Source organism: Erythrobacter cryptus DSM 12079 (assembly GCF_000422985.1).
GTDB lineage: Bacteria > Pseudomonadota > Alphaproteobacteria > Sphingomonadales > Sphingomonadaceae > Erythrobacter > Erythrobacter cryptus.
This window is the reverse complement of the sequence record NZ_AUHC01000012.1, coordinates 56,640-103,479: the sequence shown is the minus strand read 5'-3', so window position 1 is coordinate 103,479 and position 46,840 is coordinate 56,640. Positions and strand designations below refer to the sequence as shown.

Sequence of the window (46,840 nt, the reverse complement as noted above, 5' to 3'; positions counted from 1 at the left end):
CGCTGCTCGAGGCCGTGCCGGAAGGCAGCATCTTCCTCGCCGACAAGGCCTATGACAGCGACGCCATCCGCGACAAGGTCGAGGCGCGCGGCAGCTTCGCCAACATCCCGCCAAAGGCCAACCGCAAGAAGGGCTTCGCCTTCAGCTCCTTCCTCTACCGCTATCGCAACCTGATCGAGCGCTTCTTCGGAAAACTCAAGCACGCCAGAGGCTTGGCCACGCGATACGACAAACGCGCCGACAACTTCCTCGCCGCTGCCAAACTCTTCTCAACTCGCCTATGGATCGCAGCTAATGAGTCCACGGCTTACAACCAGCCGCGGCGCGAACAGCGCCAGATGGTGGCGCGCGCCGCCGCGGCGGAGAACATGCTGGTGGTGGCCGAGGGCGGATCGCTGTTCGGGATGGACATGAACCTGGTCGCCGATGGCAATTCGACCATCGAGCACAATGTCCCGGTCGACGTGATGTATGAGGACGTGCTGCAATTCTTTGGTGCTTCGAACAGCAATTACACCCCGACGCTGGTGGTCACCTATGGCGGGCTGGCGGGCGATCCCTATTGGCGCCAGGCCACCAATGTCTGGGAAAACCCGCTGCTGGTGCACACCCCGCCCAGGCTGCTGCTGGCCGAGACCGGCCGGCGCACCAAGGCACCCGACTGGGCCTTTGTCGATGACAACAACGCCCGCGAGGCGCGCAAGCTGAGCCGCCGCGGGGTCAAGGTCAGCATCGGCGCGCATGGCCAGCAGGCCGGGATTGGCGCGCATTGGGAGCTGTGGAGCTTCGTGCGCGGCGGGATGAGCCCGGTCGAGGCGCTCAAGGCCGGCACCATCAACGCGGCCCAATCGCTCGGCATGGCGCGCGACATCGGCAGCATCGAGCCGGGCAAGCTCGCTGACCTCGTGATCCTGGCGGCCGATCCGAGCGCGGATATTTCCCATTCCGACGATATCGAGCAGGTGATGCTGGGCGGGCGGCTCTATGATGCGCGCACGATGAACGAGGTCGGCACCGGCAATGCCCGGCGCCGGCCCCATTGGTGGGAGCGCGCGGGCGCCTCGGGCGCTGCCGGATCGACCGCCGCCACGGCCGAGGGCCGTGGGACTGCCGATGGCGATGCCGGCTAGGCGCGCCCCCGCTCAGCCCGCCTCGAGCAGCGCGCGCAGGTCCTTGAGCGCCTTGGCGCGCAGCTGGTGGACGCGCGGCACGCTGACCTCGAGCACTGCGGCGATTTCGGTGAGGTTCAGCTCCTCGACGAAAAAGAGTTGCAGCACCAGCTTGAGCCGATCTGGCAGGGCGATCATCGCCTTGAGCAAACGCGCGCGATCCTCGGCAGCGCACAGCGCCTCGAAGGGATCGGGATCGGCGCTGGCAAAGGCAAGGTTGGTCTCGTCATAGGCCTCCTCGATCGAGGTGAGCGTCACCCCCGCTGCCTCGATCGCGGCGAGATCGGCATCGTTCACTCCCAGCGCGCGGGCGAGTTCGGCGCGGCTCGGCTCACGCCCCAGACTGGCGCGCAGCCGGGCGAGCGCCTCGTCGTAGGCGGCACGGCGGGCGCGGGCGGTGCGGGTGGTGTGGGCCGCGCGGCGCAGCGCATCGATCATCGCCCCGCGCACCCTGATCTTGGCATAGGCGGCAAAGCCATCTTCGGTCGGGGCGGCATGGCGCTGGGCACATTCGGTCAGCGCCACGATCCCGGCCTGCATCAGATCCTCGATCTCCAGCCCGTCTCGCCCGGCGCCATAAACATGCCAGGCGGTGCGGCGCACCAGCGGCAGGAAGCGGCGCACCCGCGCCTCCACCTCGGCGCGCGTGGGCGCATAGGGCTGGGCAGCGGCAAAGCCGGTGTGATCGTGCTTCATGCAGCCAGCTCCTCGGCCTGCGGCGCATCGGGGGCGGGCACGGCCTTGTCAGCGTCGGCGCGCCCGGCACCGATGGTGCCCACCACCGCGATCGGCTGGCTCGCCGGCAATTCGGCGATCGAGAGCACCAGGCAGCGCGGCGCGCGCCCCTTGAGCAGTCCGGCGAGCGCGCGGCGCGCCGGCGGCTGGACGATGAGCGCGATTGCGCCCTGCTCGGCCGCGGTGATGGCGTTGATCTCGCGGATGATCATCTGCCCGCATTCGGGCTCGATCAGCGGCTGGCCGCTTGCCGGATCGATCATCCCGCCAAGGATCGCCGCTTCCAGCCCGGCATCGAGCGTCACCACCTTGAGCACCTCGCCCGGGGAGACGATCCTCGCCACCAGCCGCGCACCAAGATCGGCGCGCACGGCATCGATCACCGCGTCGAAATCGCTGGTCTTCTGCAGGGCAAGGGCAAGGCTGGTGATGAGCGGCTGGGGATGGGCAAGGCTGATCCCATCGGCGAGCAGCGCGCGCAGCATCCGGGTGAGCGCGGCAAGCGGCAGCGGATCGGGATGCACCGCCTCGATCAGCGCCGGGGCGTGCCCCTTGATCCCTTCGACCCAGGCGCGCACCTCATCCGGGCCGAGCAGCTGGTGCGCTTCGCCCAGCAGCGCCTGATTGGCATGGGTGGCGATCACCGTGGCCGGATCGACCACCAGGAAGCCCTCGGCCACGGCATGATCGCGCGCCGCCGGGGCAATCCACAAGGCCGGGCAATCAAAGCTGGGATCGCGGGTCGGCTCGCCGACAAGGCCATGGCCGGGGCGCACCTCGCCGGTATCGATGGCGAGCAACCTGCCCGGGCGCAGGCTGCCGCGGGCGATGCTGACCCCGCCGAGCAGCACGGCATAGTCCTGCGCGGCAAGATCGAGCGAATCGCGGATGCGAAACTGCGGCAGGACAAAGCCGAGATCGCGCGAGAGCTGCTTGCGGATGCCGGTGATGCGCGCCAGCAGCGGCGCGCCCGCCTCGGCATCGACCAGGCCGATGAGACCATAGCCGAGTTCGATCGTCACCAGCGTCGCATCGGCAACTTCGGCAAGCGCGATGTGATCGGGCGCCTCCTCGACGATCGGCAGCGGCGCCGGCGGCGCGGCCTGGCGGCGCTTGAGCTGCCACCACACGAACGCGGCAAGCGCGGCGGCGGGCAGGAAGATCGCCTGCGGCATGGCCGGCACCAGGCCCACTGCGCCGAGGATCAGCGCCACCGGCAGCCAGCCCCTGGGATCGGCGAACTGGCCGCCGATCTGACCGGCAAGATCGCGGCTGTCGGCAACGCGGGTGACGATCGCCGCCGCCGCGATCGACAGCAGCAGCGCGGGCACCTGCGCCACCAGCGCATCGCCCACCGCCAGGGTGACATAGGCCGCGCCCGCCTCGGCGAGGCTCAAGCCGTGGCTCGCCATGCCGATGGCCAGCCCGGCGATGATGTTGACGCCAAGGATGAGGAGCGCGGCAACCGCATCGCCCTTCACGAACTTGCTGGCGCCATCCATCGAGCCGTAGAAATCGGCCTCGATCGCCACCTCGCGGCGGCGCTCGCGCGCTTCCTCGGCGGTGACGAGCCCGGCGGCGATATCGGCATCGATCGCCATCTGCTTGCCCGGCAGGGCATCGAGCACGAAGCGCGCCGAGACCTCCGACACGCGCCCCGCCCCCTTGGTGATGACGATCATGTTGATGATCATCAGGATGGCAAAGACGAACAGGCCGACCACGAAATTGCCGCCGACGAGGAAGGCGCCGAAGCTGGCGATCACCTGCCCGGCGGCCGCCCCGCCCTCGTGCCCGTTCATCAGCACCACCCGGGTGGAGGCGACATTGAGCGCGAGGCGCAGCAGGGTGGCGAACAGCAGCACCGTGGGAAAGCTCGAGAAATCGAGCGGGCGCCGGGCATTGAGCGCCACCATCAGCACGGCAACGGCAATGGCGATGTTGAGCACGAAGAAGACATCGAGCAGCAGCGCCGGGATCGGCAGCACCATCAGCGCGATCAGCGCAAAGATGCCCAGCGGCAGCGCGAGCGCGGACGGCACGGCGCCGAGACGGAAGGGCGGGAGCGCAAGGCCGGTGGTCATAGGCCAAAGACCTTGAACCGCTCATAGGCGCGCCGCACCTGCACCGGTGCGGCCGCCGGATCGGTGCCGAAGGTGGCGGCGAGCACCTCGGACATCGGCAGGCGCCGGCCCAGCGGCGCCGCGCCCGGCTGCGCCGGGCTGGCCCGCGAAAGGCTGAGCGCAGGCGGCTCCCCGGGGCCGAACACCGCCTCATCGGCAATGATGTAGGGCGCGCCCTGCCATGACTGCTGCCACGCCGGCTGCCACGGGGCGCTCACCGCGCTGCGTCCGGCGTCGGCTCCAGCCGCGGCGATGCGCGGCGCGGCGGCGCCGCCACTGGCGCGGGCGAGCGCGCGTTCGAGCTTGCCGCCGATCACCCCCATCACCTCGCCAAGGCTGCGCGGCGCCCCGGCGCTGTCGTAGAAGATCGCCCGGTTGGCCGCGGCGGGCCGGGCGAACAGCGCCGCCGCGCTCTGCCCGGGATCGGCGGCGAGTTCGGTCAGGAAGCGCCCGGCCCCGCCGGCGCCGAGGAAATGGGCCAGATAAAGCTCGGCATGGCTGGGGGTGCGGCCAAGCACCGCGGCAAGATGGGCGTGGTTGTCCTCGGCGAGGCCCGCCGCCATCAGCGCGGCGATCTCGGGATCCTCGCGCAGCGCCAGGATCGCCGCGCGGCGCTGCGGATCGGCCACGAAGGCGCTGCCCGAGGGGGTGAGCGCGATCTCGTCGGCCAGGGCGCCGAGGCCGAAGCGGTGGCCGTGGCGCTTGAGCGTGCCAAGCCAGGTGCTCTCGATGAATTGATAAAGCCCGGTGGCGCTCGAGGTCGCCGCCCGGGCCGAGGGATCGAGCGCGGATTCGACCTCGGCCTGAGCGAGCAGATAGTTGAAGTCGACCCCAGTGGCCTCGGCAGCCCGCGCGATCGCGGCTTCAACCGGGGCGCCGGACGCGGCAATCTGGCGCGCCGCGGGCAGGCTGCGGCCCTGGCGCGCGGCCTCGTGCGCGCGGGCGGCGGCCTCGAACCCGGCGCGCACCGATCCGGCCGGAAGGCTGATGGGAGTGGACGAGTGGCTCACGCAAGCTCCGCCTGTTGCCGGGCGCCGCGGGATGCGGCGCCTTCGGGCGGGATGCTGCAAGGCCCGTGCCAGCGGCCGCGGGGCATCGCCTCCGCAAGACTACCTAGGCGGGCAAGGCCCTAGGACCGTGGGGCAGGCCGGGCAGGGGCATAGGCGATGCGGGCAGGCCGCCGTGCCCCGGCGAGCGCCTCGATCCGCGCCGCGACATTGGCGGCAAGCAGGTTGCGCACCCGGCGGTTGACCTCGTTGAGCTGCCGCGCGGTCTCGGCCAAGCCACGGGTCTCGCGATCGAGCGCCTGCGGGCCGAGCGCCGCCAGCTCGTCACACAGCGTCTCCTTGCTGCGCGCAGCCTCGAACAGGCCGTCGGCATCGAGCGCGGCAAGCGCTTGCCGCTCGCGCTCGAGCACGGCAATCATTTGCCTGAGGCCAGCGGCGAGCGCCGCGGGGGCGGTGCGGGCAGCGTCTTCCACCGGCTCAGTCCCGCTCGGGCAGCGACAGGCTGACCTGCGCGGCGATCATGGCATCGACGATCTTGGTCGGCACCAGCGGATAGGAGCCGTCGCGCAGCGCTGCGCGGATCTGGCGCACCCGCTCGGCATCGACCGGGGGCGTTGCCGCCACGCCTGGGCTCGGCGCCTCGACCTCGAGGCTGACCCCGCCCGGCACGCTGGCGGTGCGCGCCTCTTTCGGCCCCAAGCGCGCATCGATCTGCGCGCGATCGCCGGGGCCGGGCGCACGCGCGGCACCGATCGCGGCGGTTTTGCTCAGTTCGACAAAGGACATGGGCATGATCCTTGGCTGGGTTCCTGCGCGCGAGAACGGCTGCGCGGGGGCCGTTTTAAGGGGGTGGGCAGAGCAGCGGCTCAGCCAAGCGGAATGACGACCAGCCCCGGGCGCTCGATCCGCGCGCGCAGCGGCTCGCCCCGGGCGCTCGCGGAGCCGACGGCGGCACCGGACACCGGGCGGCTGGGGCGCACCGCGATCCATTCGCCCACCGCCCCTGCGCCAAGCGCCTCGCCCGGCTGCTGGATGGCAAAGCCGCGCCCGCGCACCTGGATCGTGAGCGCATCGCCGCGGCGGATGGCTTGCGCCGCCTTGGCGGCACCGGGCGCCTCACCGGCAAGGGCCACGAAGATACGCCACGGCTCGGGGCCGGTGCATTCCACCGCCACCGCCGCACGCGCCTCGCCGTGCCAGCGCACCGCCAGCGGCGCCGCGCAGGCCGCCAGTTGCAGCCGCGGATCGGCAGGGGCGCGCGCGCCCCCGGGGACGCCAACAGGAACGCCGGTGAAGGCCGTCACCGCCCGGTCGATCGCTGCCGGAGCGGTGATCTCGCGCGCCTCGGCAGCCGGATCGCACAGCGGCAGCAGGATGGGCAGCACCAGCGGCGCAAGGCGCCAGCTCTCCCCCGGCCAGCGGGGGTGCAAAGGCGCGGCGAGCGCGCGGCGGGCGAGGCGCGGATGGATGGGCAGCATCGGCAAGGCTCCTTGCAGCAGGTTTCCCCCGCCCCGAAGCAAGCGGCGTGCCAGCCGTGCCTAGGCACTGTTACGTGGGGGTGGGCGAAGCCCGCCTTGACCATGCCCGGCTAGGCTCGCGCCATCCTTCCCCCTTGCCCATCCTCTTGCCGCGCCACGCCCATGACGATTGCCTCCCGCTTCCTTTCCCGTGCCGCCCGCGCCGCAGCGCTCGCCAGCCCCGAGCCGCCCGGCGAACCGCGCGGCGAAGCCGCGGGCGACAGCCGCGCCGAGGAGGCCCGCCGGACGCTGCTGGCGCGCATCAGCGACTTCATCATCCGCCACCAGCTCGCCGTGACCGGCCCCAATCTTGCCGCGGTGTGCGGGGCGCTGTCAGGCTCGCACCCCGAGCTTGCCCGCGCCTTTGCCGCGCGCGAGGTGGCCGGCGAACCGATCGACCAGCGCTGGCTCGACACCCTCGCCCGGCTCGATCCCGATGGGCACAGCCGCATCGCCGCACTCGAGGAACTGATGGACCGGCTTGAATATGCGCTGATGCGCTTTGCCCAGACCGCGCGCGCAGCCCAGAGCGAGGCGAGCGACCATCGCGGCGCGATCGGCGCGCAGCTCGCCGCGCTGGCCGAGGTGCCGGCGCTGGCCGAGGTGCTCAACCTCTCGCGCGCGATGCTCGCACGGATGGAAGCAGCCGAGGCGGCAATGGCGCGCAGCGAGGCCGAAACCGCAGCGCTGCGCGAAAGCCTCGCCAAGGCGCGGATCGAGGCCGATATCGACCATCTCACCCGCCTGCCCAACCGCCGCGCCTTCGAGCGCCGCCTTGCCTCGGCCGCGCTCGAGGCGCAGGCCAAGGGCGAGCCGCTGGCGCTGGCCTTCTGCGATGTCGATCATTTCAAGGCGATCAATGACCGCCATGGCCACGAGGCGGGCGACCGGGTGCTGTGCGCGCTCGCGGCGAGCCTTGCCGAGCAGGCCGGCGATACCGGCTTCGTCGCGCGCCATGGGGGCGAGGAATTCGTGCTGATCTTCTTCGGCATGGACAAGCACGCCGCGCGCGCCAAGCTCGATGCGATCCGCGCCGTCCAGGCGACCAAGGTGCTGATCAACCGCGATACGGGCCAGCCCTTCGGCCGCATCACCTTCTCCGCCGGGGTGGCCGATGTCAGCGAGGATCGCGATCCGCGCAGCGCACTGGCGCGCGCCGATGCGGCGCTCTATCGGGCCAAACAGGCCGGGCGCAACCGGGTGATGGTGGGCTGATCAACCCCCCGGCTTCGACTTTGCCTCGCCCGCAGCATCGGCCACCCGGCCCGGCGCGGCCATGTCATAGGCAAGGCTCGCATAAAGATCGTCCGCGTCACCGGGGGTGATGATCGTGCGCACCCGCAGCCCGCTGGCGCGCGCTTCGGCTGCGAGCGCGGCGGCGCGCGCCCAGGCCTGCTGCGCCCCGGCCGGCGTGTGGCTGGCAAAGATCGTGAGGGCCGCGCGCGGATCGCGCGGCTGGGCTGCGAGCCATTGGGCAAGGCTGGGGCCGCCGGGGAGCGGGCGATAGAGCGCCTGGGCCGGGGCGATCTCGGGCCGGACGGAGCCAGCGCGGCTTTCCGCCTCGGCAGCGGGCAGCGCCGAGAGCGCCAGCAGGAACAGGATCAGCGCCAGATCGGCAAGGATCACCTGCCAGCCGAGGCCGAGGCGTCGCTGGGGAATGCCCACGCTCATGCCACCCCCCGCAGATGGGCGCGGGCAGGCGGCGTGGCCAGGGTGCGGCGGGCAAGCTGGCCAAGGAACCAATCGGCCAGCGCCGCACGGGCGCGTTGCTCGGCCCGCGCGCGCCGCGTGATCGCCGCAGCCAGCGGGTGGCACACAAGATGGGCCAAGAGCGCGCCATACAGCGTGGTGTGCACCGCGCTTGCCATCGCCGCCATGATCGTTGCTGTGGCGCCGCCGCCGCTCGGGGCGCCAAGCTGGGCAAGGCCGTAGAGCGTCCCGATCAGGCCCCAGACCGGGGCAAGCTCTCCGGCCAGGGCAAAGACTTGCGCTGAACCCGCCATGCCTGCTTGCGCCTCGCTGCGGGCGGCGCGGCGCGCCGTGGCCAGCGCTGCGGGGGTGGCCTCGCGCAAAGAGGTCTCTACCAGCTGCGCGAGCGCAGGGTCGGGCGGCAGCGCGGGATCGGCACGGCGCGCGCCTTCGCGCGCGATCGCTGCGAGCGCATGCGCCAGCGCTTTGCGGTTGGCCTCGGCATCAAAGCCGCGCCGCAGCAGCAGCGCCGCGGCGCGCAGCGCGGCCGCGCTCTCGCGCCAGCCGCAGCGCGCCGCGGTGGCGAGCGCGGTGCCGACCACCACGAGGCTGAGCGCCGCGGGATCAAGCAGCCCGACCGAGGTCGCCGCGGTGGTGGTAACAGCCATGACAGATCCCTTCGCTGGCCAATCGCGGAAGGGCAGAACGGCGGCGGCGCGGGCGGATTAAGCCCGGCCCGGCCCGCCATTTGCAGCTGCCAGGGCGGCAGGGGCTTGCCAGCCCCCCGGCAAGGGCTTGCCGCGCGCCTCCCCCCGCCCGCCGCCTGGCGCCCCGCGCGGGGCACTTGGCACGCTTCATGCTCATCCGCCGGGGCAAGGGGCACACCCGCCCCGCCACGAGCAGGAGATGATCGGCGTGAGCGAGCGACTTTTCGGCATTCACGCAGCGGCGCTCAGGCTGCGTTCGCAGCGCATGGGGGTGATCGCTGCCAACATCGCCAATGCCGCCACCCCCGGATACAAGGCGCGCGACATCGATTTTGCCGCCGCGCTCGAAGCGCGCCTTGCCCCCGCGCGCGGCGCGGCGGGGGCGCCGGCGCCGGTGCGGCTGGTCTATCGCCAGCCGACCATGCCTTCGCTTGATGGCAACACCGTCGAACTGGCGCGCGAGCAGGTCGCCTTTGCCGAGAACGCGCTCGCCTATTCGGCCAGCCTCAGCTTCGTCCAGGGCCGGGCGAGCACCATCACCCGCGCGCTCAAGGGAGAATGACCATGCCCGAGCGCACGCCCATGACGCTCTTCAGCCTCACCACCCGCGCGATGAGCGCGCAGCTGGTGCGGATCAACGCAGCCACCTCCAACCTTGCCAATGCCGGATCGGTCGCCTCGAGCGAGGCCGGGGCCTACCGCCCGATCCGCGTCGTCTTTGCCGCCGAACTCGATCGCGCCTCGGGCCTCGTCGGAGTTTCGGCGCAGGGCCTGGTGCGCGCCGACGAGGCCCCGATCCGGCGCCACGATCCGACCCACCCGCTCGCCGACAAGGACGGCTTCGTCTTCGCCGCGCCGGTCGATGAGACCGCGGAAATGGTCGAGATCATGGAAGGCGCGCGCCAATACCAGAACCTCGTCCAGGCGCTCCAGACCGCCAAGCAATTGATGCTCGAAACCCTGAGGAACACCTGATGGAAACCCCCGCGCTTCCCCCCGCTGCCCAGGCCACGCTTGATCGGCTCAACACTCCCTCGCGCCTTTCGGGCAATGGCCTTGCGCGCCTTGATGGCGGCGATTTCCTGCGCCTGTTGACCACCCAGCTGACCATGCAGGACCCGCTCGAGCCGGCCGATAACGAGGCGATGCTGGCGCAGATGGCGCAGTTCTCCGCGCTTGCCGCCACCACCGCCAGCGGCGCCACGCTCGAGGAGATCTCGGCCAAGCTCGACCGCCTGATCGCCGCGCAGGAGGCCGCAGGTCCGGCCGCCCCCGCCCAGCCCTGACCCTGACCCGAAGCTGAAAGGATAGTTTGCAATGTCGTTCTTCGTCTCGCTTTCCGGCATGCGCAATGCCGAAACCGATCTGCGCGTGATCGCCCACAATATCGCCAATGCCGAAACCGTGGGCTTCAAGAAAAGCAACACGCAATTTTCCGACCTCGTCGCCAAGGGCGCGTCGGTCGATCCCCGCCGCACCCCCGGGCTTGGCGCCACGGTGGTGGCGATCACGCAGGATTTTGCCCTCGGCCCGCTCGAGCAGACCGGGCGCACGCTCGACCTTGCGATCGACGGCGATGGCTTCTTTGCCCTTGCCAATCCGGTCTCGGGCGACATTGCCTTCTCGCGCAACGGCAATTTCCGCCTGACCGCGAGCGGCGCGATCGAGGATGCCTGGGGCAACCGGCTGCAGGCCTATCCGGTTGACAGCGCCGGCAACCCCACCAGCACCACCCCGGCCGATGTCAGCGTGCCGCTGCTCAGCCCGGTTCCGGTCGGTCCCACCCCGGGCACGCTCAGCAATGTCAGCATCGATGCGCGCGGCACCATCATCGCCGCCTATTCGGATGGCACCACCGCGCCGGTGGGCCAGGTGGCGTTGGCGATCTTCGGCGCGCCCGCGGGCCTGCGCGCGATCGGGCAGACCAAGTGGCAGGCCTCGGGCGAATCCGGCCCGCCGGCCTTCGGCAATCCCGGGGTCGGCAATTTCGGCGGAATGATCAGCGGGGCGCTCGAACGCTCGAATGTGGAACTCGCCGAGGAGCTGGTGGCCCTGCTCACCGCACAGCGCAATTTCCAGGCCAATGCCCGCGCGATCGACACCGCCACCGTGATCACCCAGACCGCGATCAACCTGCGCCAGCAGTAAGATGGACCGGCTGATCTACACCGCGCTCACCGCGATGAACGCGGCGATGGACCGGCAAAGGGTGGTGGCGAACAATCTTGCCAATGCCTCCACCCCCGGCTTTCGCCAGGAGATCTTCGCGGTCACGCCGGCAGTGCTGAGGCAGCCTGCGCCCGCCGCTACACTCGAGGCGCGGGCGCTGGCGCGGGGCAATGTCCGCGGCGCCGACCTGCGCGCCGGGCCAGTGGTGGAGACCGGAAGCCCGCTCGATGTGGCGCCCGAGGGCGCCGCGCTGCTCGCTTTCCGCGCGCCCGACGGCCAGGGCGAGGTCTATTCGCGCCGCGGCGATCTCAAGGTCAGCCCCACCGGCCTCATCGAGAACGGCGAGGGTCTGCTCGTGCTGGGCGAAAGCGGGGCGCCGATCAGCGTGCCCCCCGGTTTCATGCTCAGCATCGCGCCCGATGGCACGGTGCTGGCGCGCAATCCGGCCGCCCCCGAAGCCGCCGCCGAGGCGATCGACCGGCTGCGCCTCGTCAATCCGCAGGGCAGCGCGCTTGCCAAGGGGATCGACGGGCTGTTGCGGGTGCCCACCCCCGGCGGCGCCCCCGGGGTGCTGCCCCCCGATCCCACGGCGCGCCTCACCCCCGGTGCGCTCGAGATGTCCAATGTCGAGACCGCCGAGACGCTGGTTGCCATGATCGAGGCCCAGCGCGCCTTTGAACAGCGCGCCCGGATCATGCGCACCGCGGGCGAGCTCGACGAAGCCTCAAGCAGCCTGATGTCGCTGCGCTGACCCCATTCAAGGAGTAACCCCATGCCCACTTCCGCCCTTCACGTCGCCCGCACCGGGCTTGAGGCGCAGGATGCGCGGATGCGCGTCATCGCCAACAACCTTGCCAATATCTCCACCACCGGTTTCAAGCGCGACCGGGTGGATTTTGCCACGCTGGCCTATCAGGAACAGCGCATCGCCGGGCAGCAATCGACCGGGCAGACCGCCTATGCGCTCGGCCTCAATCTCGGCACCGGGGTGCAGGTGCAGGGCACCAGCCGCATCCAGACGCAAGGCACGCTCAACGCCACCGGCAATGTGCTCGACCTTGCGCTTGATGGCGATGGCTTCTTCCAGGTCGAACTGCCCCCGGGGGGCCAGATCGGCTATACCCGCGCGGGCAATTTCACCCTCTCGGCTGATGGCACCCTGATCACCGCCCAGGGCTATGCGCTCCAGCCGCCGATCCAGGTGCCGCAGGGCGCCCAGGCGCTCACCATCGCGCCCGATGGCACGGTGAGCGCGATCACGCCGGGCAATGCAGAGCCGACGCTGCTGGGCCAATTGTCGATCGCCAGCTTCGTCAATCCGGCAGGCCTGCGCGCAATCGGCGACAATTTCCTCGTCGAGACCGCCGCCTCAGGCCCGGCCGAGATCGGCTTTGCCGGGGAGAACGGGCGCGGGCAGATCCGCCAGGGGATGCTCGAGCAGTCCAATGTCAACGTGGTCGAGGAGCTGGTCGAGATGATCGAGGCCCAGCGCGCCTATGAGATCAATTCCAAGATGGTGAGCGCGGTGGATGAAATGCTGCGCAACGCCAATCAGACGCTGTGAGGACACGCGATGCACCGCCATACGACGCTGCTGCTGGCCGCGCCGCTACTGCTTTCGGCCTGCATGGGCGTGGGCGGCAAGGGGCCACAAGCCGGCTTTGTCGCCCCGCCGCCGCCGGGCGCAGCGCTCACCGCCGCCAGCGCGCCCCCGCCGCCTGCCAGCGCGCCAGGCCACAGCCCGGGAGCGATCTTCCAGAGCGCCCAGGGCTATGCCGGCCTCGTCACCGGCACGCGGGCCCGCCAGCTTGGCGACATGGTGACGATCATCCTCACCGAGGCCACCACCACCAGCAAGAGCGCCCAGGGGCGCACTTCGCGCGAGGGAGGCTTCTCGATCACCCCGCCCAGCGCCGGGCCGCTCTCCTTCCTCAACCCCGAGGCCCTTAAAGCCGCGGCCGAAGGGTCGTTCACAGGATCGGGCAATGCCACGCAGCAGAGCCGCCTCAACGGTGCGATCGCGGTGACGATCGCGGCGATTTATCCCAACGGCACCGCCGAAGTGGTCGGAGAAAAGCAGATGCTGCTCAGTCAGGGTGATGAATGGGTGCAGTTTGCCGGACGCATCCGCCTCGTCGATATTGATGGCGACAACCGCCTTGCCTCCTCACAGGTGGCCAATGCCCGGATCATCTATTCGGGCAAGGGCGCGGTGCAGCAGGCCAGCCGCCCGGGCTGGCTCAGCCGCTTCTTCAACCTTATTTCACCGTTCTGAGGGAGGCAGCGATGATCCGCTTGCTTGCCGGCCTCATCTCTCTCGCAATGGCTCTGGCTGCCGGGCTGATGCCTGCCCCTGCCGGGGCCGAGCGCATCCGCGATCTTGGCCAGTTCGAAGGACTGCGCGCCAACCAGCTCACCGGCTATGGCGTGGTCGTGGGCCTTCAGGGCACGGGCGACAACAACCTGCAATATGTGACCGAGGCGATGCGCGGCATTTCCGGGCGGCTCGGCCTGCCGCTGCCACCGGGCATCAGCCCGACCTTGCGCAATGCCGCAGCGGTGATCGTCACCGCCGAACTGCCGCCCTTTGCCAAGCCGGGCCAGCGCATCGATGTCACGGTGTCGACGCTCGGCCAGGCCTCGAGCCTGCGCGGCGGGGCGCTGGTGCTCACCCCGCTCTATGGTGCTGATGGACAGATCTACGCCATGGCGCAGGGCAATGTCGCGGTCGGCGGGCTGGGGGTTTCGGGGCGTGATGGCTCGCAGGTCAGCGTCAATGTCGCCACGGTCGGGCGGATTGCCGATGGTGCCACGGTCGAACGCGCGGTGGCGACCGGCTTCGAGGATGCCCCGGCGCTGCGCTTTAACCTCCACAAGGCCGATTTCCTCACCGCGGCGCGGGTGCGCGATGCGATCAACGCGCGCTATCCCGGCCTTGCCACCATTGCCGATGGGGTGTCGATCGCGCTCGCCCTGCCCTCGGGCAATGATCTGCGCGCGGCGATGCTGGCCGAGATCGAGATGCTGCCCGTCACCCCAGCCCCGGTGGCCGCGCGGGTGATCGTCAACAGCCGCACCGGCACGGTGGTGATCAATGATGCCGTGCGCCTGGCGCCCGCCGCGGTCAGCCACGGCAAGCTGGTGATCCGGATCGAGGAAAGCCCCGCGGTGGTGCAGCCTGCGCCCTTCAGCCGCGGCGAGACCGCGGTCGAGGAAGCCTCGACCATCAGCGTCGAGGAGCGGGCCGACCGGGTGGCCTATATGCCTGCGGCCGCCTCGCTCAGCGAGATCGTCGATGCGCTCAACCTGCTCGGCGTGGGCGCGGCCGATCTGGTGGTGATCCTCGAAAGCCTCAAGCAGGCGGGCAGCCTGCAGGCCGAGATGGTGGTGCTGTGAGCGGGCCGGTTGCCCCTGCCGCCCCGCGCCCCACCAGCAGCGCGGCGCGCTCCGCCTCCCTCTCCCCGGAGCGCGCCGCCCTGCGCCAGGCCGCCGAGGGCTTCGAGGCGATGCTGCTGCGCCAGCTGCTGGCGAGCGCCCGCGCCTCGTCCTGGGCGCAAGAAACCCCGCTCACCGGCGGGGCGATGGAACAGTGGCGCAGCCTGCGCGACGAGCACCTTGCCGATATCGCCGCGCGCACCGGCGCCTTCGGGTTTGCCCGGAGCATCGAGGCGAGCCTCGCGCAACACCTGCCCGTGCACACTCCCATCGACAAGGAAAGCTGATGCCCACCGCGATCTTCACCATTGCCCGCAGCGGCCTTGCGGCGACCCGCACCAGCCTCGAGCTGACGGCGCAGAACGTCGCCAATGCGACCAATCCCGATTATGCCCGCCGCAGCCTCACCCAATCCGAACTGGTGATGACCCGCACCATCGGGGTCAACAGCGCCGCCTCGCTCGGCGGGGTGCGCCCGGGCAATATCGAACGGGCCGAAAGCGCGCTGGTGCAGCGCCAGGCGCGCGATGCCGCCTCGGCGCTGGCCCAGGCCGAGGCGGAGCTTGCGGCGCTCGGCGATGCCGAAAGCGCGATCGAGACGGCCGGCCTGTTCCAGAGCCTTGCCGATTTCGAAGCCGCGCTCAGCCGGCTCGAGGCCAATCCGCTCGAACCGGCGCTGCGGATCACTGCGCTTGAAAGCGCGCGGCAGGTGACGGCGAGCTTCCGCGTGGCCGATAGCAGCCTCGCCAATGCCCGCAGCCTGGTGCAGGGAGAGACCAGCGCCGAGCTTGCCAAGGTCAACGAGCTTGCGGGCGAGCTGGCGCGGATCAACCGCGACATCATCGCCACCCGCGAAGGCACCGCCGGGCGCGCGGCGCTGCTCGATGCGCGCGACAAGGCGCTGCGCGGGCTTGCTGAAGAATTCGCGATTGTGCCCACCTTCAATGCCAATGGCACGGTGGACGTGGCCCTTGCCGGCGCGCCGCCGCTGGCGCTGGTTGCCGGGGCGAGCGCCGAAACCGTCAGCGTCAGCTTTGCCGCTGATGGCACGGCGAGCTTTGCCGCGGGCACCAGCAGCCTTGTGCCCGCGGGCGGGGCCATGGCCGGGCGCGCCGCGGCGCTGGCGCGCATGGCGGTGCTCCAGGACGATCTCGATGGCCTTGCAAACACCACCATCGCGCTTGCCAATGGCGCGCAGGCCGCCGGCAGCGCCGCCGATGGCAGCCCCGGCCAGCCGCTCTTTGCCGGCACCGGGGCCGGCAGCATCGCCGTGGTGCTGAGTGCGCCGGAGGGCCTGGCGACTGCCCCCGCCGGAGCGCCCGCAGGCAGCCGCGACACCGCCAATCTTGCTGCCTTCCTCGCCGCGCTGGCGGCGCCCGGCGGCCCGGCTGCGGGGGTCGATGCGCTTTTGCTGGGCCTTTCGAGCGAGGTGGCCGCCACCCGCATCCGGCGCGACGGACTGGCGGTGGTGGCCGAAAGCGCCGATGCCGAGCTGCTGCGCGAAACCGGGGTCGATCTCGACACCGAGGCCGCCAATCTGGTGCGCCTGCAACAGGCCTTCGAGGCCAACAGCCGGGTGATCCAGGTCGCCGCCGACATCTTCGATACGCTGTTGGGCCTGAGATAGGGGAGTGCTGCCATGGGCCTTGTGACCAATGCCACCGGATCCTTCTTCAACCGCGCGCTCACCCAGATGGCCGATCTGCGCGGGCAGATCGAGCGCACCCGCGCGCAGATCGCCACCGGACAGCGGATCGCGCGCGGCTCGGACGATCCGGCGGCCGCGGCACAATTGCGCAGCATCGCCCGGCGCGAGACGCTGACCATGGCCGAGCGCGACAAGGCGGCACGGCTGGGGCAGGACCTGGCCTCGGCCTCGAGCGAGGTCGCGGCGGTGACCACGCTGTTCCAGCGCGCGCGCGAACTTGCGGTGGCCGCGGCCAGCACCGCCACCGGCCCCGACGGGCGGCAAGCGATCGCCACCGAGCTGGAACAGCTCGGCGCAGAACTCTTCACCCGCGCCAATGCCGTCACGCTCTCGGGCGAGCCGCTGTTTGCCGGCCTCGCCTCCGGCCCCGCCTTCACCCGCGACGGGCTTGGCAACGTGGTCTATGCCGGCACCCCCACCAGCGGCGCGGTGGAAGTGGCGCCAGGCACCGCGATCGAGCGGGGCCTGCCGGGCAGCGCGGTGTTTGAATTCACGCTTGGCGGCTCCCCGACCAGCGCCTTTGCCGTGATCGAGGGCCTCGCCGCCGCGCTGCAGGGGGGCGCGCCTGACCCGGTGGCCGCGGCCGGTGCCGCGCTCGAGGGGCTCGATGCCGCGCTCGACACCTTCAGCCGCGCGCAGACGATCTTCGGCACCCGCATGGCCTTTCTCGAAGCGGTCGAGGCGCAGCAGGCCGAACGCAGCGTCGCGCTGGCCGAAAGGCGCAGCCGCGCCGGCGATACCGACATTGCCGATGCCATCGCCCGGCTCCAGCAATCGCTCACCGCGCTCGAGGCGAGCCAGGCGGCCTTTGCCCAGGTGAGCGAGCTGACCCTGTTCCGCTCGCTGCGCTAAAGGAACAAGCGCCCATGTTCGTTGCCATCGGCATTGTTGTCCTGCTCGCCATGGTGTTTGGCGGGTTCATTCTTGCCGGCGGAGCCATGGGCCCGGTGCTGGCAGCGCTGCCGCTCGAATTCATGATCATCGGCGGGGCGGCGCTGGGGGCAACGCTGATCGGCAATTCGCTCCATGCGATCAAGCTGCTCGGCGCCGGCCTGGTCAAGGTGTTCAAGGGGCCGAAATACACCGATGCCGATCACATCGATGTGATCGCGCTCACCTCCAAGCTGATGAAGCTGCTGCGTGCCGAAGGGGCGGTGGCGCTGGAAGCCCACGTCACCGATCCGGCCAATTCGGCGATCTTCTCCGAATATCCCCGGCTCCAGGCCGATCCGGTTGTCACCGCGATGATCTGCGACCCGCTGACCTTGATGGTGGTCTCTTCGGGCACGCTCAATATCCCCGCGGTCGAAGAGGTGATCGACAATGCGATCAAGACCCAGCTGCATGAGATGGACGAGCCGGCCCACATGATCCAGTCGCTCGCCGATGCCCTGCCCGCGCTGGGGATCGTCGCGGCGGTGCTGGGGATCATCAAGACCATGGGGGCGATCGACAAGCCGCCCGAAATCCTGGGGCACATGATCGGCTCGGCGCTGGTGGGCACCTTCCTTGGCGTGCTGCTGGCCTATGGCTTTGCCGGGCCGCTCGGCACAAGATTGAAGCAGATCAACGCCCACGACAGCCAGATCTTTCATTCGATCAAGCAGGTGATCATCGCCTCCCTGCACGGCTATCCGCAGCCGCTGGTGCTCGAAGCGGCACGCTCGGGCCTGCCGCCCGCGCACCGTCCGGGGCTGACCGAACTGCTCGACATGATGCGGGGGCGGTGAGATGGCGCTGTCCGATCCCACCCAATCGGGCGAGGGCGCGGCCACCACCATCCCCGCGCCGATCATCGTCAAGAAGATCACCGTGGTCGAAGCCGGCCACCACGGCGGGGCCTGGAAGGTTGCCTATGCCGATTTCGTCACCGCGATGATGGCCTTCTTCCTGCTGCTGTGGCTGCTCGGCGCGACCGAGGAGAAGCAACGCAAGGGCATTGCCGACTATTTCACCCCGACACTCGTCAAGCTGCGCCAGGAAAGCGCCGGATCCGACGGGCTGCTCGGCGGTTCCTCGCTCACCGAGGTCGACAATTATCCCAATGCCATGGGGCAGACCGGCAGCCGGGCGATCACCATCCCGCGCGGGGTCACCGGCGGGCCGAAGGAGGCCGGGGGCAGGGCCGAGGCCGACAGCGAGAAGCTGCGCAAGCTGCGCGAGCGGATCGCCGAGAAACTCACCGAACGGCGCCATATCGCACGCCTTGCCCGCCAGGTGCGGGTGATGCGTGCGCCCGAGGGGATCCGCATCGACCTCATGGATGATGCCGATTTTTCGATGTTCGAACTGGGCACCACCATCCTCACCCGCCCGGCGCGCGAGCTGCTGGCAGTAATGGCCGAAACGCTGAAGGAGGAGAGCGCCCCGCTGATCCTGCGCGGTCACACCGATTCGCTACCATGGCGCAAGGGCGTGGTGGCCAACAACTGGTCGCTTTCCACCGGCCGGGCCGAGGCGACGCGCCAGGCGCTGGTGCTGGGCGGGGTGCCGCAGCAGCGCATCGCCCGGATCGAGGGCGTGGCCGACACCGAGCCGCTGGTGGCCGATGATCCAGCCGATCCGCGCAACCGGCGCATCTCGCTGCTGCTGCTTGAAAGCCGCACCACCGGCCCTGCCCTCGCCAGCGCCCGGCGCTGACAGGCGACGTCGCCCTAGCCGGGATGGGCGGCGATCCATTCCTCGACCACCGGCGCGATCTTGCTGCGCCAGCGGCTGCCGTTGAAGATGCCATAGTGCCCGGCGCCCTCGGCCATGAAATAGCGCTTCCTGTCCTCGGGCAAGTTGGGCGTGAGGCCCAGCGCCGCGCGCGTCTGGCCAAGGCCCGAGATGTCATCGCGCTCGCCCTCGATCGCGAGCAGGGCGGTGTCGGTGATCGCGCCAAGATCGACGATCTCCCCGCGGTGGCGGAATTCGCCCTTGGGGATCGAATGCTTCTGGAACACCTCCTCGACCGTCTGGAGATAGAACTCGGCGGTCATGTCGCAGACCGAGCGGTATTCGTCGTAGAAATCCTTGGTCGCCTGGGCGCTCGCCTCATCGCCCATGGTGAGGTGCTTGAACATCTCATAATGGCTCATCATGTGGCTCGAAAGGTTCATGCTCATGAAGGCCGAAAGCTGCATGAACCCGGGATAGACCCGGCGCCCCTTGCCCGGATATTTGAACGGCACCGTGGCGATCACGTTGTGCCGGAACCACTCGATCGGGCGCTGCATCGCCAGGTTGTTGACCACGGTGGAGCATTCGCGGGTGTCGATCGGCCCGCCCATCATCGTCAGCGTCAGCGGCGTGGAGGGCGACTTGTGGAGGTTGAGCAGCGCGGTGGCGGCAAAGGCCGGCACGCTCGGCTGGCACACCGCCATCATGTGCGCGCGGCGGCCCTGGTTCTTGGCGGTGATGTGATCGAGAAAGGCGATGAGGTAGTCGATATAGTCATCGAGGTCAAAGCTGCCGCGATCGAGCGGCACCATCTTGGCATCGGCCCAGTCGGTGATGAACACCTCGCAGCTTTCGAGCATCCGCGCCACCGTGCCGCGCAGCAGCGTGGCATAGTGCCCGCTCATCGGCGCGACGATCAGAAGCCGCGGGCGATCCTTGCCCAGGCCCTCGACCCGGAAGCGCTTCAGATCGCCAAAGGGGCGGCGCATCACCGTCGATTCGCTCACCGGATAGGCGGTGCCGCCGATCACCACCTCGCGGATGCCGAATTCGGGCTTGTCATAGCTGGCAGTGGCATGGGCAAAGACATCGAGCGCGCTCGCCGCCAGCGGGCCAATCCCGGTATAACCCAAGGGGTTGGCGGGGTGCGAAAGTATCTCGGCCCCGATCGAGGCCAGCGCGCTGGCGCTGTTCATCCAGCTGCGTTGCAGCTCATAGGCAAAATAGAGCATGACGAGCCCGTTCCTTGTGCGTGACGAACCACGCGGGCCTCTTGGCCGGGCCCGCTTGCCCGCAAGGATGGGCGCTCGGCGCCGATTGTGCAATGCACAATTGCACCGGCAATGGGTCATCGGCGCGGCTGCGCCATTTTTTGCACGTGAAATCGCGGGGCCTTCGGGCTAAGCCCGCGCGAGAATGCATCAGGAAGCCGCCCACAGCCCCGCCGCCAGCGATAAGACCCCAGACGCCGGGGCGCAGCCCGTCTCTGCCGCGGCCGCGCCCCGGGCGGAGGCGGAGATTCCGCGCCGAGGTCGCTCGCTCGCGCCCTTGCGGATGGTGTTTGCCACCACGCTCGCCTACCCGCGCCAGATCGCGCTGGCGCTCACTGCCCTCGTCATCACCTCGGCGGCAACCCTTGCCATTCCCTATCGCTTCAAGGTCATCATCGACCGCGCCTTCAATCAGGCGGCCAGCCCGGCCGAGATCGGCCGCGCCTTTGAATATCTGCTGATGATCGTGGTGATCCTCGGCATCGGCACGGCGCTGCGCTTCTACTTCGTCAGCTGGCTGGGCGAGCGGGTGGTGGCCGATATCCGCCTCAAGGTGCAGGAAAACCTGCTGCGCCTCTCGCCCGGCTTCTACGAGGTCAACAGCCCCAAGGAAATCTCCAGCCGGATGACGAGCGACACCGCGATCATCGAGAACCTGGTGGGCACCACGGTCTCGGTGGCGCTGCGCAATGCGCTGACCGCGATCGGCGGGATCGGGCTGCTGCTGTTCCTTGCCCCCTCGCTGACGCTGGGCCTGCTCATCGGCATTCCGCTGGTGATCGCCCCGATCGTCTATTTCGGGCGGCGCATCCGCGCGGTTTCGCGCAGCAGCCAGGATCGCATCGCCGATGTCGGCGCCTATGTCACCGAGGTGCTCTCGGCGATGAAGATCGTCCAGAGCTTCGGGCAGGAGCAGCGCGAGGGTGAGCGCTTTGCCCGGGTGGTGGAAAACACCTTCGAGACCGCGCGGCGGCGAATCCTGCTGCGCGCGGCGATGACGGCGGTGGTGATCCTGCTGGTGTTCGGCGGGGTGGTGCTGGTGATGTGGCGCGGCGCGCTGGCGGTGGCGGCGGGCGAGATCAGCGGCGGCACCATCGCCGCCTTCGTGCTCACCGGCGGGCTGGTGGCAGGCGCGCTGGGCGCGCTCACCGAGGTCTATGGCGATCTCCTGCGCGGCGCGGGCGCGGCGAGCCGCCTTGCCGAACTGCTCGAGGCCAAGCCCGATATTGCCCCCCCGGCGCGGCCCCAGCCGCTGCCGGTGCCCCCGCGTGGGAGCCTCTCGTTCCGCAATGTCACCTTCCGCTATCCGGCCCGGCCCGAGGTCGCCGCGCTCAGGGACTTCTCGCTCGAGATCGAGCCGGGCGAGACCGTCGCCATCGTCGGGCCGTCGGGCGCGGGCAAGAGCACCATCTTCCAGCTCGCCCAACGCTTCTATGATCCACAGGCCGGCACCATCCGGCTCGATGGGGTGCCGCTCACCGCCGCCGATCCGGCCGAAATCCGCGCGCGCATGGCGCTGGTTCCGCAGGAGGGGGTGCTGTTCAGCGCCAATGCCCGCGACAACCTGCGCTATGGCCGCTGGGAGGCGAGCGACGAGGAGATCTGGGAGGCCGCCCGCGCCGCCAATGCCGAAGGCTTCCTGCGCGCCCTGCCGCAGGGGCTCGACACCCACCTTGGCGAAGGCGGCACGCAGCTTTCGGGCGGGCAGCAGCAGCGCATCGCCATCGCCCGGGCGCTCTTGCGCGATGCCCCGATCCTGCTGCTCGATGAAGCCACCAGCGCGCTCGATGCCGAAAGCGAGCAATTGGTGCAGCAGGCGCTCGAAGGGCTGATGCAGGGGCGCACCACGCTGGTGATCGCCCATCGCCTCGCCACAGTGCGCGCGGCCGACCGGATCGTGGTGCTGGATGAGGGGCGGATCGTCGAACAGGGCAGCCACGAGGCGCTGATCAAGGCCGGCGGGCTCTACGCCCGCCTCGCGCGGCTGCAGTTCACCGAAGCGGCCTGAGGCTTTTTCGACCAAGCGCGCGGCCAGCCTGACCAAGCGCAACACTTTGCCGGCTGCAGCGTTATGGTGGCGCCCGCCGGGCGCCCGCCCGCTCAAGCTTTTCGGGGACACAAAAGCCATGAAGACCATTTCCGCCGCCCTGCGCGGCGCCAGCCTTGCCGCGCTGATCCTGGCCGCGCCAGCCCTTGCCCATGCCGCTGACGAAGGCGCCGATGCGCCCATCGATCCGCTGCTTCAGGGCACGAGCGACGCCGCGGCTGCCGCCTTGCCGACGATGAGCTTTGGCACCTGGGGCGTCGATCCCGCGCTGATCGATCCTTCGGTCAAGCCCGGCGATGATTTCAACGCCTATGTCAACCGCCGCTGGATCGAGGCCAACCCGCTGCCGCCCGAGTTCAGCCGCCTCGGCGCCTTCACCCTGCTCGGGGAAAAGAGCACCGCCGATGTCCGCGCGATCATGGACGAGCTGGCCGCGCGCGATCGGGCCAGCCTCTCGGGCGATGAGCGCCGCATCCTCGATGCCTATTTGAGCTATCTCGATAGCGAGGCGATCGAGGCGGCGGGCCTGGCGCCCGCGCGGCCCCATCTCGATCGCATCCTTGCCGCCCCAACCCTCGAGGCGCTGGCCCTGCTCTGGGCCGAGCCGGGCTATGCCGCGCCGATCGGCGGGGCGGTGAGCGTCGATGCCAAGCAGCCCGATCGCCACATCGCCAATTTCGGCTTTGGCGGCCTCGGCCTTCCAGACCGCGAATATTATCTCGACACCAGCGAGAAGGGCCGGGCGATCCAGCAGGCCTACAAGTCCTATCTTGCCTTCCTGCTCGGCGAGGCCGGTTACGAGGACCCGGAGCAGGAGGCCGAGGCAGTCTATGCCTTCGAGGAGCGCATCGCCCGCGACGTGGCGTGGGACCGGGCGGTGCGGCGCAACCGCGACCTGACCTACAACCTGCTTTCCGCCGATGAGCTGGCGGCGATCGGCGGCAAGGTGCCGGTGGCGGCGATGATCGAAGCCCTGGGGCTTGCGGCCAGCCCGGGCTTTGTCGTGGCGCTGATGCCGCCCAGCAGCGAGGAGATCGCCGCGCTCAAGCTCGATGCGGCAACGCTCGAAAAGATCGGCACGGGCCTGCCGGGCATGTTCGCGCTCCTTAGTGAAACCCCGCTCGGCGTGCTCAAGGCCTGGACGGTCAAGGAGTTCCTGTCGAACCACGCCGGCGTGCTGCCGCGCCGCATCGACGAGGCCAATTTCGCGCTCTACGGCAAGACCCTGCGCGGCCAGCCCGAACAGCGCCCGCGCTGGAAGCGCGCCATTGCCGAGGCCGAAGGCCTGATCGGCGAGCTGGTCGGCAAGGAATATGTCGCGCGCCACTTCCCGCCCGAAAACAAGGCGGCGATGGAGGAACTGGTGGCCAACCTGCGCCGGGCGCTGGCGCAGTCGATCGACGAGATCACCTGGATGAGCGAGGCGACCAAGGCCGAAGCGCGCGCCAAGCTCGCAAGCTTCGATCCCAAGATCGGCTATCGCCCCAATCTGGAAACCTACGAAGGCCTTGCCATCACTCCGGGCGAGCCGCTGGCCAACCGCATGGCCGCGGCGCGCTGGCAGCGCGCGGACAATGTGAGAAAGCTCGGCGAGCCGATCGACCGCACCGAGTGGTTCATGCTGCCCCAGACGGTCAACGCCTATTACAATCCGACCAAGAACGAGATCGTCTTTCCCGCCGGGATCCTGCAGCCGCCGTTCTTCTCACTTTCGCACGACATCGCCGTCAACTATGGCGCGATCGGCGCGGTGATCGGGCACGAGATCGGCCACGGGTTTGACGATCAGGGCTCCAAGTCCGACGCCAAGGGCGCGCTGCGCAACTGGTGGACCGAGGAGGACCGCAAGGCCTTTGACGCGCTGGGCGATCGGTTGGTGGCGCAATACAATGCCTTCTGCCCGCTCGATGAGGGCAAGACCTGCGTCAACGGGCGCCTGACCCTGGGCGAGAACATCGGCGATGTCGGCGGGCTGTCGATGGCCTGGCGCGCGTACAAGCTGGCGACCAAGGATATGGAGGTGCCGGTGATCGACGGCTTCACCGGCGATCAGCGCTTCTTCCTCGCCTGGGCGCAGGTGTGGCGATCGACCCAGCGCGAGGAGAATTACCGCAACCGCCTGCGCACCGATCCGCACAGCCCGGAGGAATATCGGGCCAATGGCGCGGTGCGCAATCTCGATGCCTGGTACGAGGCCTTCGGCGTCATGCCGGGGGACAAGCTCTACCTGCCCCCCGAGGAGCGCGTGCGCATCTGGTAAGCCCCGCGCGGCGACCCAATGCACCAAGGCAGAGGCCCGCCCTTCGGATGGGGGCGGGCCTTTTCGGTTTGACAGGCGCTTGCCCCTCGTCGATGCGCTCAAGCCCATGAACGAGACCATCGCTGCGATCCTGCTCGGCATCCTTGAAGGATTGACCGAGTTCCTGCCCGTCTCCTCAACCGGGCACCTCATCCTTGCCACCGAGCTGCTGGGCTTTGACCAGCGCGCCTGGGAGGTGTTCAACATCGCCATCCAGCCGGCGGCGATCATGGCGATCGTGGTGCTCTACTGGCGCACCTTCTGGGATGTGGCGCGCGGTCTTGTCACCCGCGATCGGGGCGCCTTTGCCTTTGTGCGCAACATCCTCGTGGCCTTCCTCCCGGCGGTGCTGCTGGGCCTTGCCTTTGGCGATGTGATCGAAACCCTGCTCGGCAATGCGGTGCTGGTGTGCTGGACGCTGATCCTCGGCGGGTTTGCGATCCTGGCGATCGAGCGCTGGGCAAGGCCGCCTGCCACCGGGCCGGGGGTGGCCGGCGTGCCGCTCGGCACCGCGGTGCTGGTGGGGCTGGTGCAGTGCCTCGCCATGATCCCGGGGGTGAGCCGCTCGGGCGCCACCATCCTGGGCGCCATGGCCTTCGGGGTCGATCGCAAGACCGCGGCGGAGTTCAGCTTCTTCCTCGCGGTCCCCACGCTCGCCGGGGCAACCGTCTATCAGCTGGCCAAGCGCGGCTCGGAACTCACCGGGGATGATTTCACCCTCATCGCCATCGGCTCTGCCACCGGGTTCGTCACCGCGCTGGTGGTGGTCAAGCTGTTCGTGGCCATCGTCACCCGCATCGGCTTTGCCCCCTTTGCCTGGTATCGCATCACCATCGGCCTTCTGGGCCTTGCCTGGCTGAGCCTGCGCTGACGAGCGCATCGCCGGAACCAGCCGCGCACCCGCTGGTTGATGGAGCGCGCGCCCGCGCGCGACAAGGCTTGTTGGAGAATGTGACGCATATGGCGCTTCTGGTGCTGATCCTCTTGGGCGCAACCCTGGGCTGGCTCGCCTCGATCCTGGCCCGCACGGAAAGCCCGCGCGACATCCTGCGCCAGATCGGCCTTGGCCTCGTGGTCGCGGTGGTGGCGGGCGAGATCGCCAATCAGGGCACGGTGATCGGCAGCCTCTCGCTCCTCGGCCTCGGGGTCGCGCTCGCCGCCTGCATCGTCGCGCTGGTGCTCTACCACGCGCTTGCCCGCCGCCGCGCCGGGGCGTGAGGCGCAGCTAGACCGGCACCGCCCCGCTGCCGCGCCCGCCGCGCAGGTGGTATTCCTGCGTGCCGCGGTGGAGCACGTTGTCGACATCGATCACCGCCGCATTGGCATAGGTGAAGCCCGGGGCGAGGCTGCGGTAGAGCCGGTCGAAATCGCGCTCGACCGTCTGGCGATAGAGATCGGCAAAGCTCTCGATGACGAAATAGGTCGGCTGCAGATCGCTGATCACGTAATCGGTGCGCATCACCCGATCGACATTGAGCATGATGCGGTTGGGGCTTTGCCCTTCCACCGCAAAGCGCGCCTCGGTGGGGCCGGAGAGGATCCCGGCGCCATAGGCGCGCAGATCCGTGCCGCCCTCAAGGATCAGCCCGAACTCGACCGTGTACCAGTAGAGCGCTCCCAGCGCCTTCAAGCGGTTGTAGCGCATCGCCTTCCACCCGGCCCGGCCATATTCCTGCATGTAATCGGCATAGGTGGGATCGGTCAGCATCGGCACATGGCCGAAGACATCGTGGAACACGTCCGGCTCCTCGATGTAATCGAAGCTCTCGCGCGAGCGGATGAAGTTGCCGGCGGGAAAGCGGCGGTTGGCCAGGTGCCAGAAGAACACGTGATCGGGGATCAGCATCGGCACCGGCACCACGCGCCAGCCGGTGAGCCGGCCGAGCTGTTCGGAAAGCCGGCCGAACTCGGGCACCCCGCCGCGCCCGAGATCGAGCTTGTCGAGCCCGGCCATGAAGGCGCTGCACGCCCGCCCGGGCAGCACCTCCATCTGCCGGGCGAAAAGATCGTCCCAGATGCGGTGTTCTTCGGCTGAGTAATCGGCCTGGCGCGGCTCGAGCCAGTCCTCGCCGACATGGGCCGGGCGCCTGAGCGGCGCGGTGAAGACATCTGCCGCAAGCTCTGGCAGGGTGGCAAAATCGGGGACAGGGGGTGCGAGGGTGGCCATCTCGTTGCAGATGATACCATTCCGCGCCGGCAAGGACAAATGGGGAGGAGGCGATCATGGGCATCAGCCGCAAGGATTACGAAACCGCGCTCGCGCCGCTCAGCCTCGCGCTGGTCAGCATGGCGCGCTGGGTCAAGGCCAGCGGCGCGCGGGTGGTGGTGCTGTTCGAGGGCCGCGACACCGCGGGCAAGGGCGGGGCAATTGCCGCGGTGCGCGAGAAGCTCAACCCGCGCCAGTGCCGCACCGTGGCGCTGGCCAAGCCCACCGAGACCGAGGCCGGGCAATGGTATTTCCAGCGCTATGTCGCCCACCTGCCGACGCGGGGCGAGATCGTGCTGTTCGACCGATCATGGTACAACCGCGCCGGGGTGGAACGGGTGATGGGCTATGCCAGCCCGCAAGAGGTCGAAGCCTTCCTGGCCGCGGTGCCGGTGTTTGAAAGGCTGCTGGTCGATGACGGCATCCTGCTGTTCAAATACTGGCTGGCGACCGATCAGGCCGAGCAGGAGGCGCGGCTGCGCGAGCGGCTCGAAGACCCGCTCAAGCGCTGGAAATTGTCACCGATCGATCTTGCCGCGCGCGAACGCTACGATGCCTATACCGCAGCGCGCGAGGCGATGCTGGCCGCCACCCACACCCCCCATGCCCCCTGGACGATCGTCGATTTCAACGATCAGCGCCGCGGGCGGCTGACGCTGATCAACGATCTGCTCGCCCGCATCCCCGATACCCACGAAGAGCCCGAGCCGATCGCCTTTCCCCCGCTCGGCCGCGCGCCGGTGAAGGAGAGCTATGGCGTGCTCCAGCCGATCCCCGATTATCCCATCGGCTAGAGCGCCGCGCTGGCCGCGGTGATCTGCCGTCCGTCCGCGGCAAAGGCGGCAAGTTCGTAGCCTTCTTCGCCCTTTCGCATCACCAGATGCAGCGCTTCGCCCGCAATCGCCGGGGAAAGGCCGCGAAAGGCAAAGCTGCGCAGGCGGTTGTCGCCCACCACGCTTGCCGCGAGGTGCAGCAGCAGGCTGGCGGTGAGCGGGCCGTGCACCACGAGGCCGCGATAACGCTCCACCCCTTGTGCATAGGGGGCATCGTAATGGATGCGGTGGGTGTTGAAGGTGAGCGCGGAATAGCGGAACAGCAGCCGGGCATCGGGCACCAGGCAGCGGTGCGCGTCCCAGCCATCGGGGGCAAAACGGCCCTCCCCCGGCGGCGGCGGGCTGAGCGGCGCATCGGGCGCGGCGGCCTCGCGATAGACCAGCGTCTGGGTCTCGCGCACCGCCGCGGTGCCATTGGCAAGGGTGGTGTGCTCGACATCGACAAAGGCAAGCCGCCCGCTGCTGCCCTCCTTCTCGCGGATCGCTGCCACCCGGCTGACCCGCTCGATCACCGCACCGATCGCGATCGGGGCAAGGAAGTGGATGGTCGAAGCGGCCCACATCCGCCGCGGCAACGGCACCGGGGGAAGGAAGCTTTGGGGGCTGTCATCGCGCCGCGGGTGGCCATCCTCGCCGAGCAAGGCGGTGGGCACTTCGGGGTTGCACAGGCAAAAGTGGATGCCCTGCGGCATCAGCCGCGTCTTGGGGTGGGGATGATCGAAGGTGGCGAGCCAGCGCGCCGCCAGCGCCTCGCCCAGCTGGTCCTTGGCGCGGCTCTCGCGCCCGATCCAGGCGGCAAAATCGTCCATCGCCCCTCCCCTTCAGCGCGCCAGTTCGAACACCGCGGCGATCCCCTGCCCGCCGCCGATGCACATGGTCTCCAGCCCATAGCGCACGGAGCGCCGGCGCATTTCATGGGCCATGTCGGCAAGGATGCGCCCGCCGGTCGCCCCGATCGGGTGGCCAAGGCTGATGCCGGAACCATTGACGTTGAGGATCTCCAGGCGCGAATCATCCTCGCTCCAGCCCCAGCCCTTGAGCACGGCGAGCACCTGGGGGGCAAAGGCCTCGTTGAGTTCGACAAGGCCGATATCATCCCAGCCCAGCCCGCAGCGGGCAAACAGGCGCTCGACCGCCGGCACCGGGCCGATGCCCATGCGCGCCGGATCGCAGCCCGCCGCCGCCCAGCCGCCAAACCACAGCATTGGCTCAAGCCCCAGTTCGGCGAGCTTTTCCTCGGCCACCACCAGACAGGCAGCGGCGGCATCGTTTTGCTGGCTGGCATTGCCGGCAGTGACGATCGCCTGCGGATCGCGCTTGAGATCGATCGGAGCGAGCTTGCCCAGGGTCTCCATCGAGGCATCGGGGCGATAGCCCTCGTCATGGTCGAAGATCACCGGCTCGCCCTTGCGGCTCGGGATCGCCACCGGCACGAGCTGTTCGGCAAAGCGGCCTTCGGCCCAGGCGCGCGCGGCGTTCTGGTGGCTGCGCACGGCATAGGCGTCGGCCGCCTCGCGGGTGATGGCGTAATCCTTGGCGAGGTTTTCGGCGGTCTCGATCATCCCGGTGATGATGCCGAAGCGTGCGATCGGCTGGCTCATCAGCCGCCCGCGGGTGAGCCGGTCGTGCAGCGTCATCTCGCCCATCCGCACCCCGCGGCGCAGATCGGTGGTGTAGTGCTCGACATTGGACATGCTCTCGACCCCGCCGGCGACCACCACGTCAGCGGTGCCGGTGGCCACCATCATCGCCGCGGTGGCGACCGCCTGCACCCCCGAGCCGCAGCGCCGATCGAGCTGGAAGCCCGGCACCTCGAGCGGCAGGCCGGCCGCGAGCCAGCTCCAGTGCCCGATCGCGGGGGCCTCGCCATTGCCATAGCCCTGGCTGAAGACGACATCATCGACCCGCGCCGGATCGATCCGAGATCGTTCGATCAGGGCCTTGAGGATCACCGCGCCAAGCTCGCCCGCGGTCAGGCTCGCCAGCCCGCCCATGAATTTGCCCACCGGCGTGCGCAGCGGGGTGCAGATGGCAACGCGCCTCATCATTTTGCATCCTTGTCTGAAAGGGCGACGATCCCGGCATCGACGAGCCTCCCGATCTCGCCCGAGGACAGCCCCAGCCTTTCGGCCAGCACTTCCTCGGAATGTTCGCCGAGATAGGGGGCCGGGGCCGGATCGCCCGCGGCCTGACCGGGCAGATTGGCAAAGGAACGGGTGGCCGGATAGGCAAAGCCGCTGGGATTGGCGGGCGACGGGCCGAACAGCGGATTGCCCGCCACCAGCACCGGATCGTTGGCGGCCTCGAAGGCGGTGCGATAGCGCTCGTAGGTGCAGCCCTCGGCGGCCATGCGCGCCTCGAGCACCTGATAGTCCATCGCCCCCGCGGCCTGCTGGAACAGCGCGAACAGCGCCGCGCGGTGGACAAAGCGCGGGGTATCGCCCTCGGCAAAGCGCACGCCCAGCTCGGCCTCGAGCGCGGCGATCGCCTCCTCGAGCGCAAAGGCCCTCACCAGCCCGTGCCACTGCTTGGGGGTGAGCGCGGCGACCATGAAGCGCACCCCATCGCGGCTGCAAAAATCACGCCCGAAGGCGCCCCAGATGGCATTGCCGAGCCGCTCGCGATTCCCCCCGCGATAGAGCACCTCGGCAAGCAGGCCGGCATTGGCCATGGTGCCGATCGCGACATCGCCGAGCGGCAGGCGCACCTCGCTGCCCTCGCCGGTGCGGTCGCGGTGGTGGAGCGCGGCGAGCAGGGCAAAGGCGCCATAGGCCCCGGTGATGAAATCCCACGCCGGGAGCACCTGGTTGACGGGCGGGGCGCTGGACGGGTCCCAGTCTTCCGGGCCGGTCATCAGCGGATAGCCGGTGGCGGCATTGACGGTGAAATCCATCGCCTGGCGGCCATCGTGCCAGCCCATGATGCGCAGCGACACCATGTCGGCCCGCCGCGCCTGCATCGCCTTGTGGCTGAGGAAGCTTGCTTCGGGCAGGTTGGTGATGCACTGGCCGACCTTGGCCGCCAGTTCCACCAGAAGCTCGCGCCCCTCGGGGGATTGCAGATCGAGCGCCAGCGATTTCTTGGCGCGATTGAGGTTCTCCCACGAGAGCGAGCGGCCCTCGCGGGTGAGCATGTAACGGTTGTAATCGAGCCCGCCGGCCTTGTGATCGACCCGGATCACCTCGGCGCCCATCTGCGCGCAATAAAGCCCCGCGGTGGGCGAGGCGACGAAGCTCGAGACCTCGACGATCGCAAGGTCGGCCAGCAGCCTATACATTGGCGCTCCACGCGCGCAGCATGTGCTTGGCGATCTGGAGCTGGAGAATCTGGGTCGTGCCCTCGTAGATGCGGTAGATGCGCGCATCGCGGTAGAAGCGCTCGGCCTCGTATTCGGCGAGGTAGCCCGCCCCGCCATAGATCTGCACCACCCGGTCCACCACGCGGCCGCACATCTCGCTGGCGAAGACCTTGAAGGCCGCAGCCTTGACGAGGATGTTCTCGCCCGCATCGGCTCTTGCGGTGACATCCTTCATCATGCTTTCGGCGGCATAGATCTCGATCTCGCTGTCGGCGAGCATCTGCTGGATCAGCTGGAAATTGGCGATCGGCTCGCCAAAGGCCTTGCGCTCATTGGCATAGCGCAGGGCGGAATCGAGCGCGCGGCGGGCATAGCCGGTGGCCGCCGCGCCCACCGAGATGCGGCCATTGTCGAGGCTTTTCATCGCAAAGACGAAGCCCTTGCCGGTCTCTCCGCCGAGCAGGGCCTCGCCGGGCAGGCGCACGTCTTCAAGGATGATGTCGCCGATATGGCTGCCGGCCTGGCCCATCTTCTTATCGGGGCTGCCGCGCGAGACGCCGGGGGTGTCCATCGGCACGATGAAGGCCGAGACATGGGCGTTCTTGGGCAGCGGCTCCTTGCTGGTACGCGCCATGATGAGCGCAACATCGGCATAAGGCGCATTGGTGATATAGCGCTTGGTGCCATTGAGCACCCAGCCATTGCCATCCGGTGCGGGCACGGCGGTGGTCTGCATCGCCGCCGAATCGCTGCCCGATCCCGGCTCGGTGAGGCCAAAGCAGGCGATCTTGCCGGCGGCGATCTGCGGGAACCATTCGGCCTTCTGGGCCTCGGTGGCGCCGTTCTTGAGCGCGCTCGCGAACATCCCGACATTGATCGAGAAGATCGAGCGATAGGCCGGGGCGGCATAGGCCATGATTTGCACCACCCGGGCATATTGGCTGATGCTCAGCCCCGCCCCGCCATATTCGACCGGGACGGTCAGGCCAAACAGGCCCATCTCGCGCATCTCGGCAAGGATGTCGTCGGGCACCTTGTCCTCGGCGATCACCCGCGCCTCGGCCGGGATCAGCCTTTCGCGGACATAGCGGGTGAGCTGCTCGGCGAATTGTTCGAAACTGTCCGCATCCATCCCGGGATTGGCGGGCGCGGCGAGCGTGGCAGGGGCGTTCATGGGGGCGGTGATCCTCGGGCTTGACAAGAGCAGGTGAAGGCGGGCGCGCCAGCCGGCTGCGGGCCTATTGGCCTGGTGCGGCGCGGCTGTCGCCTGGCGATTGCGCGGGGGCGGCCTCGGGCGGCAGGGCTTCGCGCGGCAGGCGGCGCTGATCGAGCATTTCGGCCGCTTCCTCGAGCACCCTGGCCTCGCCCGGGCTGACTTCGCCCGGCCCGCGCGCCTCTGGCGCCTCGCAGGCGGCAAGCAGCGCCGCGCTGCCAAGCAGCAGGGCAAGGCCGGCAAGGCGCGCGCGGGCCATGGCGGGGCGGCCTACTGGTCCGCGGCCTCGCCTGCCGCAGCGGCGGCCTCAGCCGCGACATTGGCGGCGGCCTCGCCCGCATCCTCGGCGCTCGCCGCGGTTGGCGCGGGCGCAGGGGCATCGGTGGCGCTGGCGGTGGGATCGGCCACCGGCTCCTCGCTCACTCCCGAAAGCGCCTCATCGGCGGGCATCTCGACCGTGTCGGCGCTGGCCTCGGTCGCGGCGTCATCGGCGCTGCCGCAAGCGGCCAGCAGCAGCACGCCTGCAAGCGGGGCGAAGGGGGCAATTCGGCGCATGAGGTCTCTCTCCTTCCGCGATCTCTCCTATGACGCGCGCGGTTTAGCCAAGCCGAAGGCCACCCGCCAAGTGCCAAATGGGCACAGCGGCCAAGCCCGCGCTGGCGGCATGCCCCGGCGATGGTATCCTTGCCGGCATGATGAGCCCCCTGCCCCGCCTCACCCGCCACGCGCGCGCTGGCACCGCGCTTGCCGCCTTGATCGCCACCTTCGGCGCCGCGCTCCACGCCCAGCCGGTGCCGGATGCCTTCACCATCATCGAGACCGGCGAGCGCTTTGCCACGCTGCAGGCCGCGGTCGATGCAGTGGGGTCTGGCCGCGCCACCATCCGCATCGCCCCGGGCACCTATCGCCAATGCGCGGTGCAGGAACAGGGGGTGATCACCTATGCCGCCGATACCCCCGGCACGGTGATCTTCCACGGCCGCTCGTGCGAGGGCAAGGCGGCGCTGGTGCTGCGCGGCATCGCCGCCGAGGTGCGCGGGCTGACCTTCACCAACCTTGCTGTGGAAGATGGCAATGGCGCGGGCATCCGGCTCGAGCGCGGCAATCTCAACATCGCCCATGCGCGCTTCCAGAACAGCCAGCAGGGCATCCTCACCGCTGATGATCCTTCTGGCCGCATCTTCATTACCCGTTCGACCTTTTCCGGGCTTGGCACCTGCGAACATTCGGCGGGCTGCGCGCATTCGCTCTATGTCGGCAATTATGGCGCGCTCACCGTGCGCGAGAGCCGCTTCGAGCGCGGCACCGGGGGCCACTATCTCAAGGCCCGCGCGCGCACGGTGACGATCGAGAACAACAGCTTCGATGATTCGGGCGGCAGGGCCACCAATTACATGATCGATCTGCCCGCCGGCAGCATCGGGCGGATCGCCGGCAACTGGTTCATCCAGGGGCGCGACAAGGAGAACTATTCGGCCTTCATCGCGCTGGGTGCCGAAGACCTGCTCCACCCTTCCGACGGGCTCGAGGTGGTGGACAACGAGGCCCGCTTCGTCCCCGGCATCCAGCGCCAGAGCACCTTCCTGGCTGATTGGACCGCCAGCCGCATCGTCATGCGCGGCAACCGCCTTGCTGAGGGCTTGCGGCAATACCAGCAGCGCTAGAGCAGCAGGTGGCCCGAGCGGTCGCGCTTGGTTGCCAGATAGCGGGCATTGTGCGGGTTTTCCGGGAGCTGGTGCGGCACCCGTTCGGCCACCCGGATCCCCGCCGCCGCGAGCGCGGCGACCTTGGCCGGGTTGTTGGTGAGCAGGCGGATTTCGCCCGCCCCCAGAAGCTGCAGCATCCGCGCCGCCACCGGAAAATCGCGCGCCTCATCGGGCAGGCCGAGGCGCTGGTTGGCCTCGAGCGTGTCAAAACCCTGATCCTGCAGGCGATAGGCGCGCAGCTTGTTGATGAGGCCGATCCCGCGCCCCTCCTGGCGCAGATAGAGCAGCACGCCCCAGCCGCCGTTCGCGCGCGCCTCGTGCGCCATGGCGTGGAGCGCGGCATCGAGCTGGGGGCCGCAATCGCATTTGAGGCTGCCGAGGATATCGCCGGTGAGGCACTCCGAATGGAGCCGCACCAGCGGCGCGCGATCGCCGCGCTGCTGGCCGATGATGAGCGCGACATGCTCGCGCAGATCGGCGCTTGAACGGAAGGCGACGATCTCGGCCTCCTCGCTCGCGGCGATTGGCAGGCGCGCGCGGGTGATGATGCGCAAGGCCCCGGCCTCGGCATAGGCGGCAAGGTCAGCCGCGGCAAAGGGCACCGGCTCGCCCGCCTCTGCCGGATCGACGAGGAAGGCGGGCAGGATCCCGGCGATGCGCGCAAGATCGAGCACCGCGGCGGCCTCATCGGCCCATTCGAGCGGCAGGGCCTTGAACGGGCCCTTGAAGGGATGGCCAAGATCAAGCGCGGGATCGGCGATCGGCAGTGCCTCGGCAAGGGTGAAATCCGCAGCTCCCGCAATCAGCACCGGGGCATGGGGGGCGGCGGCCTCGCGCTGGTTGGCGAGCCTCAGCGTCGCCGCGCGCGCGGCCGAGATCAGCATCCGCGGCGCGCGTGCGCCGGGGGCGGCGGCGGTTTCGACCGGCAGCAGGGTGATCGTCCCTGCGCCTGCGCTGGCGAGCGCGAGCGGCCAGCCGTGGCGCAGGGCATCGACCGCCTGGGCGGCGCGGCGCGCGGGCGAGGCCGGCGGTGGGGGCGGGGGCGCGCTCAGAGATCAAGCTCCGTGATCAGCGGGACATGATCGGAAGGCTGCTCCCAGGCGCGCGCCTCCTCGATCACCCGGTGCGCGCGCGCCTGCCCGGCGAGCGCGGGCGAGGCCCACATGTGATCGAGCCGCCGCCCCTTGTCGTTCTCACGCCAGCCGGGATTGCGGTAGCTCCACCAGGAATAGTAGCGCTGCGGCGCGGGGATATGGGTGCGCCCGAGATCGACCCAGCCATGGGCATCCCGCAGGCGGGCGAGGGTTTCGACCTCGATCGGGGTGTGGCTCACCACCTTGAGCAATTGCTTGTGGCTCCACACGTCGCATTCAAGCGGGGCGATGTTGAAATCGCCGACCAGCAGCGTCGGGCGGTCGAGCCTCTCGGCCCAGCGGGTCATGCGGCCGAGGAAATCGAGCTTCTGGCCGAACTTGGGATTGAGCGCGCGGTCGGGCACATCGCCCCCGGCGGGGACATAGACATTTTCCAGCCACACATCGCGCCCCACCACCTCGACGCCGATGTGGCGCGCCTCGCCATTGGCCTGCCAATCGTGGCGGGCGGCCTCGCGGATCGGCACGCGGGCAAGCGTTGCCACCCCGTGATAGCCCTTCTGCCCGCTCACCACCTGGTGGACATAGCCGAGCGCCGCGAGCGCCTCGGCGGGAAAGAGGTGGCTCTCGCACTTGATCTCCTGCAGGCACAGGATGTCGGGCGCGTGGGAGCGCAGGAAATGTTCAACAAGGCCCAGCCGCAGGCGGACCGAATTGATGTTCCAGGTGGCGATGCTGAGCATGGCGCGAGCACTTAGGGGGCTTGGGGCGATCTTTCCACCTTTCACTTTATTGACGCAATTGGAGCGGATAGGGCGTCGAGGCGCCTGCCAAGGGAGAATCTTGCCATGCCCCGCCGCCTCATTGCCGCGCTGCTGCTTGCCACAAGCGCTCTCATCGCCCCTGCCGCCCCGGTGCTTGCCGAAGGTGCCGCCGCCCCGGCTGCGGCCACCCCCGAAGCCCGGCCCGAACGGCCGCGGGCGAAGAACGTGATCCTGTTCATCGGCGATGGCATGGGCATTTCCACCATCACCGCGGCGCGCATCTATGACGGGCAGAAGCGCGGCGAGAGCGGCGAGGAGAACAGCCTGAGCTTTGAACGCTTCGGCAATGTCGCGCTGGTCAAGACCTACAACACCAATGCCCAGGTGCCCGACAGCGCCGGCACCGCGAGCGCGATGAACACCGGGGTCAAGACCCGCATCGGCGTGCTCGGCATCGGGCCGGAGGCGGAAAAGGGCGTGTGCCGCGATGCGCTTGCCCATCCGCTGCCGCTGCTCGGCGAGGAGGTCAAGCGCCGCGGCCTCGCGCTCGGGATCGTCACCACCACCCGCCTCACCCATGCGACGCCCGCGGCGGTCTATGCCCGCAGCGCCGATCGCGACTGGGAGAGCGACACTGCCATTCCCGCCGACCAGCGCGGGCTGGGCTGCAAGGATATCGCCGTCCAGCTCGCCGAGGCCGAATTCGATGTTGCGCTCGGCGGCGGGGCGGCGGTGATGTATGGCAAGGACAAGGACCCGGCCGGACGCCGGGGCGAGGCCGGGGCCGATCTGCCCGGCGCCTGGGCGGCCCGCCGCGGCGGGGTGGTGGTGCGCGATGCCGCCGCGCTTCAGGCCGCACCGCTCGACAAGCCTCTGCTCGGCCTGTTCCACCCCAGCCACATGAGCTTCATGGCCGAGCGCAAGCCCGATTCGCCCGAGCCGACCCTGACCGATATGGCCGCCGCGGCGATCGCGCGGCTCGAGCGCGATCCCGATGGCTTCTTCCTGATGGTCGAAGGCGGGCGGATCGATCATGCCCACCACGCCGGGCAGGCGGGCTATGCGCTGGAAGAGACGGTGGAGTTTGCCCGCGCGGTGCAATGGGCGGTGGAGCACACCGATCCGGCCGAGACGCTGATCCTCGTCACCGCCGATCACAGCCATGTCTTCACCATCGCCGGCTATCCGCGGCGCGGCAACGACATCCTCGGCCTGGTGGTGCCGCCCAAGGGCACCGGCGAGGATGGCGGGGATGGCGCCTCGCCGCTGCTCGCCGCCGACGGCAAGCCCTATGCCACGCTGGGCTATGCCAATGGCCCGGGGGCGATTGTCGGCGATGCGGATGGCGATGGCGATGGCGAACATGGCCGCCCGCTGCCGATGACCGGGCTGGCCGCGCGCCAGCAGGCCACCGTGCCGCTCGCCAGCGAGACCCACGGGGGCGAGGACGTGGCGCTGTTTGCCACCGGCCCGGGGGCCGAGGCGGTGCGCGGGGTGATCGAGCAGAACCTCATCCACACCATCATCCGCAAGGCGCTGGGCTGGGCCGAATAGGCCGGCGGCGCGGGCTGGCGGCGCGGGAGCGCGCGGCGCGCCCGCCGGTCGCTCCCCTGCCGCCCAGCAAAAAACCCTCGACCCGGGGGCGATGGGTCGAGGGTTTCCGTGGAGCGTTCGTCACGCTTGTGCAAGGCAGGCCCTTCAGGAAGGGTGGGCAACAGGGGGGGAAACCGCCCTTCGGCCCGCCTTGTTGCGAATGATTAGCCGCTGGAGGCTTTCATTCAGATGAACGCGGATCGATTCCTGTCGTTTCCATACAACCGTTCGTCGATGGCAGCGCGCGCATCTGCCCGGTTCAACCGGGGCGGCGAGGGGTGCGGCGCGGATCGCGGAAGGTGAAGGTGGCATCATCCACCGCCACCCCATAGCGCTGGTTTGACAGCTGCACCCGGGTGCGGTTGTTCTGGGCATCGAGCGCCACCCAATGGGTGAGCTGCAAGCCGCCGGGCGCGGCCGGATTGCGCACGAAGATGAGGTTGATCATCCCGAATTCGGGCTTCTTGGGATCGCGCACCTCGACGCTCAGCACATCGGGATTGCCGGTGGGCACCAGCTTGCCATAGCGCTTGACGTCCTTGTCGGGATCGAACAGCGCCCCGAGCGGCGAATTGCCGATCGGCCAGCGTTCCACCTGGTTCACCTCGTAATCGACGACATAGAGCGACTTGCCGTTGGAGACGACGAGGAAATCGGCATCCTTGCCATAGTCGAAGCGGATCTTGCCCGGGCGCTTGAGCGTCATCACCCCGCGCAGGGTGTTGCCCTGGCGGTCGGTCTGGGTGAAGTCGGCCCGCATGGTGGTGATCGCGCGCAGCGCGGCCACCACGCGGTCAAGATCGCCCTGCGCCTGGGCAGCAGCGGGCGGGGTGAGCGGGGCGGCAGGCGCGGGGGAAAGCCCGAGCGCGAGCACCCCGGCGCCAAGGCTGACGAGCGCCAAGCGGGCGGTGCGGGAAATCGTGATCATGCCCCGGTCGGTAGGGCGGCGGGCTTGAACTGTCGATGAATTTGTGCGCCCGCCCCCGGCACTGGCAGGCGCGCGCGAAGCCTTACTTGATCTTGGCTTCCTTGAACTCGACATGCTTGCGCGCCACCGGATCATACTTGCGGAAGCTCAGCTTCTCGGTGATGTTGCGCGGGTTCTTCTTGGTCACATAGAAGAAGCCGGTGCCCTCGCTCGAGACGAGGCGGATCTTGACGGTGGTGGGCTTCGCCATGGCGGGTTCCTGTCAACTGGATCGGCCCGGCGCTTGCGGTTCGCAGGGCGTGAAAAGCAAAGCGCGGCGCGCCCGGATGGCCCGGCCCGCCGCACACGGGGCGCCATTGGGCGATTCACCGGGAAAAGTCAAGGCGGCTCACCAGTCCGCCGCGCTCGGCCGCCCGCGTCCGGCCTTCACCGCGCCGCGCGCCTTCTTGGCCTTGAGCCGCTCGGTCTTGCCCACGCGGTTGAGCCGCGTCCTGGCCCGCCGCCTCGGCTGACGCGCGGCCGCCTCGAGCAGCGCGGCAAGCTTGGCGCGGGCATCCGCCCGGTTGGCGTCCTGGGTGCGGTGGGCCCTGGAGGTGATGATGAGATCGCCATTGCCCGCAAGCTTCGATCCCGCCAGCGCCCTGAGCCGCGCCAGCACCGGCGGGCCAAGGCCGAGGGCAAACACATTGACGCGCAGTTCGACCTCGGTTGCCACCTTGTTTGCGTTCTGCCCGCCGGGGCCGGAACCGGCGAGAAAGCTCTCGCGCGCCAGCCGCAGAGCGCGGTCGATCAGCGGTTCCTCATCCATCCTTCGCCCCTAGCGCGAGGAAATCCGCGGGCAGCGGCGCGCGCGCGGCAATCGGGGGCTTGCCCGAGCGCGTGACGGTGAGGCTCTCGGCATGGAGCATGGTGCGGCGCGCGCCGGCAACCGGCCCGGCGCCATAGATGGGATCGCCCAAGAGCGGCGCGCCGAGGCCCTTCAAGGCATGGATGCGCAGCTGGTGGGTGCGCCCGGTTTCGGGGCGCAGGCGGATGAGCGCATGGGGGCCGAGCGTCTCCACCAGCTCCCAATGCGTGACCGCCGGCTTGCCGCGCCGCGCCGCGATCATCCGCCAGCCCTTGTCTGCCGAACTGATCTTGGCCAGCGCCAGCGCGATCGTGCCGCTGCGGCCCGGCGGATGGCCGGCAAGGATGGCAAGATAGGTCTTGTCCACCTGCCGCGCTTCAAACGCGCGGGAAAGCCGCGCGAGCGCCTTGGGATTGCGCGCCAGCAGGAGGCAGCCCGAGGTATCGGTGTCGAGCCGGTGCACCGCCGCCGGGCGGCGCTGGAAGCCCAGGCGCAGGGCATCAAGGTGATCCTCGAGGCTCGGCCCGCCGCGGCGCGGGGGGCTGATCGGCAGGCCGGCGGGCTTGTCGATCACCAGCGCCTCGCCATCCTCGAACAGGATCGGCAGGCTCACACCAGCACCGCGCGCATCAGCCCGCGCAGGGCATTGCCGATGAAAAAGCCGCTCTCGAGATCGGCCAGGGTGAGCGCCGCCTCGCGCGCCCGGCCCTCGCCCAGCAAGTGGCCGCGCAGCACCCCGGGCAGAAGGCCAAGGCTTGCCGGCGGGGTGAGGAGCACGCCGTCCGACCCTTGGGCAAACAGGCTCGTCCAGCTGCCTTCGGTCACCAGCCCATCGCCGCGCACCAGCAGCGCCTCATCCGCCCCCAGCAGCCGCGCCGCGGCCAGCGCGTCTTCGTAAAAGCCGCGCTCGCTGGTCTTGTGGGCAAGGCGCCAATCGCCCGGATCGAGCGGATGGGGCAGCGCCGCCACGCGCACCGGCTCGGTGAGCGGCGCGGGCAGCGGCCCGGTCTCGATCGTCACCGCGCCGCTGCGCGCCAGCAGCAGGCGCACCATCGCCGGGGCCTCGAGTTCGAAGCACAGCGCCTGGATCTGGTTGCGCAGGGCGTGGCGATCGAAGGCAAAGCCGAGCGCGGCGGCGCTCGCCTTCATCCGCGCCAGATGCGCCTCGAGCAGGGCGATGCCGTGCTCGGGCGCAAAGCGCATGGTCTCGATGAGATCGAAGGCCGGAGCGCTGTGCTCAGGCCCGGCGCGGCGGACAAAGCCGGCCTTGACCTCGCATTCGCGCCGCTCGGCCATGGCTTCGCTGTCGGCCACCACCGCCGAGCCGACCCCGAGCACCGCCCGGCCCTGGCCGTTCTCGATCGGGGTCAGGCGCAAGGTGCGGATGGCGACGTTGAAGGCGGCGCGGGAGAGGCCGGCTTCGTCGGGCGCATCGATCCGCCCGATCGCCCCGCAATAGGCCCCGCGGGCATCACGCTCGGCCTGCACGAGCAGTTCCATCGCCCTGATCTTGGGCGCGCCGGTGATCGAGCCGCAGGGAAACAGCGCCTTGACCAGATCCATTGCCCCGCGCCCGGGGGCAAGGCGCGCGCGCACGGTGGAGACCATCTGGTGCACGGTGGGATAGGTCTCGATGGCAAAGGGGGCTTCCACCACGACGCTGCCCGGCTCGGCCACGCGGGCAAGATCGTTGCGCATGAGATCGACGATCATGAGGTTCTCGGCCCGGTCCTTGGCCGAGGCGGCAAGCTCGGCAGCCATGGCGGCATCGGCCTCGGGCGCGGCGGCAGGATCGGCCGGGCGCGGGCGGGTGCCCTTCATCGGCTTGACCTTCACCCCATCGCCCTGAAGCGCAAAGAACAACTCGGGCGAGAAGCTCAAGAGCCAATGCGCCCCGTCGAACACCAGCCCGCCATAGCCCGCCCCGGCGGCGGCGCGCAGCGCGGCATAGATCGCCAGCGGATCGCCGCGGAAGCTGCCGGCCAGGGCATAGGTGAGATTGGCCTGATAGATATCGCCCGCGTGGATCGCCGCCTTCAGCGCGGCAAAGGCCTCACCATAGCCCCCGGGGGAAAGCTGCGGGGTGAGCGGGCCGATGCTGCCCGGCCCGCCGGCGCGCGCGGCGAGGAAGGCGGGCACCTCGGGCGCGGGGATCGCGCGCGGCGCGGCAAAGAGGCCGAGCCACACCAGCGGCCCGGCCGCCCCGGCGCGCGCCGCGGCGAGCGGGGCAAGCCGCGGCTCGAGCGCGAGGCCCGCCTCATAGGCGATGTAACCGGCGAGCGCCGCTGCGGCCCCGGCCCCGCGGAGCGCCGCCTCGGCCGCGGCGAGCACGGCTTCCACTTCCTCAGGATGGCTGGCGCGGAACACCTCTGTCGGCGCTTCATAAAGCAAGGCATCGGCCGCCGCCGAAGCGGGGCGGGCATCGTCGAGCAGCACGAAAGGCGCGGAGTGACCCATGGCGCCAAGCCTTGGCCCAAAGCCGCGCCGCTGTCGAGAACTTGACCGCGCCGCCCGCCTCCTGCCACACCGGCGCCAAGGGGCCGAACCGGCCACACAACCGACCACATCAGGGGGCGCGCATGGGTGACAGCGAGACCGCGATCTATCTCGGGCTGGGCGGCAATGGCGAGCGGCAGATGCTCAGCCTCGCCCGGGCCAACCGCCACGGGCTGATCGCCGGGGCGACCGGCACCGGCAAGACGGTGACGCTCCAGAGCATTGCCGAAAGCTTTTCCGCCGCCGGGGTGCCGGTGTTCGTCGCTGATGTGAAGGGCGATCTTTCGGGCATCGCCATGCCCGGCTCGCCCAGCTTCAAGCACGCCGCCAGCCTCGAGGCGCGGGCCAAGGAGCTGGGCATCACCGATTATGCCTATGCCGACAATCCGGTGATCTTCTGGGATCTGTTCGGCCAGCAGGGCCACCCGATCCGCACCACGGTGTCCGAGATGGGCCCGCTGCTGCTCGCCCGCCTGCTCGATCTCAACGAGACCCAGGAAGGCGTGCTCCAGATCATCTTCCGCCACGCCGATGACAACGGGCTGTTGCTGCTCGATTTTGCCGATCTCCAGGCGCTGCTGCAATGGGCGAGCGAAAATGCCGCGGCGCTTTCGGGCAAGTATGGCAATGTCACCAAGCCCTCGGTCGGCTCGATCCAGCGCCAGCTGTTGAGTTTCGAGGCGCAAGGGGCGGGCAATTTCTTCGGCGAGCCCGCGCTCGAGATCGACGATTTCCTCAAATGCGATGATCAGGGCCGCGGCTATATCAACGTGCTGGCGGCCGACCAGCTGATGGAGAGCCCCAAGCTCTATGCCACCTTCCTGCTGTGGCTGCTTGCCGAACTGTTTGAAAGCCTGCCCGAGGTTGGCGATCCGGAAAAGCCGCGCCTGGTGTTCTTTTTCGATGAGGCGCACCTCTTGTTCGACGATCCGCCCAAGGCGCTGATGGACACGATCGAGCGGGTGGTGCGGCTGATCCGTTCCAAGGGGGTGGGGGTCTATTTCGTCACCCAGAACCCGATCGACATCCCCGAGCGCATCGCCGGCCAGCTCGGCAACCGGGTGCAGCACGCGCTGCGCGCCTTCACCCCGCGCGACCAGCGGGCGATCAAGGCCGCGGCAGAAACCTTCCGCATCAACCCCGATCTTGATGTCGCCACCGCGATCACCGAGCTCAAGGTGGGCGAGGCGCTGGTCTCGACGCTCGATGAAAAGGGCGCGCCCACGATCGTGCAGCGCACCCTGATCAAGCCGCCGCGCTCGCGCCTCGGGCCGGTGACCCCCAAGGAGCGCGCGATCATCCAGTCGGTAAGCCCGCTCGCCGGCAAGTATGACACGCGGGTCGACCGCGAGAGCGCCGCCGAGGTGCTCGCCGCCAAGGCCGCCGATGCCGCGGCCACCGCTGCCGAGGTCGAGGAACAGGGCGAGGAAGCGGTGCGCGCGCGGGCGCGGCGCAGCCCGGGGCTATGGGAAAAGGCGCTGAGCCAGGGGGCCAAGGTGGCGCTTGGCGGCGCGGCGGCGGTGGCGGCAGGCAAGATCACCGGCAAGAAGTCGCGCGCCAATCCGGTGGCCTCGGGCGTCACCTCGGTGGCCGGCTCGATCGCCAGCGATCTGGCCGGGCCGATCGTCGGGCGCTTCGTGCGCAACCTCATCGGCGGGCTGATGCGCTAGGGCGCCCGGGGCGCGGGCGCGCCCTGCCGGGGGGCGATGTTTCACGTGAAACATGCGCCTGAACGGCAAAGCAGCGGCAAAGGTACGTCAAAGCAACGCCAAAGCAGCGTCAAAGCGCCGCAGAAGGCGCGCCAAGCGCGTCAGATGATCTCGGGCGGTGCCGGGTCCCCGCACCGGCGGTGATGAAGATCGCGGTCGCGCTCGCAGCAATATCGGCGGTGTGCCAGACGCCCGCCGGATTGATCAAATATTCTCCTCCAGCACCATCGCGCCATGGGTGCAGATCACCACTTCATCGCCCGCAGGGTGCATCTCCCAGGATGCCCAGTCCTGCGTGAAGGTGTATTGCGAAACCAGCCGCCCCTCGGCCCCGTCCCCGGCATGGCGCGCCGTGTAGGCATCATACCAGGCCATGCCATCAAAGGGGGGCTGAGCCTCGGCCCTGGCGCCGCGCCCGAGATGGACGAAGCATTGTTCGAGCCGCAGCGCGTTCATGGCCGCGCCACCATGCAAAAGGCATTGAGCTTGTTGCCATCCGGATCGCGGAAATAGCCGGCATAGAAGCCCTCGTCCCCGCGCGGGCCGGGGGCGCCTTCGCAGGTGCCGCCATGGGCGAGCGCGGTGGCGTGGAGCGCATGGACATCTTCCGGCGTCTTGACCTCGAGCGCCACCATCACCCCGTTGCCCACGCTCGCCGGCTGGCCGTCAAACGGCAAGGTCGCGGCGATCCCCGGCGCCCCGCCCCATGCGCCCCAGGCGATGAAGCTGCCCGCCTCGATCATCCGCCCCACGCCGAAATGGGCGGCGATCGCATCATAGAAGGCCGCCGCGCGCGGCAGATCATTGGTGCCAAGGGTGACATAGCCGATCATTGATGCGCCTCCCACGCGACTCGATGGATAAGAACATTACATGAACATCGGCGAGCGAGCAAGGCGCCTCCCCCTCCGCCGTGCGCTGGGGCCGGGGCGGGCACGGTGGGCGCGCAGGTGGAACACCCATCCCCAGCCCTTCGCGTGAGGGGCAAGGGCCTGGGTTAATCACAACGGCGCGGTCTCGCGCTCCAGCCAGGCAAGATCGTCGCCGGCAAGCCGCGGGCCGAGCACCTCGCGCACCTTGGCGTGATAGGCATCGAGCCAGGCCACTTCCTCGGCGGTCATCAGGCCCTTGTCGATCAGCTTTCGGTCGATCGGCACGAAGGTGAGCGTCTCGAAGCCGAGCCAGCGGCCTTGCGCCCCGGGAATCGCGCGTTCCTCCACCAGCACCAGGTTCTCGATGCGGATGCCGTAGTGGCCCTGCTGGTAATAGCCCGGCTCGTTGGAAAGGATCATGCCGGCAAACAGCTCCTGCCCGGTGCCCGCCTGCCCGCCGCCGGGCTTGGCGATGCGCTGCGGGCCTTCGTGCACCGAAAGGAAGCTGCCCACCCCGTGGCCGGTGCCGTGGGCATAATCGCACCCCGCCTCCCACAGGAACTGGCGGGCAAGAATATCGAGCTGACCCCCGCAGGTGCCTTGCGGAAACACCGCCCGGGCAAGCTGGATATGGCCCTTGAGCACCCGGGTGAAGCGATCGCGCTGTTCGGGCGAGGGCGCGCCCGGCCCGATCCACACGGTGCGCGTGACATCGGTGGTGCCGCCGGGATATTGCCCCCCTGAATCAACGAGATAGATCGATGAAGGGGGGATCGGGATGTTGCTTTGCCGATCCACCTTGTAATGCGGCAGCGCGGCGTGGGGGCCGGCCGCGGAGATGGTGTCGAAGGACAGATCGACAAGGCCCGGGTCTTCGCGCCGGAAAGCCTCGAGCCGCGCCGCGGCGGCGAGCTCATCGACCCCGCCCCCCGGCGCCTCGGCTTCGAGCCAGCGCAGGAAGCGCACCAGAGCCGCCCCGTCGCGCGCCTGCGCCTCGCGCTGGCCCTGCTGTTCGACCGGGTTCTTGATCGCCTTGGCGAGAATTGTGGGATCGGTCTTGAACGCGACCTGCGCGCCCCCCGCCGCGAGCGCCTGGGCGATCGCCGCGACCGAGAAATCGGGATCGAGCGCGACGCGCTTGCCCGCAAGTTCCCGGGCAAGCGCGGGGGCAAATTCGGCGCGGTCGCGGATCCTCACCGCATTGCCGAGATGGCGCGCAAGTGCGGGGGTGACCTTCTCGGGCGCGATGAACAGTTCCGCGCTGCCATCCTTGTGGGCAATGACATAGGCGAGCGCCACCGGGGTGTGGGCCACGTCGCTCCCGCGGATGTTGAGCAGCCAGGCGATCGCATCGAGCGCGGTGATCACCAGCGCATCATCGCCCGCGCCTGCCAGCCACGCGGCGATGGCGGCGCGCTTTTCGGCGCTGGTGCGCCCCGCGAGCGCTACGTCATAGGGCAGCGCCGGGGCGGCAGAAGGGGCGGGCCGATCGGCCCACACCGCATCGATGGGGTTGCCTTCGGTTGCCACCAGTTCGATGCCCTTTTGGGCCAGCGCTGCGGCAAGATCGGCGGCCCAGCGCGCGGTGTGGAGCCAGGGATCATAGCCGATCCGCGCCCCGGGCGCGCACACTTCGGCGAGCCAGCCCGCCAGGCTGTCGGCGGGGATGTTCTTGTAATCGAACAGCTCGCCCGCCACCTGTGCGCGCACCTGCACGGTGTAGCGCCCATCGACGAAGATCGCCGCGCGGCCCTGCGTCACCGCGGCAAAGCCGGCCGAGCCGCCAAAGCCGGTGAGCCAGGCGAGGCGCTGGGCATATTCGCCGACATATTCGCTCATGTGCTCATCACTGATCGGCACAATGAAGCCTTCAAGGCCGCGGCGCGCCAGTTCGGCGCGCAGGGCAGCAAGGCGGGCTTCGTGGGGGTGCATCAGCATGGTCTTGATCCTTCGGAATTGCGCCGGGGCCTTGTGCTGCACTGCCGGGACACTAGAAGCCGCATCATAGGCCCTCGCCGCGCGTCTTTCCACCCGCGGCGCTGCTGCCGGGCCGCCAACGAGGAATTGCCCGTGATGATGCGATCTGCCAGCGCCCTTGCCCTTGCCGCGGCGCTTGCCGCCACCAGTCTTGCGCCTGCCGCCGCGCTTGCCACGTCCAGAGAGGATCAAACCCGCGTGACCACGTCTTCCGCCCCTGCCAAGACCGAGATCAAGCCCCCCGTCGCCGCGAAGAAGCCGCACAGCTACACCGTGCACGGGATCACCGTCGAAGACCCTTACGACTGGCTCTATGACAAGTCCTACCCCAAGGTGGACGATCCCGAGGTGCTCGCCCATCTCGAGGCCGAAAACGCCTATTTCGAGGCGCAGATGGCAGCCCAGGCGCCCTTCATCGAGGCGCTGTTTGCCGAGATGCGCTCGCGTATCAAGGAAGATGATTCCACCGTGCCGCAGAAGGATGGCGACTATCTCTACTGGTCCGAGTTCGAGGAAGGCGCGCAATACCGGAAGCACTATCGCCGGCCCGTGGGGGGGGGCGAGCCGCAGCTGCTGCTCGATGAGAACGAACTGGCCGAGGGCCACGAATATTTCCGCCTTGGCGCGGCCTCGGTGAGCGAGAACGGGCGCTATCTCGCCTACTCGGTCGATACCGATGGCTCGGAACGCTACACCGCGCGGATCAAGGACTTGCAGACCGGCGCCCTGCTGCCCGACATCATCCCCAACCTGCGCAGCGACCTTGT

Annotated in this window: 49 protein-coding genes and 1 pseudogene (1 of these 50 running past the window's edge); 24 read left to right on the top strand and 26 right to left on the bottom strand. The window is 69.4% G+C overall.

The features are described 5' to 3' along the window. Window positions 1–1,130 (top strand): amidohydrolase family protein (locus G524_RS0109425; protein ID WP_027443495.1); only part of this gene is annotated, 1,130 nt, incomplete at its 5' end. 12 nt (window positions 1,131–1,142) lie between these two features. On the opposite strand, the gene G524_RS0109420 is transcribed toward G524_RS0109425, so the two are convergent. The 6 genes from G524_RS0109420 to G524_RS0109395 all read right to left on the bottom strand — a co-directional run bounded on the left by G524_RS0109420 (window position 1,143) and on the right by G524_RS0109395 (window position 6,512). Further along, entirely contained in the window at window positions 1,143–1,865 is a 723-nt protein-coding gene (locus G524_RS0109420; protein WP_027443494.1) for a sigma-70 family RNA polymerase sigma factor, read from the bottom strand. Then, window positions 1,862–3,988, bottom strand: coding sequence for a flagellar biosynthesis protein FlhA (locus G524_RS15505; RefSeq protein ID WP_084625124.1), 2,127 nt, complete (start codon window positions 3,986–3,988; stop codon window positions 1,862–1,864). The genes G524_RS0109420 and G524_RS15505 overlap by 4 nt, the downstream gene beginning before the upstream one ends. Then, on the bottom strand, window positions 3,985–5,037 hold the full coding sequence (locus tag G524_RS16320; protein WP_245561337.1) for a transglycosylase SLT domain-containing protein: 1,053 nt from the start codon (window positions 5,035–5,037) through the stop codon (window positions 3,985–3,987). Before G524_RS16320 ends, G524_RS15505 begins: the two co-directional genes overlap by 4 nt. Before the next feature lie 119 nt (window positions 5,038–5,156). After that, window positions 5,157–5,507, bottom strand: coding sequence for a flagellar protein FlgN (locus G524_RS15495; RefSeq protein ID WP_245561336.1), 351 nt, complete (start codon window positions 5,505–5,507; stop codon window positions 5,157–5,159). A gap of 4 nt (window positions 5,508–5,511) precedes the next feature. Next, on the bottom strand, window positions 5,512–5,820 hold the full coding sequence (locus tag G524_RS15490; RefSeq protein ID WP_036857703.1) for a flagellar biosynthesis anti-sigma factor FlgM: 309 nt from the start codon (window positions 5,818–5,820) through the stop codon (window positions 5,512–5,514). Between the two features lie 80 nt (window positions 5,821–5,900). Further along, a complete protein-coding gene (locus tag G524_RS0109395) occupies window positions 5,901–6,512 on the bottom strand; it encodes a flagella basal body P-ring formation protein FlgA (protein WP_051221071.1) in 612 nt (203 codons plus the stop codon). Window positions 6,513–6,674: 162 nt separating this feature from the next. On the opposite strand from G524_RS0109395, the gene G524_RS0109390 reads away from it, so the two are divergent. Further along, window positions 6,675–7,766, top strand: coding sequence for a GGDEF domain-containing protein (locus G524_RS0109390; protein WP_036857702.1), 1,092 nt, complete (start codon window positions 6,675–6,677; stop codon window positions 7,764–7,766). On the opposite strand, the gene G524_RS16315 is transcribed toward G524_RS0109390, so the two are convergent. Further along, window positions 7,767–8,222 (bottom strand): hypothetical protein, encoded by a 456-nt coding sequence (locus tag G524_RS16315; protein WP_051221066.1) that lies wholly within the window; start codon window positions 8,220–8,222, stop codon window positions 7,767–7,769. Next, window positions 8,219–8,908 (bottom strand): MotA/TolQ/ExbB proton channel family protein, encoded by a 690-nt coding sequence (locus tag G524_RS0109380; RefSeq protein WP_027443491.1) that lies wholly within the window; start codon window positions 8,906–8,908, stop codon window positions 8,219–8,221. Before G524_RS0109380 ends, G524_RS16315 begins: the two co-directional genes overlap by 4 nt. 238 nt (window positions 8,909–9,146) lie before the next feature. Here G524_RS0109380 and flgB point away from each other — a divergent pair, with 238 nt between their 5' ends. Genes flgB through G524_RS15470 form a run of 13 tightly spaced genes read left to right on the top strand, consistent with a single transcriptional unit; the run spans window position 9,147 to window position 18,899 of the window. Continuing rightward, entirely contained in the window at window positions 9,147–9,509 is a 363-nt protein-coding gene (gene flgB / locus G524_RS0109375) for a flagellar basal body rod protein FlgB (RefSeq protein WP_211219310.1), read from the top strand. Further along, window positions 9,506–9,922: a flagellar basal body rod protein FlgC gene (gene flgC / locus G524_RS0109370; protein WP_027443489.1), complete on the top strand. Its 417-nt coding sequence runs from the start codon at window positions 9,506–9,508 to the stop codon at window positions 9,920–9,922. Before flgB ends, flgC begins: the two co-directional genes overlap by 4 nt. Continuing rightward, the gene (locus G524_RS15480) at window positions 9,922–10,233 is read left to right on the top strand and encodes a flagellar hook capping FlgD N-terminal domain-containing protein (RefSeq protein WP_084625122.1); all 312 of its coding nucleotides are present in this window, start codon (window positions 9,922–9,924) and stop codon (window positions 10,231–10,233) included. Before flgC ends, G524_RS15480 begins: the two co-directional genes overlap by 1 nt. A gap of 31 nt (window positions 10,234–10,264) precedes the next feature. After that, the gene (locus G524_RS0109360; RefSeq protein WP_027443488.1) at window positions 10,265–11,095 is read left to right on the top strand and encodes a flagellar hook-basal body complex protein; all 831 of its coding nucleotides are present in this window, start codon (window positions 10,265–10,267) and stop codon (window positions 11,093–11,095) included. Between the two features lies 1 nt (window position 11,096). Next, window positions 11,097–11,867: a flagellar basal body rod protein FlgF gene (locus G524_RS0109355; protein ID WP_027443487.1), complete on the top strand. Its 771-nt coding sequence runs from the start codon at window positions 11,097–11,099 to the stop codon at window positions 11,865–11,867. A gap of 21 nt (window positions 11,868–11,888) precedes the next feature. After that, window positions 11,889–12,680 carry a flagellar basal-body rod protein FlgG gene (gene flgG, locus G524_RS0109350; protein ID WP_027443486.1) on the top strand — a complete coding sequence of 264 codons (792 nt, stop codon included), beginning with the start codon at window positions 11,889–11,891 and terminating at the stop codon, window positions 12,678–12,680. Between the two features lie 9 nt (window positions 12,681–12,689). Continuing rightward, the gene (locus G524_RS0109345) at window positions 12,690–13,391 is read left to right on the top strand and encodes a flagellar basal body L-ring protein FlgH (RefSeq protein ID WP_027443485.1); all 702 of its coding nucleotides are present in this window, start codon (window positions 12,690–12,692) and stop codon (window positions 13,389–13,391) included. An 11-nt stretch (window positions 13,392–13,402) separates the two neighbouring features. Continuing rightward, the gene (locus G524_RS0109340) at window positions 13,403–14,512 is read left to right on the top strand and encodes a flagellar basal body P-ring protein FlgI (protein WP_027443484.1); all 1,110 of its coding nucleotides are present in this window, start codon (window positions 13,403–13,405) and stop codon (window positions 14,510–14,512) included. Beyond that, a complete protein-coding gene (locus tag G524_RS15475) occupies window positions 14,509–14,838 on the top strand; it encodes a rod-binding protein (protein ID WP_051221064.1) in 330 nt (109 codons plus the stop codon). The genes G524_RS0109340 and G524_RS15475 overlap by 4 nt, the downstream gene beginning before the upstream one ends. Beyond that, on the top strand, window positions 14,838–16,178 hold the full coding sequence (gene flgK / locus G524_RS0109330) for a flagellar hook-associated protein FlgK (protein WP_027443483.1): 1,341 nt from the start codon (window positions 14,838–14,840) through the stop codon (window positions 16,176–16,178). Before G524_RS15475 ends, flgK begins: the two co-directional genes overlap by 1 nt. Window positions 16,179–16,190: 12 nt before the next feature. After that, window positions 16,191–17,111, top strand: a complete 921-nt coding sequence (locus G524_RS0109325; protein WP_027443482.1) for a flagellin N-terminal helical domain-containing protein — start codon at window positions 16,191–16,193, stop codon at window positions 17,109–17,111. A 14-nt stretch (window positions 17,112–17,125) separates the two neighbouring features. Further along, window positions 17,126–17,989: a flagellar motor stator protein MotA gene (gene motA / locus G524_RS0109320; RefSeq protein ID WP_027443481.1), complete on the top strand. Its 864-nt coding sequence runs from the start codon at window positions 17,126–17,128 to the stop codon at window positions 17,987–17,989. 1 nt (window position 17,990) lies between these two features. Continuing rightward, window positions 17,991–18,899, top strand: coding sequence for a flagellar motor protein MotB (locus tag G524_RS15470; protein WP_051221063.1), 909 nt, complete (start codon window positions 17,991–17,993; stop codon window positions 18,897–18,899). Window positions 18,900–18,913: 14 nt separating this feature from the next. On the opposite strand, the gene G524_RS0109310 is transcribed toward G524_RS15470, so the two are convergent. Beyond that, window positions 18,914–20,152: a polyhydroxyalkanoate depolymerase gene (locus G524_RS0109310; RefSeq protein WP_027443480.1), complete on the bottom strand. Its 1,239-nt coding sequence runs from the start codon at window positions 20,150–20,152 to the stop codon at window positions 18,914–18,916. A 184-nt stretch (window positions 20,153–20,336) separates the two neighbouring features. On the opposite strand from G524_RS0109310, the gene G524_RS0109305 reads away from it, so the two are divergent. From G524_RS0109305 to G524_RS0109290, 4 genes are all read left to right on the top strand, one after another. Beyond that, the gene (locus G524_RS0109305) at window positions 20,337–22,199 is read left to right on the top strand and encodes an ABC transporter transmembrane domain-containing protein (protein ID WP_027443479.1); all 1,863 of its coding nucleotides are present in this window, start codon (window positions 20,337–20,339) and stop codon (window positions 22,197–22,199) included. Between the two features lie 118 nt (window positions 22,200–22,317). Next, window positions 22,318–24,498, top strand: a complete 2,181-nt coding sequence (locus G524_RS0109300; protein ID WP_027443478.1) for a M13 family metallopeptidase — start codon at window positions 22,318–22,320, stop codon at window positions 24,496–24,498. 106 nt (window positions 24,499–24,604) lie between these two features. Beyond that, window positions 24,605–25,408: an undecaprenyl-diphosphate phosphatase gene (locus G524_RS0109295; RefSeq protein ID WP_027443477.1), complete on the top strand. Its 804-nt coding sequence runs from the start codon at window positions 24,605–24,607 to the stop codon at window positions 25,406–25,408. A gap of 89 nt (window positions 25,409–25,497) precedes the next feature. Next, on the top strand, window positions 25,498–25,755 hold the full coding sequence (locus G524_RS0109290) for a hypothetical protein (protein WP_027443476.1): 258 nt from the start codon (window positions 25,498–25,500) through the stop codon (window positions 25,753–25,755). 7 nt (window positions 25,756–25,762) lie between these two features. Here G524_RS0109290 and phhA read toward each other — a convergent pair whose 3' ends face one another. Next, window positions 25,763–26,704, bottom strand: a complete 942-nt coding sequence (phhA, locus tag G524_RS0109285) for a phenylalanine 4-monooxygenase (RefSeq protein ID WP_027443475.1) — start codon at window positions 26,702–26,704, stop codon at window positions 25,763–25,765. A gap of 56 nt (window positions 26,705–26,760) precedes the next feature. Here phhA and ppk2 point away from each other — a divergent pair, with 56 nt between their 5' ends. After that, window positions 26,761–27,537, top strand: a complete 777-nt coding sequence (gene ppk2 / locus G524_RS0109280; protein WP_027443474.1) for a polyphosphate kinase 2 — start codon at window positions 26,761–26,763, stop codon at window positions 27,535–27,537. On the opposite strand, the gene G524_RS0109275 is transcribed toward ppk2, so the two are convergent. The 6 genes from G524_RS0109275 to G524_RS0109250 all read right to left on the bottom strand — a co-directional run bounded on the left by G524_RS0109275 (window position 27,534) and on the right by G524_RS0109250 (window position 32,642). Further along, window positions 27,534–28,385 carry an HTD2 family dehydratase gene (locus tag G524_RS0109275; RefSeq protein ID WP_027443473.1) on the bottom strand — a complete coding sequence of 284 codons (852 nt, stop codon included), beginning with the start codon at window positions 28,383–28,385 and terminating at the stop codon, window positions 27,534–27,536. The two genes, ppk2 and G524_RS0109275, sit on opposite strands and share 4 nt — an antisense overlap. Before the next feature lie 12 nt (window positions 28,386–28,397). Further along, window positions 28,398–29,621: an acetyl-CoA C-acetyltransferase gene (locus tag G524_RS0109270; RefSeq protein ID WP_425387213.1), complete on the bottom strand. Its 1,224-nt coding sequence runs from the start codon at window positions 29,619–29,621 to the stop codon at window positions 28,398–28,400. Beyond that, the gene (locus G524_RS0109265) at window positions 29,621–30,853 is read right to left on the bottom strand and encodes a CoA transferase (RefSeq protein WP_027443471.1); all 1,233 of its coding nucleotides are present in this window, start codon (window positions 30,851–30,853) and stop codon (window positions 29,621–29,623) included. Before G524_RS0109265 ends, G524_RS0109270 begins: the two co-directional genes overlap by 1 nt. After that, window positions 30,846–32,048 (bottom strand): acyl-CoA dehydrogenase family protein, encoded by a 1,203-nt coding sequence (locus G524_RS0109260; protein ID WP_027443470.1) that lies wholly within the window; start codon window positions 32,046–32,048, stop codon window positions 30,846–30,848. The genes G524_RS0109265 and G524_RS0109260 overlap by 8 nt, the downstream gene beginning before the upstream one ends. A 64-nt stretch (window positions 32,049–32,112) precedes the next feature. Next, a complete protein-coding gene (locus tag G524_RS16835; protein ID WP_027443469.1) occupies window positions 32,113–32,346 on the bottom strand; it encodes a hypothetical protein in 234 nt (77 codons plus the stop codon). An 11-nt stretch (window positions 32,347–32,357) separates the two neighbouring features. Beyond that, window positions 32,358–32,642, bottom strand: coding sequence for a hypothetical protein (locus tag G524_RS0109250; RefSeq protein ID WP_027443468.1), 285 nt, complete (start codon window positions 32,640–32,642; stop codon window positions 32,358–32,360). A 137-nt stretch (window positions 32,643–32,779) separates the two neighbouring features. Between G524_RS0109250 and G524_RS0109245 the strand changes: the two genes are divergently transcribed. Beyond that, the gene (locus tag G524_RS0109245) at window positions 32,780–33,751 is read left to right on the top strand and encodes a right-handed parallel beta-helix repeat-containing protein (RefSeq protein WP_169447842.1); all 972 of its coding nucleotides are present in this window, start codon (window positions 32,780–32,782) and stop codon (window positions 33,749–33,751) included. On the opposite strand, the gene ribA is transcribed toward G524_RS0109245, so the two are convergent. Further along, window positions 33,748–34,677 carry a GTP cyclohydrolase II gene (ribA, locus tag G524_RS0109240; RefSeq protein WP_245561335.1) on the bottom strand — a complete coding sequence of 310 codons (930 nt, stop codon included), beginning with the start codon at window positions 34,675–34,677 and terminating at the stop codon, window positions 33,748–33,750. The two genes, G524_RS0109245 and ribA, sit on opposite strands and share 4 nt — an antisense overlap. Before the next feature lie 164 nt (window positions 34,678–34,841). Further along, window positions 34,842–35,630: an exodeoxyribonuclease III gene (locus G524_RS0109235; protein WP_027443465.1), complete on the bottom strand. Its 789-nt coding sequence runs from the start codon at window positions 35,628–35,630 to the stop codon at window positions 34,842–34,844. A gap of 105 nt (window positions 35,631–35,735) precedes the next feature. On the opposite strand from G524_RS0109235, the gene G524_RS0109230 reads away from it, so the two are divergent. Continuing rightward, complete coding sequence (locus G524_RS0109230; RefSeq protein WP_027443464.1) at window positions 35,736–37,205, top strand: alkaline phosphatase; 1,470 nt, start codon at window positions 35,736–35,738, stop codon at window positions 37,203–37,205. A 298-nt stretch (window positions 37,206–37,503) separates the two neighbouring features. Here the strand turns inward: G524_RS0109230 and G524_RS0109225 are convergent, their stop codons facing one another. The 5 genes from G524_RS0109225 to pabB form a co-directional block, all read right to left on the bottom strand. Then, window positions 37,504–38,172, bottom strand: a complete 669-nt coding sequence (locus G524_RS0109225) for a LolA family protein (protein ID WP_051221059.1) — start codon at window positions 38,170–38,172, stop codon at window positions 37,504–37,506. A gap of 82 nt (window positions 38,173–38,254) precedes the next feature. Beyond that, window positions 38,255–38,422, bottom strand: coding sequence for a 50S ribosomal protein L33 (rpmG, locus tag G524_RS0109220; RefSeq protein ID WP_027443462.1), 168 nt, complete (start codon window positions 38,420–38,422; stop codon window positions 38,255–38,257). A 138-nt stretch (window positions 38,423–38,560) separates the two neighbouring features. Continuing rightward, window positions 38,561–38,980: an alternative ribosome rescue aminoacyl-tRNA hydrolase ArfB gene (gene arfB / locus G524_RS0109215; RefSeq protein ID WP_027443461.1), complete on the bottom strand. Its 420-nt coding sequence runs from the start codon at window positions 38,978–38,980 to the stop codon at window positions 38,561–38,563. Then, on the bottom strand, window positions 38,973–39,632 hold the full coding sequence (locus G524_RS0109210) for an RluA family pseudouridine synthase (RefSeq protein WP_027443460.1): 660 nt from the start codon (window positions 39,630–39,632) through the stop codon (window positions 38,973–38,975). The genes arfB and G524_RS0109210 overlap by 8 nt, the downstream gene beginning before the upstream one ends. Beyond that, window positions 39,629–41,476, bottom strand: coding sequence for an aminodeoxychorismate synthase component I (gene pabB, locus G524_RS0109205; protein WP_027443459.1), 1,848 nt, complete (start codon window positions 41,474–41,476; stop codon window positions 39,629–39,631). The genes G524_RS0109210 and pabB overlap by 4 nt, the downstream gene beginning before the upstream one ends. 122 nt (window positions 41,477–41,598) lie before the next feature. Here pabB and G524_RS0109200 point away from each other — a divergent pair, with 122 nt between their 5' ends. Beyond that, window positions 41,599–43,185 carry a helicase HerA-like domain-containing protein gene (locus G524_RS0109200; protein ID WP_027443458.1) on the top strand — a complete coding sequence of 529 codons (1,587 nt, stop codon included), beginning with the start codon at window positions 41,599–41,601 and terminating at the stop codon, window positions 43,183–43,185. A gap of 109 nt (window positions 43,186–43,294) precedes the next feature. Here the strand turns inward: G524_RS0109200 and G524_RS15460 are convergent. The 3 genes and pseudogenes from G524_RS15460 to G524_RS0109185 all read right to left on the bottom strand — a co-directional run bounded on the left by G524_RS15460 (window position 43,295) and on the right by G524_RS0109185 (window position 46,034). Next, a pseudogene (locus G524_RS15460) lies at window positions 43,295–43,680 on the bottom strand (cupin). Next, window positions 43,677–44,057: a VOC family protein gene (locus G524_RS0109190; protein ID WP_027443457.1), complete on the bottom strand. Its 381-nt coding sequence runs from the start codon at window positions 44,055–44,057 to the stop codon at window positions 43,677–43,679. Before G524_RS0109190 ends, G524_RS15460 begins: the two are co-directional and overlap by 4 nt. 168 nt (window positions 44,058–44,225) lie before the next feature. Then, window positions 44,226–46,034, bottom strand: coding sequence for an aminopeptidase P family protein (locus tag G524_RS0109185; RefSeq protein ID WP_027443456.1), 1,809 nt, complete (start codon window positions 46,032–46,034; stop codon window positions 44,226–44,228). 135 nt (window positions 46,035–46,169) lie between these two features. Between G524_RS0109185 and G524_RS0109180 the strand changes: the two genes are divergently transcribed. Beyond that, on the top strand, window positions 46,170–46,840 hold the beginning of the coding sequence (locus G524_RS0109180; RefSeq protein WP_027443455.1) for a S9 family peptidase. The gene runs 1,552 nt beyond the window's last position; 671 of the gene's 2,223 nt are visible here — the first part of the coding sequence; the start codon lies at window positions 46,170–46,172; its stop codon lies beyond the right edge, outside the window.

What these genes read in the sequence shown, in the direction of transcription:
- G524_RS0109420 (WP_027443494.1), bottom strand. Translation starts at nt 1,865, where the DNA reads ATGAAGCACGATCACACCGGCTTTGCCGCTGCCCAGCCCTATGCGCCC.
- G524_RS15505 (WP_084625124.1), bottom strand. Translation starts at nt 3,988, where the DNA reads ATGACCACCGGCCTTGCGCTCCCGCCCTTCCGTCTCGGCGCCGTGCCG.
- G524_RS15490 (WP_036857703.1), bottom strand. Translation starts at nt 5,820, where the DNA reads ATGTCCTTTGTCGAACTGAGCAAAACCGCCGCGATCGGTGCCGCGCGT.
- G524_RS0109395 (WP_051221071.1), bottom strand. Translation starts at nt 6,512, where the DNA reads ATGCTGCCCATCCATCCGCGCCTCGCCCGCCGCGCGCTCGCCGCGCCT.
- G524_RS0109390 (WP_036857702.1), top strand. Translation starts at nt 6,675, where the DNA reads ATGACGATTGCCTCCCGCTTCCTTTCCCGTGCCGCCCGCGCCGCAGCG.
- G524_RS16315 (WP_051221066.1), bottom strand. Translation starts at nt 8,222, where the DNA reads ATGAGCGTGGGCATTCCCCAGCGACGCCTCGGCCTCGGCTGGCAGGTG.
- G524_RS0109380 (WP_027443491.1), bottom strand. Translation starts at nt 8,908, where the DNA reads ATGGCTGTTACCACCACCGCGGCGACCTCGGTCGGGCTGCTTGATCCC.
- flgB (WP_211219310.1), top strand. Translation starts at nt 9,147, where the DNA reads ATGATCGGCGTGAGCGAGCGACTTTTCGGCATTCACGCAGCGGCGCTC.
- flgC (WP_027443489.1), top strand. Translation starts at nt 9,506, where the DNA reads ATGACCATGCCCGAGCGCACGCCCATGACGCTCTTCAGCCTCACCACC.
- G524_RS15480 (WP_084625122.1), top strand. Translation starts at nt 9,922, where the DNA reads ATGGAAACCCCCGCGCTTCCCCCCGCTGCCCAGGCCACGCTTGATCGG.
- G524_RS0109360 (WP_027443488.1), top strand. Translation starts at nt 10,265, where the DNA reads ATGTCGTTCTTCGTCTCGCTTTCCGGCATGCGCAATGCCGAAACCGAT.
- G524_RS0109355 (WP_027443487.1), top strand. Translation starts at nt 11,097, where the DNA reads ATGGACCGGCTGATCTACACCGCGCTCACCGCGATGAACGCGGCGATG.
- flgG (WP_027443486.1), top strand. Translation starts at nt 11,889, where the DNA reads ATGCCCACTTCCGCCCTTCACGTCGCCCGCACCGGGCTTGAGGCGCAG.
- G524_RS0109345 (WP_027443485.1), top strand. Translation starts at nt 12,690, where the DNA reads ATGCACCGCCATACGACGCTGCTGCTGGCCGCGCCGCTACTGCTTTCG.
- G524_RS0109340 (WP_027443484.1), top strand. Translation starts at nt 13,403, where the DNA reads ATGATCCGCTTGCTTGCCGGCCTCATCTCTCTCGCAATGGCTCTGGCT.
- flgK (WP_027443483.1), top strand. Translation starts at nt 14,838, where the DNA reads ATGCCCACCGCGATCTTCACCATTGCCCGCAGCGGCCTTGCGGCGACC.
- G524_RS0109325 (WP_027443482.1), top strand. Translation starts at nt 16,191, where the DNA reads ATGGGCCTTGTGACCAATGCCACCGGATCCTTCTTCAACCGCGCGCTC.
- motA (WP_027443481.1), top strand. Translation starts at nt 17,126, where the DNA reads ATGTTCGTTGCCATCGGCATTGTTGTCCTGCTCGCCATGGTGTTTGGC.
- G524_RS15470 (WP_051221063.1), top strand. Translation starts at nt 17,991, where the DNA reads ATGGCGCTGTCCGATCCCACCCAATCGGGCGAGGGCGCGGCCACCACC.
- G524_RS0109310 (WP_027443480.1), bottom strand. Translation starts at nt 20,152, where the DNA reads ATGCTCTATTTTGCCTATGAGCTGCAACGCAGCTGGATGAACAGCGCC.
- G524_RS0109305 (WP_027443479.1), top strand. Translation starts at nt 20,337, where the DNA reads ATGCATCAGGAAGCCGCCCACAGCCCCGCCGCCAGCGATAAGACCCCA.
- G524_RS0109300 (WP_027443478.1), top strand. Translation starts at nt 22,318, where the DNA reads ATGAAGACCATTTCCGCCGCCCTGCGCGGCGCCAGCCTTGCCGCGCTG.
- G524_RS0109295 (WP_027443477.1), top strand. Translation starts at nt 24,605, where the DNA reads ATGAACGAGACCATCGCTGCGATCCTGCTCGGCATCCTTGAAGGATTG.
- G524_RS0109290 (WP_027443476.1), top strand. Translation starts at nt 25,498, where the DNA reads ATGGCGCTTCTGGTGCTGATCCTCTTGGGCGCAACCCTGGGCTGGCTC.
- phhA (WP_027443475.1), bottom strand. Translation starts at nt 26,704, where the DNA reads ATGGCCACCCTCGCACCCCCTGTCCCCGATTTTGCCACCCTGCCAGAG.
- ppk2 (WP_027443474.1), top strand. Translation starts at nt 26,761, where the DNA reads ATGGGCATCAGCCGCAAGGATTACGAAACCGCGCTCGCGCCGCTCAGC.
- G524_RS0109275 (WP_027443473.1), bottom strand. Translation starts at nt 28,385, where the DNA reads ATGGACGATTTTGCCGCCTGGATCGGGCGCGAGAGCCGCGCCAAGGAC.
- G524_RS0109270 (WP_425387213.1), bottom strand. Translation starts at nt 29,621, where the DNA reads ATGAGGCGCGTTGCCATCTGCACCCCGCTGCGCACGCCGGTGGGCAAA.
- G524_RS0109265 (WP_027443471.1), bottom strand. Translation starts at nt 30,853, where the DNA reads ATGTATAGGCTGCTGGCCGACCTTGCGATCGTCGAGGTCTCGAGCTTC.
- G524_RS0109260 (WP_027443470.1), bottom strand. Translation starts at nt 32,048, where the DNA reads ATGAACGCCCCTGCCACGCTCGCCGCGCCCGCCAATCCCGGGATGGAT.
- G524_RS16835 (WP_027443469.1), bottom strand. Translation starts at nt 32,346, where the DNA reads ATGGCCCGCGCGCGCCTTGCCGGCCTTGCCCTGCTGCTTGGCAGCGCG.
- G524_RS0109250 (WP_027443468.1), bottom strand. Translation starts at nt 32,642, where the DNA reads ATGCGCCGAATTGCCCCCTTCGCCCCGCTTGCAGGCGTGCTGCTGCTG.
- G524_RS0109245 (WP_169447842.1), top strand. Translation starts at nt 32,780, where the DNA reads ATGATGAGCCCCCTGCCCCGCCTCACCCGCCACGCGCGCGCTGGCACC.
- ribA (WP_245561335.1), bottom strand. Translation starts at nt 34,677, where the DNA reads ATGCTGATCTCGGCCGCGCGCGCGGCGACGCTGAGGCTCGCCAACCAG.
- G524_RS0109235 (WP_027443465.1), bottom strand. Translation starts at nt 35,630, where the DNA reads ATGCTCAGCATCGCCACCTGGAACATCAATTCGGTCCGCCTGCGGCTG.
- G524_RS0109230 (WP_027443464.1), top strand. Translation starts at nt 35,736, where the DNA reads ATGCCCCGCCGCCTCATTGCCGCGCTGCTGCTTGCCACAAGCGCTCTC.
- G524_RS0109225 (WP_051221059.1), bottom strand. Translation starts at nt 38,172, where the DNA reads ATGATCACGATTTCCCGCACCGCCCGCTTGGCGCTCGTCAGCCTTGGC.
- rpmG (WP_027443462.1), bottom strand. Translation starts at nt 38,422, where the DNA reads ATGGCGAAGCCCACCACCGTCAAGATCCGCCTCGTCTCGAGCGAGGGC.
- arfB (WP_027443461.1), bottom strand. Translation starts at nt 38,980, where the DNA reads ATGGATGAGGAACCGCTGATCGACCGCGCTCTGCGGCTGGCGCGCGAG.
- pabB (WP_027443459.1), bottom strand. Translation starts at nt 41,476, where the DNA reads ATGGGTCACTCCGCGCCTTTCGTGCTGCTCGACGATGCCCGCCCCGCT.
- G524_RS0109200 (WP_027443458.1), top strand. Translation starts at nt 41,599, where the DNA reads ATGGGTGACAGCGAGACCGCGATCTATCTCGGGCTGGGCGGCAATGGC.
- G524_RS0109190 (WP_027443457.1), bottom strand. Translation starts at nt 44,057, where the DNA reads ATGATCGGCTATGTCACCCTTGGCACCAATGATCTGCCGCGCGCGGCG.
- G524_RS0109185 (WP_027443456.1), bottom strand. Translation starts at nt 46,034, where the DNA reads ATGCTGATGCACCCCCACGAAGCCCGCCTTGCTGCCCTGCGCGCCGAA.